Below are 49613 nucleotides of genomic sequence, written 5' to 3' on the forward strand. Positions count from 1 at the left end.
GATGCCACGTCCGGGCGCGCCATCAACGCCGCTTCGGCGTCTCGGATGCAGTTGTGGCAGTGAATCTCGGGCAGAGACAGCAGAACGTCATCCGGCTGCGCCACCGCAACCGGCATGTCCGCAGGTGCTGCCGCACAACCGGGACAGGCCATGGGCCGGGGATCGGGAACCGCCGTCATCCTTTGTCAGCCTTTCACAAGCAACGGTATGCGATGTTCAAACAGCGTGCCATCCTCCGACATGGCCGTCAGGCGCACCAGCCAATGTCCGGCATCCAGCGCCATGGGCGCGCGCCATGCCGTACCGTCAAAGACCAGCTCTGGCGAGACATCCGCCGCCACATGCGTCGTCCGGCCCACGGTCACGTCAATCTTTGTCACGTCGGCTGGACCAAGCTGCGCATCGGTCAGCCGCACCTCGATCGTGGCCCCGTCATAGGCGGCTGTCGCCTGCCATCCCAACGCCTCTTGCGCAGTGCGCTTGGCCTCGAATTGCTGACTGGCCACGTAGGAATTTCCGACCTCCAACCCCGGAAAAGTCGCCACCGCGTTGAAAGCCAGCGTCAGGTTCACCGAAATGATGATGCCAAAGCCAAAGCAGAACATTGCCGCCACGTGCCAGCCCTTGAGTTCGCGTGTCATTGCAGGTTCCTTCCATTGAATGTGGTGTCGCGGTAGGCGCGGTCGCCCCCGCCCAAGGCCTCGACCCAGATGCGTACGTCCGTGCTGGCCCGTTCGGTTGGTGCTGCGCCGGATGGCGCCACGAGGTACACACGTTGCAGGAACGTGGCGTCCGCAGGCACGGCGATAGATTGGTACGCGGTCCCTTCCAGTTGCAGCCGGATCGACGAATCGCCCTTGACCGTCAGGCGCATGGTCTGCGCCTCGGCGGTCTTGTTGCGCAGGCGCACGTCATAGGTGTTGCGCACAGACCCGTCCGACAGGGTCACGAATGTCGGATTGCGCACCGGGGCCACTGTCAGTTCCACATCCGACCGGATGAACAGCGCAAAGACGAGACCAAAGCCCACAAGCGCCCAAAGAACCGTGTACAGAACGGTGCGCGTGCGCAGCACGTGGCTCCAGATCGGTTTCGGAGCTTTGCCGCTGCGCTCAGCCTCTTCATCGGTGAGGGCCATGTAGTCGATCAGGCCACGCGGCTTGCCGATTTTGGCCATGATGTCGTCGCAGGCATCAATGCACAGCGCGCAGGTGATACATTCAAGCTGCTGCCCGTCGCGGATGTCGATGCCCGCCGGGCACACGTTCACGCAGGCCATACAGTCGATGCAGTCGCCTTGTGTCTCGCCCTCGGGCACCCGGTGTTTGCGCGGCTCGCCGCGCCATGCGCGATAGCCCACGGTCAGCGTGTCTTCGTCCATCATCGCGGCCTGAATGCGAGGCCACGGACAGGCGTAGTTACAGATTTGTTCGCGGGCAAAACCGCCAAACAGAAAGGTCGTGCCCGTCAGGATCGCCATGGTGCTATAGGCCACGGGATGCGCGTTCAGCGTCACCAGATCGCGGGCCAATGTCGGCGCATCGGCAAAATAGAACACCCACGCCCCTCCGGTCGCGAGACCGATCAGCAACCAGAGCGTCCATTTGGTCACGCGCAGACGCGCCTTGCGGAAATCCCATTTCTTCTGGCGATGCAGGCGCAGGCGCGCGTTGCGGTCCCCCTCGATCCAGCGTTCAACAGCGATGAACAGGTCCGTCCACACAGTCTGTGGACAGGCATAGCCACACCACACCCGACCCAGGGCAGATGTGAACAGAAACAACCCCAACCCCGCCATGATCAGCAGGCCCGCGACAAAGTAGAATTCATGCGGCCAGATCTCGATCCAGAAGAAATAGAACCGCCGGTTCGCCAGATCGAGCAGCACCGCCTGATCCGGCAGCGCCTCACCCCGGTCCCAGCGAATCCACGGGACAAGGTAGTAGATGCCCAGCGTCACGAGCATGATCCACCATTTCAGCGTGCGGAATTTGCCCGATACCCGTTTGGGGAAAATCGGTTCGCGCGCGGCGTAAAGGCGAGGGGCGGGCGTGCTGTCGGACACTTTGGGGGAACCTCGGTCTGGATATCTGGCCTTCCTTCTCGCAGCCCATTGCAGTCACCGCTTTGACTCAGGTCAAGTCCCGTGCCGCGCGCGTGATCCATTTCACAAAGGCGCGCAGGGGCGGACGTTGCACACCGGCGCGGGTGACAAGGTGATATCCCGCGCCCTCCTGATCCTCTTCTTCCAGCACCACAAGGCGGCCCGCGCGAATGTCTGCCTCAACGAACAGGCGCACGGTCACCGCCAACCCCTGCCCGTCCCGCGCGCCGTCAATCAGCAGGTTGCCGGGCACTTGGGTCAGCGGGCCCTGCACCCCTTCGGCAATGCCGCGATTGCGCAGCCAGCTTGTGCTTTCGGTGATCCCGATCTCTTCGAGCCATGGCAACTTGCTGAGTGCGCGGGCACTGGATGTGTCGCGACCATCAAGTAGGCTGGGCGCGGCGATGATGACCATCGATGTGGGGATCAACAATCTGTCCTCGACACCGGGCCACCCGCCCGGGCCATAGCGAATGGTCAGGTCCACCCCACCGGGGGTCGGGTCCACCAACTCGGATGTGGGGTTCAGCATGATATTGATGTCAGGATGCGCCGCCCGAAACTCGGGCAGGCGCGGCATCAGCCACGCAGCGGCAAAGCTCGGCGTGGGCGAGATGTGCAGAGGCCGCGCAGCCTCCGCCCCAGTGATCAGCCCCACGGCACGATTGATCGCGGCAAAGCCGTCGGCGCAGCCTTGCGCCAATATCTCACCATCCGGCGTGAGGCGCATCGCACGCCCCGTGCGGTCAAAAAGCGTCACGCCCAAATGCGCCTCCAGCGCACGCAATTGCTGGCTGATGGCCGCATGACTGACCCCCAGCGCATTGCCCGCAGCCGTTACGTTGCCTTCTTTGGTAAAGGCGTGAAAGGCGCGCAGGGCGGCAAGGGGTGGCATATCGCGCCAGATCATATGTTATCTCAACTTACACAATGCCATTCCAATTGAGTCGCATGAATCGCGCAATATCGCAATATGGGTGGCAGAACACAGCGACAGGAGATCGGATCCATGTTTGACATTTATGCCAGAACTTTCATGACCGCGACGCGCAACGACCACAACAGGCGGCCCTGCATCCCGGTAAAGCCCGCAACACGGCGCGGATGGCTGGGCCGACAGACCCGCTGCATTGACCTCGACAAACTGTGAGGCGGATCGCATTTGCGGCGCCGCAGGTCGACGCCATCAAATGGGTGGCGTCAGTGGCCCAGATTGCTGGATATGCGGCCACCGCGGCGGCGGCGACGCCCTGGAACATCTACTGCTTCTTGGTGGGTATCATCGGTTGGTTCATCGTGGGTGTGCAGTGGAATGATCGGGCGATCATGCTGATCCATATCGTGGCACTCGCCGCCATGATCGGCGGATTGATCGCCACATAACAAAAAACGCGGCCGGGCAAGCCCGACCGCGTTCTCACAGCCCCCCTTGATGCGCAGTGGTTACTGCCCACCACCCCGGCTGTGTACATAGAGCGCGACCGCGCGCACTTCGGCCTCGCTCAGGCGACCCTGCCACGGTGGCATCACGCCAAAGCGGCTGTAGGTCACGGTTTCGATCAGAGTTTCGGTGTCCCCACCATAAAGCCAGATGGCGTCCGCGAGGTTCGGCGCCCCCTGAAAGACGTCGCCCAGCCCCTCTTCGCCATGGCAGGCCGAACAGTTGTCGAGATAGACCTCTTCGCCCGCAGCGGCCTGCGCCGCGTCATCCGGCGTGCCGGACAGCGATTTGACATATTGCACGACAGAAACGATTTCCTCCTCTTCGAGGATCTCGCCAAAGGCGGGCATCTCGGAATAGCGACTGTCGAGGTCTTCTTCGTTGCGGATGCCGTGGGCGATGGTCAGGTGGATATCCTCGATGGTCCCACCCCAGAGCCAGTCATCGTCCAGCAGGTTGGGATAACCCGAGGCTTGTACCCCCGCCCCGCCCGAGCCGTGACACTGTGCGCACCATGTACGGAACACGGCCCCACCTGCCGATGTGGCGTATTGCATCAAGCCTGGATCATCGCTGACCTCGGTCAGTTCCGCCGCAACGAGTTTGGCGTTGATGGGGCCATTGGCCTCTTCGACGGCGGCGATCTCTTCGGCGACTTCGGCGCGGGTGGAGTAGCCCAGCACGCCCGCTGTCGCCTCATTGATCATTGGCCAGGCCGGATAGGCGATGGTGTACCCCACACCCCAGATGATGGTCAGGTAGAAACACCACAGCCACCAGCGCGGCAGAGGGTTGTTCAGTTCCTTGATCCCATCCCATTCGTGACCGGTGTTGCCGATTTCCTTGTCATGTTCGGTTTCATTACTCATGTCTGGTCCTCCTCTGGACCTTTGGGCGCGTCATCATGCCGGAACGGGATGGCAGCGGTGTCGCGATAGGTGTCGCGCGCGCCGGGCCGCATGACCCAAAAGAACACACCCACAAAAATCGAGAACAGCAGCAGAAGCATCCAGCTGTCGGCGAATTCGCGTAGAAGGCTGTAGGTTTCCATAATCTCTCTCCTTCTTACCGGTTCGCGTCAGCAACAAAGGTCGAGAAGTCGACCAATGTGCCCAGCATTTGCATGTATGCGATCAACGCATCCGCCTCGGACACGCCGGGCTGGCTGTCAAAGTTGCGCACCTGCGCCCCCGGATACCGTTCGAGCACCCCGTCAAAGTCGCTGTCCGGGTCCGCTTGCGCCAGAAAATCGGCGCGCGCGTTCTCGATCATCTCGTCGGTGTAGGGCACACCCACCATGCGGTGTGTGGCCAGCAACTCGTCGATATACTCACCATCCATACGCGTCCGTTCGAGGAAATCGTATTTCGGCATGACCGATTCCGGCACCACCGCTTGGGGGTTGCGCAAGTGGACAAGGTGCCAGTCATCCGAATAGCGACCGCCAACGCGGGCAAGGTCCGGCCCGGTCCGCTTGGAGCCCCACTGGAACGGGTGGTCGTACATCGACTCCGCCGCGAGGCTATAGTGGCCATAGCGTTCGACCTCGTCCCGCATGGGCCGGATCATCTGGCTGTGGCACACGTAGCAGCCTTCGCGCACGTAAATGTCGCGACCCGCCAGTTCGAGCGGAGAATAGGGCCGCATCCCTTCCACCTTTTCGATGGTGTTCTCGAGGTAAAAGAGCGGGGCAATCTGTACGATCCCCCCGATCGTGACCACGAGAAAGCTGAAGACCAGCAGTAGCGTCGCGTTGCGTTCGAGGATCTTGTGTTTGTCGAGGATAGCCATTTGTCCCTCCTTCACTCGGCAGGGACGGCTGTGGCCAACGACTGCTCTTTGGCAGGCGCTGCTTTCACAGTCATCCAGAGATTATAGCACATCACGCAAGCCCCAGCGAGGAACAGGACCCCACCCAGACCACGCACCACGTACATCGGGAACTTGGCGCTCACGGTGTCGGCAAAGGCATTCACGAGGAAGCCGTTGGCGTCCACTTCGCGCCACATCAGGCCTTCCATGATGCCCGTGACCCACATCGACGCGGCGTAGAGCACGATGCCGATGGTGGCGAGCCAGAAGTGCCAGCTGACCAGCTTGAGCGAATATAGCCCCTGCCGTTTCCACAGCACCGGTGTCAGGTAGTAGAGCGCACCAAAGGTGATCAGCCCGTTCCACCCCAGCGCACCGGAATGCACGTGGCCGATGGTCCAGTCGGTGTAGTGGCTTAGCGAGTTCACGGCCCGGATCGACATCATCGGACCCTCAAAGGTCGACATGCCATAGAAGGCGAGGCTGGTGACCATCATCCGCAACACCGGGTCAGTCCGCAGCTTGTCCCACGCGCCTTGCAGCGTCATCAGACCGTTGATCATGCCACCCCACGACGGCATCCACAGGATGATCGAGAACACCATGCCGAGGGTCGAAGCCCAGTCGGGAAGAGCGGTATAGTGCAAGTGGTGCGGACCCGCCCAGATGTACAGAAAGATCAGCGCCCAAAAGTGAATGATCGACAGCTTGTAGCTGAACACCGGACGGTCGGCCTGTTTCGGCACGAAATAGTACATCATGCCCAGAAACCCGGCCGTGAGGAAGAAGCCCACTGCGTTGTGGCCATACCACCACTGCACCATCGCATCCTGAACACCTGCAAACAGCTGCACGGACTTGGAACCAAAGATGCTGACCGGGATCGAGATATTGTTGACCAGATGCAGCATTGCGACGGTGACGATAAAGCTCAGCAGGAACCAGTTGGCCACATAGATATGCGGCTCACGGCGCTTGATGATCGTGCCGAGGAACACGGCCAGATAGGCCACCCAGACAATCGTCAGCCAGATATCGATATACCATTCCGGCTCGGCATATTCCTTGGACTGGGTCCCGCCCAGCAAATAGCCGGTGGCGGCCAGCACGATGAACAGCTGAAAGCCCCAGAACACGAACCATGCAAGGTTTCCGCCCCACAGCCGCGCAGCACAGGTGCGCTGCACGATAAAGAACGAGGACGCAATCAGCGCATTGCCGCCAAAGGCAAAGATCACCGCAGATGTGTGAAGCGGCCGCAGACGACCAAAGTTGGCATAGCCTTCGGACCAGTCAAAGTTCAGAACCGGAAAGGCCAGTTGGAAGGCGATGATAACCCCCACCAAAAACCCTGCGATCCCCCAAAAGGCCGTGGCGATCACCCCGGCCCGTACTACGCTGTCCAGATATTCGTTCTGCGGTGCTGCAAGGACGGGTTCGTCCGTGCGGCGCACCTCATACAGAAACAGCGCGCCCGCGATCAGCATGATCAGGACGGCATGTACCTGATAGGACAGATCACGACCGTAATTCGCGGCGATTGCCGCGGCGAGTGTGACCAGACCCAGCGCAATCAGCTTCACATATTGTGCCATATTGCGTTCCCTCTTGTAACGAAGCGGCGCCATACGAATCCGGACGCAGCTCCGCGTTTCCATGCTGCGGTTTTGCGGCAGAGGGGCGACCGGGTCTTTGATCTGGGTCAACAGTTTTCCGAATTCGGATTGATCGGCGTCAACGCAACGCATTTCGCCATGGGACAGGGTATCGTCACGGAAACGCGCTCATAAGGAGCTGGCGCCAGATGCCATACAAAACCATCCTCACGATCCTGTCCGCCGGTCCGAACCCACTGCGCGGCCTCAACGCCGCCATTTCCAAGGCAATCAGCTGGGATGCCCATCTTGAAGTACTGTGCGTTGGGATCGACGCCGCACTCCACAGCTATTCCTATGCGGAAATCAGCCCCACGCTGATGCAAGGCACCGTGGTCGAGGCGCAGGCCGCCGCACGCGCGCTGTCCCAAGAGGCCAAGACCGAACTGAACCGGCAAGGTATGCAGCGGTTCACGATCACGCCTATCGTCACGCAAGCCGGGCTGTTGCCCGGCGTCATCCGCCGCCATGCCCGGTTCTGCGATCTGGTGGTCACACCGCGCCCCTACGGCGACGACGCCGGCCCGGATGCGCCGTCTCTGGTCGAGGCGGCGCTGTTCGAGGCGGGCGTGCCTGTGCTAATCGTGCCGGACGGCATCGACGCATGGACCACGCCGCGCCGCATTGCCGTGGCCTGGAATGAAAGCGACGAGGCACTGGCAGCAGTGAATCGCGCATTGCCGATCCTTGTGGAGGCCGAAACCACGTTCATCACGATCATCGACCCGCCCCAACACGGCCCCGACCGCAGCGACCCGGGCGGCCTGCTGGCGCAGTATCTGGCCCGGCACGGTGTGCGCTGCGAGGTTGATGTTCTGGCGCGCAGCATGAACCGAATCAGCGACCACCTGATCCGCGTCTCGACGGACCGGGATATCGACCTGATCGTGATGGGGGCGTACGGACGGGCGCGCTGGTCCGAAGCGATGTTCGGAGGAGCCACACGCGATATGCTGGAACAGTGCACTGTGCCGGTGTTTCTCGCGCGCTAGGGGATCGCCGGGGATGGTGGGCGGGGCGTCTTTGCAGGCATCGCGTGCAAAGCGCGCCGTGCCAACAGCCTCAGATCAACAATCCGCCGTCACTGTCATCGCCCGCCTGTTCCATCAGCACATCCAGATCGGGCACCACAACGGAACGTTTGCCCTGCAAAACGATAATGCCTTCACGTTTCAGCGCTGAGATTTGGCGGCTGACCGTCTCAAGCGTCAGCCCAAGATAGTCTGCCATCGCTTCGCGTGTCAGGGGCAGTTCAAACTGTACGGTCCGGGTGTGCTTTGGCCCCAGCACCGCGTCGCGATGCGCAAAAATGGCCAGCAAGGACGCGATTTTTTCCCGCGCGGTCTTGCGACCCAGCACCAGCATCCACTCGCGCGCCGCATCCAACTCGTCCAGCGTCATCTCCAGCAGGCGTTCGGCCACATGCGGCGTGGTCACCATCATCTGCTCGAACGGCTTTTTGCGGAAACAGCACATCACCAGATCGGTGACCGCGACAACATCATAGCTCGCCCCGGACCGGCCCGGCCGACCCACAAAATCCGACGCCAGCAGCAAGCCCACCATCTGGCGGCGCCCGTCTTCCATGGTCTGCGTCAGCGTGGCTGCACCAGACACAACAGAGGCCACGAAATCCATCTGGTCCCCGGCCCATGCCACAGTCTGACCCGCCTCGTAGGTGCGGTAAAACTTCATCTCTTCAAGCCGCGTCAATTCGTCCGGTTCGCACCGCGCGCACACGGCACGGTGTCGGATGGGACAGTCACTGCAGTCCTGGCGCACCAGGTCAGGCGGGAGGGTCATAGCAAATCCAAACGATGTTGATCTGCGTCAAAGCGCAGGCCGTTGACGGAAACTAACAACTTGGTCATGGAAACGAAAAGCATATTCACCCGTCTGGGTCTTTTTGACGCGAAGGTGCCGCGATACACCAGCTATCCAACCGCGCCGCATTTTTCTGACAAAGTCGGCCCGGACGAAACCAAGGCGTGGCTGCGGACAATTCCCGAAGGCGCGGACATTTCGTTTTACGTACACATCCCCTTTTGCCGCCGCCTGTGCTGGTTCTGCGCGTGCAGGACCCAAGGGACCGCAACCTCCAGCCCGGTGCAAGCGTATCTCGACACGGTCCTGACCGAATTGCGCATGGTGGCCCAGTCCCTGCCCGGCGGCGTCCGCCTCAAACGGCTGCACTGGGGCGGCGGCACGCCAACGCTGCTTGACCCGCATATGATCCGCAGTTTGGCCGGGGCCATCGCAGAGGTCGCCCCATTTGCCGATGGCTATGAATTTTCTGTCGAGATTGATCCCAACGAGATCGATATCCCCCGGCTGGACGCGCTACAGGCCGCTGGCATGACCCGCGCCTCCATCGGGGTGCAGGATTTCGACCCGGACATTCAGGCCGTTATCGGTCGTGACCAAAGCTTTGAGATCACGGCCGCAACCGTGGACATGCTCCGCTCCGCCGGCGTCCAGAGCCTGAATGCCGACATCCTGTTTGGACTGCCACACCAGTCACCGCAACGCATGACGTCCAGCGTCACGAAATTGCTGTCGCTTGGCCCGGACCGCGTGGCCCTTTATGGTTATGCGCATGTGCCTTGGATGGCACGGCGCCAGAACCTGATCCCCTCCGACGCGCTGCCCACGCCTCAGGAGCGGCTGAACCTGTTCGAAGTGGCGCGCAATCTGTTTGTCTGGGACGGCTACGCAGAGATTGGTATCGACCATTTCGCCATACCCACCGACGGGCTGGCGCAGGCGCAACGCGCAGGGACATTGCGGCGCAATTTTCAGGGCTATACCGACGATCAAAGCGAGGTGCTGATCGGCGTCGGCGCGTCATCCATCTCGCGCTTCCCGCAGGGATACGCGCAAAACCAGCCCGCCACGTCGCGCTATGCCGCCGCGATCAAGGCAGGCAGCTTGGCCACCGCGCGGGGCCACGCATTTTCTGGCGACGACCTGCTGCGCGGCCGCCTGATCGAGGCAATCATGTGCGATTTCGAAATTTCAGTGGCAGACATGCCGGGTGATCCCGACACCGTGCGCGCATTGCTGACATCCGCCAATGACGCATTCGACGGAACACTGATTTGGCAAAATGACCGCTTGAGCATTCCGCCGCAGGCACGCGCGCTCACGCGGATGGTCGCACGCCATTTCGACGCCTATTCCGTCGAAGAAGGGCGGCACGCCTCAGCGATCTAATGCGTCGCTTGCAGCAACAGCCGCGTGTAGTCCGTCTGCGGACGCTCAAAGAGGTCTTCTGATGCGCCCTGTTCGACCACGTCACCCTGTTTCATCACCAGCACCTTGTGGCTCATCGCACGCACGACTTTTAGGTCGTGGCTGATGAACAAAAAGGCCAGCCCATACTTGACCTGCAAGTCCCGCAACAAATCAACGATCTGCACCTGCACCGTCATATCCAGTGCCGATGTCGGCTCGTCCAGCACCACAAGTTTGGGTCGCAGCACCATGGCGCGCGCAATCGCAATGCGCTGGCGCTGACCGCCTGAAAATTCATGCGGGTAGCGGTCCATGGTCAGCGGATCAAGGCCCACTTCGGCCATCACCTCGGCCACCACCTGCCGTTCGGGCCGACCATCGTCGACACCATGCACCCCCAACCCTTCGGCGATGATCTGGGCTGCGGTCATTCGCGGGCTGAGCGATCCGTAAGGGTCCTGAAACACGATCTGCATGTCCTTGCGCAGCCGTCGCAACTGGCGCACCGACCACGCCCGAATGTCCTGCCCCATGTAGACAATGCGCCCTTCGGACGCGATCAGCCGCATTATGGCAAGGGCCAGCGTGGTCTTGCCGGACCCGCTTTCGCCCACAATCCCGACCGTTTCACCTGCACGGACCTGAAACGTGGCCGCGTTCACCGCCTTGATATAGCCCTTGGTGCGGCGCAGCAGCCCTGCATGGATCGGGAACCAGATCTTAAGGTTCTCGGCCTCGGCCACCACCTCGGCATTGGCGGGGATCGGCGCCGGTGTGCCGGAGGGCGCAGCGCCCAACAATTTCTGCGTATAGGGATGTTTGGGTGCGCCGAAAATTTCGTCCGTCGGACCCGTTTCCACAATCTCACCGTTCTGCATCACGCAAACCCGGTCGGCGATGCGCTGGACGATCCCAAGATCGTGGGTGATGAACAACAGGCCCATCCCCTCGCTCGCCTTCAATTCGGCCAACAGATCGAGGATTTGCGCCTGAATGGTCACATCAAGCGCTGTGGTTGGTTCATCCGCGATCAGAACATCGGGTTTGTTGGCCAGCGCCATGGCGATCATCACACGCTGACGTTGCCCGCCCGACAATTGGTGCGGATAGGCAGTCAATCGCGATTCCGCATCGCGAATACCCACCTTGTTCATCAACTCAAGGATACGGCCTCGCGCGTCCTCTCCCACCAGCCCCTGATGCAGCGACAGGCTTTCGCCTAGCTGTTTCTGGATCGTATGCAGCGGGTTAAGTGAGGTCATCGGCTCTTGAAAGATGAACGATATGTCGTTGCCGCGCACTTTGCGCAGCAGCTTGTCATCCGCGCCGATCATCTCCTGCCCATCATAGGTAACGGACCCCGACACCTCTGCGCTGTCGCCCAGCAGCGACACGGTGGACAAAGCCGAAACCGACTTGCCCGAACCGCTCTCGCCGACAAGGGCCACAGTCTCTCCGCGCCCCACGGAAAAGGACACGCCCTTGACCGCTTCGGTCAGCTGTCCGTCCTGCCGGAATGACACGCGCAGGTCTTTGACATTGAGAAGTGGCGTCACGAAAAGGTCTTTCTTGGGTCGAACGCATCGCGGATGCCTTCGAAAATAAAGATCAGCAGGCTCAGCATAACGGCAAAGACGGTAAAGGCTGTAAAGGCCAGCCACGGCGCTTGCAGGTTCTGTTTCGCCTGCAAGGTCAGCTCACCCAGCGATGGCGCAGAGGACGGCAGGCCAAAACCCAGATAGTCAAGCACCGCCAGCGATGAGATCGTTCCAGTGATGATGAACGGCAGCATAGTCAGCGTGGCCACCATCGCGTTGGGCAGCATGTGGCGGAACATGATGGTCATGTTGCCCACGCCCAACGCCCGCGCCGCCCGCACGTATTCAAGGTTGCGCGCACGCAGGAATTCCGCCCGCACAACCCCCACAAGGCCGGTCCAGCCAAACAGCACCAACAAGAACACAAGCAGCCAGAAACTTCGCCCCAGAATAGCGAACATGATGATGATGACATAGAGGCTGGGCGTTGATGACCATATTTCGATGATCCGCTGGAAAATCAGGTCCGTGCGCCCACCAAAATAACCCTGTACCGCGCCCGCGATAATCCCGATGACCGCAGAGGCGCCGGTGACGATCAGCGTAAACAGCACCGACAGCCGGAACCCATGCACAACGCGCGCCAAGACATCGCGTTTCGTACCATCGGTGCCCAGCAGGTTTTCCCCGTTGGGCGGAAGCGGCGCCGCGCCGGGCCTGTCAACAGCGGTGTCGTAGCTATAGGGGATCAGCGGCCAGATCGCCCAACCGCGGTTGATGTCCACCCCGTCCACATTGCCATCGCGACTGTCCTCGATAATCGCGTCGGGATCGTCAAAACAGGCATCCAGACCACCGGAAGCAATCAGGCACTGCACTTCCGGGTCGCGATAGGCGGCTTCGGTCTGAAAGTCGCCGCCAAATTCCGTCTCGGCATAGAAATTCCAGATGGGTGTGTAGAACGCACCCTGATACCGGATCAGGATGGGCTTGTCGTAGGCGATGAACTCGGCAAACAGGCTCAGCCCAAACAGAATACCGAAAATCCACATCGACCAATAGGCGCGGCGGTTCTTTTTAAAGTTCGACCAGCGCCTTTTGTTCAGCGGCGAAAGGGTGAACAGGCCGCGCTTGCGCTCGGGCACCACGACCGGTTCGGGCGCGGGCTGTACGTCCGGCATCGCCATCAGCCTTCCCTCCGCTCAAAGTCGATGCGGGGGTCAACCAGCACATACATCAGGTCCGACAGGATGCCGACGACCAGCCCCATCAGGCCAAAGATGTAAAGCGTGCCGAACACGATCGGATAGTCGCGGGCCACCGCCGCCTCAAACCCGAGCCGCCCCAAGCCGTCCAGCGAAAAGATCGTCTCGATGATCAGCGACCCGCCAAAAAAGACCGAGATAAAGACCGCCGGAAAGCCCGCGATCACAATCAGCATCGCGTTGCGGAACACGTGCCCATAAAGCACCTGCCGTTCCGACAGCCCCTTGGCCCGCGCAGTCATCACGTAGAGTTTCTTGATCTCGTCCAGAAAGCTGTTCTTGGTCAGCAGTGTCAGCGTGGCAAAGGCACCGATGGTGCCCGCCAGCACAGGCAAGAAGGCGTGCCACGCATAGTCCACGACCTTGCCCCATGCCGTCAGGTCGTCCCAATTGTCCGACGTCAGCCCGCGCAGCGGAAAAATCTGCCAATAGCTACCGCCCGCAAACAGCACCAACAGCAGGATCGCAAACAAAAACCCCGGAACCGCATAGGCCGCAATGATTGCTCCGGATGTCCACGTGTCGAAGGGCGTGCCATCCTGCACCGCCTTGCGGATTCCCAACGGGATCGACACCAGATAAGCGATCAGCGTGGACCATAGCCCCAGCGTAATCGACACGGGCAGCTTTTCTATGACCAGATCAATGACCCCGATAGATCGAAAATAGCTCTCACCGAAATCGAAACGCGCATAGTTCCAGACCATGTTCAGGAACCGCTGCACCGGCGGCTTGTCGAAACCGAACTCGCGCTCCAGTTCTTCGATGAACTCGGGCGGCAGGCCGCGCGCACCCACATAGGTGCTGTCGGAGGCTGTGTTCAGATCCTCATTGCTCAACTCCTGTGCGCCCGCATCATTGCTGCCTCCGGCGAACCCGCCAAAGACGTCACCGCCCCCTTGGGCGCGCGCAATCGCCTGCTCCACCGGTCCGCCGGGCACGAATTGCGTCAGCGTAAAGTTGACCAGCAGGATGCCCAGCAACGTCGGAATGATCAGCAAAAGCCGTCGAAGGATGTAGGCGCTCATGCCCGGTTTACCTCAGCGCGCCAGAGGCCTTCAAAGCGTCGGCCTTGTCCGCGTTGTACCACCAGAAATCCAGCCGACCCAAGGCAAAGGGCGGCAGCTCTTCTGGGTGTTCAAACATATCGTAGTACGCGACCCAGTGGTTCGGATTGTACCAGACCGGCACCATGATCATCTCATAGCGCAACGCTCTGTCCAGCGCCGTCACCGCGGCAACCTCTTCTTCGCGCGTTGTGGCAAGCAGCGATTTGTCGATGATCGCGTCCACCAGCGGACTGGACAGCCCGGCGGGGTTAAACAGCGAAAAAGACGACGTTTCGGACCCGTAGTACTGCGCCAGCCCCGTGCCGGTGCCAAGGAAGGCGGCGTACTGGAAATAGATCATGTCATAGTCGCGGTCGCGGCGGCGGGATGTGTATTGCGAACTGTCGACCTCCTCGATCCGAACATCAATGCCCAGCTTCTCAAGGTTGTCGGCAAAGTTTTCGATCACGCCCGTCAGCGTATCTGCCGCCGTTGACGTGTGCAGGAAATTCACCGTCAGGGTCTTGCCCTCGGCATTGCGGCGCACGCCGTCATCCCCCACGGCCCACCCTGCGTCATCCAGCAGTGCCATGGCTTTGCGCGCATTGCGCCGATCAAAAAGACGCGTTTCGCTGGACGTGTGCGGCACGCGCACCTCGGTGGTCAGCAGGTCCTCGGGCACCACGTCGCCAAGGCTTTGCAGAAACTCCAGTTCTGCGCCCTGCGGCACCCCGGTCGCCATCACCTCGGTCCCTTCGGAGAAGGACGTGCGCTGCGTGAACAAGCCGTATTGCAGCGATGCGTTGGTCCACTCGAAATTGTATCCAAGCGCAATGGCCTCGCGGACGCGGATGTCTTGCAACACCGGCGAGCCAAGGTTGAACACCATGCCGGTTGGCACAGGCGGATTGCCGTTCGGCAATTCCTTTTTCACGATAGAGCCGTTTTCGACCTTGGGACTGGTGTAGCCGGTCGCCCACTTCTTGGAATCGCCTTCGGTGCGGATGGTGTATTCGCCCGCAAGGAACCCTTGGAACGAAGCCTCTGCATCCCCGAAATACTCAAGCCTGATTTTATCGAAATTCGCGCGACCCACATTGATGGGCAGGTCCTTGCCCCAGTAATCCGGGTTGCGCTTGTAGACCACGCGGCGGTTCACGTCGATTTCGTCGATCATGTAGGGGCCCGAACCCGGCGACGTGACCAACCGTTGTTCGTCTAGACCCGCGTCGTTTTCCTCGTACCACTTCTTGGACCACGCAGGCACAAAGCCGACCTGACTGATCAGGGACCGCCGGGAAATTCCCTTGGTAAAGTGGAACTTGATCGTGTGATCATCCAGAACCTCGACCTTGGGAATCCGTTTGCGCACCGCATCCGCGTAAGATTTCAGCCCCTCGTCCAACAACAGATTGTGCGAAAAGGCGATGTCATGCGCGGTAACGGGCGAGCCGTCAGAAAACCGCGCCTCCGGGCGCATGTGGAAGATAACCCAGGTTTTGCCCTCATCATATTCAAGGCGCTCGCACAGCAGGCAGTAGTATTCCGCATACACGTCCGCTGGTGCGCCAGCGCCATTGATCCCCTCACCCAGCAGGCTTTCGAACATAACCGAAGACAGCCCCGCCGCCCGGCCCTTGCGGGAGTATGGATTGACGCTGTCGAATGTCCCCACCGCGCCCAGTACGATTTCGCCCCCTTTGGGCGCATCCGGGTTCACGTAATCGAAATGTTCGAAATCCGCCGGATAGGTCAGATTGCCATAAAACGAATATCCGTGACTGGTGATGATCGTCTCGTGCCCGTCGCTACGCACCTGACTGGCGGCCAGCGTTAAGCCCGCGATCAGCAGACCCACAGCGCCCCAGTCGGCCCATCGCTTGCGCACGGCCTTGGTGCGGGTTGCGGATCGGGCGGGGCGTTTGGTGTGGATCATCTGGGGCTCCTTCATCAGGCCAGTGGCGCGGCACGTCTCGGTCTGGGTTGAGATTTAAGCTAAATGCGCGCCGCGCCAATATGCAACGCAAGAATGCTGCTCAGATCGGGGCCCAGATTACGTGATCGTGTTCAGTGTTGCGTTTTCGGGCTGATCACCGCGCGCAAAAAAAGCCGCGCAACACCCGTCGCGCGGCCTTGTCGGGGATTCGGAACGTCAGGCGATCAGCCGTCGATGCTGTCGAGATAGGCAATCAGGTTGGCCCGGTCTTCGACTTTTTTCACACCGCGATACGCCATGGAGGTGCCGGGGGCGTATTGCGAGGGGTTCTCCAGAAATTCGTTCAGCGCGTCCACGGTCCAAACCTCGGCCACTTCGCTTAGCGCGCCGGAATAGGCACCATAGCTGTCAACGGAACCAACGGCGCGCCCAACGACACCATACAGGTGCGGGCCTGTGCCATTCACGCCGTCTTCAAGTTTGTGGCAGGCGCTGCACTGGCGGAAAATGCGGGCACCGGCACCGGCATCGGCCTGTGCAAACACATCGGCAAACGCCACTTCAACCACTTCTTCGGCCGCTTCCTCTGCGCCGGTGTCGATCACGTAGGCCTGATCGCCATGACCATCCACATGGTACAGCTCTTCCGCGGCCCACTTGCCCAGCAGTAATACAAGCAAAGCACCGCAAACGCTGGCGGCAATCTTCGTGAATGTCATCGTGTCGAACATGAGGCTTCCGATTCCATGCGTATAGTTGTTCGTTCCGGCGGGTATCTATTGCTTCCCCTACCCGCAGGCAAGGTGTAGAAGCCGCGACCAATCGCCCTGCCTCGCCGCCAAGAACAGGGCTACGGCCAAGGGGTGAAAGATGTCTCAACGGATCGCATTTCAGGGAGATTTGGGCGCATACGGTCATGAGGCCGTTCTCAAGGCGCGCCCGGACGCCGTACCAGTGCCCTGCCACGCCTTCGAGGATGTGATTGCCGCCGTGCGGTCCGGCGACGCAGACATGGCGATGCTTCCAGTGGAAAACACCACATATGGCCGCGTTGCGGACATCCACAGGCTCCTGCCCGAAAGCGGTTTGCACATCGTGGACGAGGCGTTTGTACGTGTACGCATCGCTTTGATGGCGCTGCCCGGTCAGACGCTGGACGACATCTCGCAGGTGCGGGCGCATATGGTTCTGATCCCGCAGGCGCGTGCGTTTCTCGATGCCCATAAAATTTCTGCCGTGGCCGCAGCTGACAGCGCCGGGGCGGCGCGCGCCATCGCGGAAACAGGGGAACGCGGCGTCGGCGCGCTGGCCTCTGCCGTGGCGGCAGAGATCCACGGGCTGAACATTTTGGCCCGGGACATCGAGGATCAAGGGCACAACACCACGCGTTTCCTGCTGATGTCGCCGCAGGCAGACCACCAATCGCGCGGCGACACGATGATCACGACCTTCGTGTTCGAGGTCCGCAACATCCCCGCCGCGCTTTATAAGGCCATGGGTGGTTTTGCGACCAACGGCGTCAACATGACCAAACTGGAAAGCTATATGGTCGGCGGCGCGTTCACCGCGACGCAGTTCTACGCCGATATCGAGGGCCACCCCGATGACCCGCCCGTCGCGCGTGCATTGGAAGAACTGGCCTATTTCACCAACCGGCTCGATATTCTGGGTGTGTACCCGGCAGCCGCCGGGCGCGATTAAGCGCTGCGCTTCAGCCGTTCTTCCAACTGTTTGGCGTAGTCGGCGACGCGTTGTTTATAACGCTTCGTCAGGTTCGACTTGGCCAGCTTGAGCGACTGCACAAGCAGGCGCGACGCAAGGTTCAGCGGTGTCAGTTCCAGCGCTACGGCCATCCGTGTGCGGGTCCGCGACAGCGCCAGCAACTCCACGTCGAACGCGGCATCCATGCCCGGGGATTTTGCGGTAAACCCCATCTCGTTCGGGGCATCATAACGCACAAGTTGCAGGTTCATATCCCGCCGCCGCCCGCGCATGGTAAAAGCCACGCGCCAAGACGCGCCCACGCCGGGGGTCTGAAGGTCATCGACACGCTGCACCTCGGCACCGCGCCGCATCGCCTGCCGCTCGAACGTCTCGAACTCGCTCAAAGCGGCAAAAACGTCTTCGATGGATGCTTCGATATCTTCCCGTGCCGAGAATTTCATGTGCCGTGCTCGATTGTGTCCTGTGGTGCCAGCTTCACTTTAATCGAGGGTATCCGCAAGCCAGTTTTCAATTAAAAAGTGCGCAATGGCCCCCTTGCGGGCGGGCAGGATGTCGGTGCGGTTGCCCGCGAATATGTCCGCCATGTCTTCGCGCGTCAGCCAGAGCGCGTCTTCGATTTCCACCGGGTCGATGGTGATATCTAGGCTGGTGGCGTGTCCGTGACAGCCGAACATCAGCGACGCGGGAAAGGGCCATGGCTGGCTCGCCAGATAGCTGACATCGCCCACATGCACGCCTGTTTCTTCAAAGACTTCGCGCCGCACGGCCGCTTCGAGTGTTTCGCCCGGTTCGACAAAACCGGCCAACAGCGAATACATACCCTCGGGCCAGCCCGGCGACCGGCCAACCAGCACGGCATTGCCGTGGGTGATCAACATGATGACGACCGGGTCCGTGCGCGGGAAGTGGTGCCCGCCACAATCGGGGCACGTGCGTTGCCAACCGCCTTGGGTGATGTCAGACGCGGCACCGCAGCGCGCGCAAAACCTGTGTGTCTGGTGCCAACCAATGACTGCCTTCGCAGTGGCCGCGAGTTCCGCGTCACGCGGGCTGAGCCACGTCATCACCCGCCGCAATTCTGCAAACACCTGGCCGTCCGAAAGGCCGGGATAATGCTGTTCCGTGGGATCAAGAAATGCGCCCAACGCCTCGTGATCCACATCCGACGGCGACCAAGGTGACACATCAAAGGCAAACCGCGGCGCACCCTCTTCGCGGCCAAGAAAGATCGGGGCGGCCTTTGCCTCGGACAGAACCGGGTGATCCATGGGCAGCCGCAGCAGATGCGCAGGGCGGTCCTTGTCGATCAGCGGTTTGCCCTGCCACACGGCAAGGGCGCGCGCCTCCGGGTCCGTTTGTGCCGCCGCCAACGCCACCGGATCCGTTCGCAATTCCGCCGCCCGGTCGAGGCCCGACCCGCCAAAAGTCACCGTTTCCGCGTGTCGCATTCCAACCGTTCCTGCCTTCAATTCCAAGTGCGCCAGCCATGGCACGGGTGTGGCAGCGGCGCAATGGCCCGCCCTTGGGGCGACGCAGCAGCGAAAATTCGCTTGAAAGCAAAGCATATTCGGCCACGTTGCTACCTATGCGCGAGCACCCCAAAGACAGCCCCGCGGAAACCGTTCTGCGCCTGCTGGCCACAAGTGACGTTCATATGCACCTGACCGGTTGGGACGGTCGGGTGGATGATGCCTCGGCATCGCGCGGGTTCAATCGCCTTGCTTCGGTCATTCGCGCAGCACGGGCGGACGCACCCGGCCCGGTCCTGCTCTTGGACAATGGCGACAGCCTGCAAGGCACCCCGCTGGGCGAAGTGGCGGTTGGCATGGCGGGCTGCCATCCATGGGCAGAGCTGCTGGATACGCTTGAGTATGACGCGGCGGGCCTCGGCAATCACGATTTCGATTTCGGCCTTGATGCGCTGACGGCATTCTGTGCGGCGTCCCGGACACAGGTGGTATCGGCCAGCCCCGACCGGCCTTTGCCCAACATCGTGCCCCACATCATCGTGGACCGGACGGTCACGCTGCCGTCTGGCCACACGCACCCATTGCGCGTGGGGATCACGTCGGTCCTGCCACCGCAGACGCTGGTGTGGAACCATGCGCTTCTGGCCGGAAAGGTCGGCTTTTTGGCCGGCGTCGACGCAGCACGCCAATCGGTTGCTGCCCTGCGACGCGATGGGGCGGATATCATCGTGGTTTTATGTCACAGCGGCATCTCATCCTTGTCCCCTGACGACACTGAGAATTTTGCCTGCCCGCTGGCGCATTCGGTGCCGGGGGTGGACGCCATGATCCTTGGTCACACACATGAACGGTTTCCCGACACCGGCTACGGCACCGTGACGGGCGTCGACCCGGATCAAGGCACCCTGTTTGGCGTTCCAGCCGCGATGCCGGGATTTGCCGCGGCCCTGCTGGCGCAGATTGACCTGTGTCTGGTCCACGATCACGAAGGCTGGCACGTAACGGAGCACAGCGTCCGCCTGCGCGATCTCGAAGACGCGGAACCCGACCGCGATGCCACCCGCCTTGCCGCACCCTGCATCGCGGCGACACGTGCGCGGATGCAAACGGTGGTCGGCCAGACGGGGCACGGTTTCCACAGTTACTTTGCCATGCTGCAATCGGGCACCGCCGACGCCATCGTCGCCACCGCCATGCAGCGCAGCGTCAAGGCTGCGATCAACGGCACCGATCTGGCCCACCTCCCGGTTCTGTCGGCCATCGCCCCCGCCGCCGCTGGCGGGCGCGCGGGTCCGAACAATTATGTGACCGCCTCCAAAGGCGAAATTCAGGCGCGGCACCTCGCCATGATGTGCCCGTACCAGAATACGGTCTGGGCACAGCGCATGACCGGCGCAACACTCGCCGCATATCTGGAACGTTCTGCGCAGTTCTTTGCGCCACACCCTTCGGGCCTTGGGCCGCTGCTGGCCCCCAATGCGCCCGCGTTCAACTTTGATACCGTGCACGGGCTGCACATGACGCTCGATCCGTTCGCACCGCTGGGCGCGCGCGTGACTTCACTGACGCGCAACGGGGTGCCGGTATCGGCGGATGATGCGTTTCTGGTCGCGATGACCAGCTACCGGGGCGCAGGCGGCGGCGATTTTCCGGGACTGGAAGAACCCGCGTCCCTGCAATTGGACGTGCCGGTGGTCGATGCCTTGCGGTCCTATCTCGCTGCGCACCCCATTGGCGACGTGCAATCGCCATCGGTCTGGTCCTTTGCCAGCGCTGTCCCCCGGCACGTCCTGATCGAAACCAGCCCCCGCGCCGTCAACCACCTCGAAGAGATCGCGCATTTCCGGCCCGAACCGCTGGGCCTGACCGATACCGGCTTCATGTCGATGCGCGTGACCCTGTAACCCTTGCGCCGCGCGGGGCGCTGCCATATATCGCAGCGTTGAGAGGTTGGCGCGGGCAAGCGCCTCGCCAACCCGGTCAGATCCGGAAGGAAGCAGCCGTAACGAGCCCCGCTTGGGTCGATGTCAATCTCTCACCTCGCACCAAAACCAACAGGTTTTGGCGTAACGTCCGACCCGAGGCGGTGCGCGACAGGTTCCTACCCTTCCAACAACTGCGGCCACAATGCGGCGTTGCGCCGTGCAAAGGCCGACAGGTGCCCAACCGGCCCATCAGTGGCAATCACCGTCACATTGGCCTTGCCGCCATACCCCCGCTCCGCCAGACGGTGCACACAATGCGGCGGGATGAGATCGTCGTCGGAAAACCCGATCAGGCGTACCGGAATTTCGTGGTCCCACGCGGGCTCGGGCAGGCGCGCACCCAAATCAGTGTCATAAAAGGTGCGCGACGTGCACCAGCGCCGCCACTGCCAGTAAACGCCCGCAGGCAGGTTCTCACCAAATCGCAGTCGCTTGCCGGGCAAATACCCTGTGACTGCCGTTGCAACCGGCCCTGCCCCAAACCAGAACAACAAGGCAATCGCGCGATACGGCCATGGATGGTCACTGTGATGGACGATGCCCGACGCCACGCCGATCACACGAGCAACGCCCTCGAAATTCCGCTGGTTCGGCAGCGTCATGGCCCCCAGCGAATGTCCGATCACCCACAGGGGGGTGTCCGGCACCGCCCGCGCCAACGCCTGCCGCGCCGACAGCTGATCCGTTGTGCCCCAATCCGTCATATCAGCCGTGCTTTGCCGGAGCGGGCCGGACCATGACCGCTCCACATCCCGGTAGTCGAAAGTCAGGCAGGCCAGCCCCCGCTCTGCTGCAAGCCAGCGTGCGAAATGGGCGTAGTAGCTTTGGGGGACACCGGTCGCACCATTCAGCACAACCGCAGCAAAAGGCGCGTGGGATGGCAAAAACAATCGCCCCACCAGTTCTGCCCCATCAGGGGTTTTGAACACGATTGAGCGTTCGGAAACCTGCGTCCTGTCGGTGTCGAACATGTGTCGCCTCCTTTGGGTAGCGGGACTAGACCAATCGGTCTATTCGCGACACTGGACCAATCGGTCTAATCCTGTCAAGCTTCTCACATGACCGACACGCCCATGCCCACCAAAGACCGCCTGATCCAAACCGCGGCCAACCTGTTTCGCACCCGCGGCTATCACGGTGTCGGCCTTGCCGACGTGCTGACCGAGGCCAAAGCACCCAAGGGTTCGCTCTACCATCACTTTCCCAACGGCAAATCTGACCTGGCCATGGCCTCTGCCACGTGGGCGTCGGACGAAATGCTGCGCCTGATCGCGGCCAGCTTTGACGGGGCGGACACGTTCGAGGATGGCGCCACAACGCTGTGCTACAAACTGGCCAAACTTTTTGACATCACGGGCTGGGATACATGTCCCATCGCAAACACCCTGTTCGAAGGTCCCGACAATGACGCCTTTCGCGCCCATGCCGAACACATCTACGAAGGCTGGATCAACGAAGTCCTTGATCACGCGGAACGGCTGGGACTGGCGGAAGGCGAAGCCAAGGCCAAGGCCGAAAACGTCTTTATCCTGATCCAAGGCGGCTGGATGCTTGCCCGCGCGCGGCGTAACTCGGACGTCCTGCGCAACCTACGATCTATGATTTAGCCTGCCCGGCAGGACCGTTGCGCCGCAAACATCCATCGGTCAGTACGTGCACCTAATCCGGTTGGGTGGCATCGCTCAAGGTCCCAATGGCTGTCCCTGGCCGTGTATGTCCCGACAGCACGGCGCGCGGCATCCTTTGCACCGGCAATGCACGCGGCGCACGGTCATCGCTGGACGGCCCTCACCCCGCGCCTTAGGTTGGGGCGTCATTCGAATCCCGAGGGTTGCATGAGCGAAGAACCATCCACCGCCTATCAGGTTCTGGCGCGGAAATACCGCCCCGAAACCTTTGCCGACCTTGTCGGTCAGGACGCGATGGTGCGCACCCTGAAAAACGCGTTCGAGGCAGACCGGATCGCGCAGGCCTTTGTGATGACCGGCATCCGCGGGACGGGCAAGACAACCACCGCCCGGATTATCGCCAAGGGGATGAACTGCATCGGCGCGGACGGCACGGGCGGGCCCACGACGGACCCCTGCGGGCAATGCGAACACTGTGTGGCGATCATGGAGGGCCGCCATGTAGACGTTCTCGAAATGGACGCGGCCTCCAACACATCGGTCAACGATATCCGCGAGATCATCGACAGCGTGCACTACCGCGCGGCCTCTGCCCGCTACAAAATCTACATCATCGACGAAGTGCACATGCTGTCCACCAGTGCCTTCAACGCGCTGCTGAAAACGCTCGAAGAGCCGCCAGCACATGTCAAATTCATCTTTGCCACGACAGAAATCCGCAAGGTGCCGGTCACTGTTCTGTCCCGCTGCCAGCGCTTTGACCTGCGGCGGATCGAACCGGAGGTGATGATCGGCCTGCTGCGCAAGATCGCCACCAGCGAGGCCGCCGAAATCGCGGAAGACGCACTGGCGCTGATCACCCGTGCCGCCGAAGGCTCCGCACGGGACGCCACGTCCCTGCTCGATCAGGCGATTTCCCATGGCGCGGGCGAAACCACTGCCGATCAGGTCCGTGCAATGTTGGGGCTGGCCGACCGGGGCCGCGTTCTGGACCTCTTTGACATGGTGCTCAAGGGCGATGCCGCCGGGGCGCTGACCGAACTGGGCGCGCAATATGCCGACGGGGCTGACCCGATGGCGGTGATGCGCGATCTGGCAGAGATCACACATTGGGTGTCGGTGGTCAAAATCACGCCCGAAGCTGCCGAGGACCCGACCATTTCGCCCGACGAACGCAGCAGAGGCCTGCAAATGGCCGATGCGCTTCCGATGCGCGTGCTGACCCGCATGTGGCAAATGCTGCTCAAGGTGCTGGACGAGGTCGCCGCCGCACCCAACGGCATGATGGCCGCCGAAATGGCGATCATCCGGTTGACCCATGTGGCCGATCTGCCCAGCCCCGAGGAGTTGGTCAAAAAACTGCACACCGCACCGGTGCCACCCGCCTCGGCCCCCACAGGCGGCGCAGCCCCAGCGCCAAGCACCGGCACCGGCGCACAGGCTGTGGCGCAGGCGCAAACACGCATGTCCGGCAACCCCAACGCTGCCGGGCAGACAACCGCGTTGGCCAATGATCCGGCCCTCGCCCTCGCCCGCTACCCGACCTTCAACCACGTGGTCGAGATGATCACCGCCAACCGCGACCGGCTGCTGTACGAACATGTGGTGAGCTATGTGCGCCTTGCCGCTTACCAACCCGGCCGCATCGAATTTGTGCCCGCCGACGGAGCGCCGCGCGATCTGGCCCAGCGGCTTGGCAGCGCGCTGCAACGCTGGACAGGCAACCGCTGGGCGGTAACCATCGTGTCCGAGGGCGGCGCGCCGACGATCTACGAAGTGGAACATGCCGAAGAATTGGCATTGCACGCCAAGGCCGAAAAACATCCGCTGGTCCAAGCTGTGCTGGAGCATTTCCCGGCGGCAAAGATCAAGGACATCCGCACCCCGGACCAGATCGCCCAAGAGGCCCATATCGAAGCGCTGCCAGAAGTGGACGATGAATGGGACCCCTTCGAAGAGGATTGATCCTCACGCTTGTGCCCGGCACCGCATGGGCCGAGGTCTGTGACAAGGCGCGCCCCGGATGGGACGGCACGCAAGCCAGCGCGGTGTCCGAAGCGGTCAACCTGATGACCTCACCGGCGGGGCTGATCCTGCTGTTGATCTCTGCGCTCGCCCTGCGGTTCCGATACCAGTGGGTCGGACTGGCCGCCGTCCTGATGTGGACCGCGTTCATCACCATGGTGACCATGGCCGACCCCACCGGCATCCGCGCGGATGCGATGGTCGAAGGGTGCATCGGCCCGCCCACCTTGTTCATCGCGCTTGCTGCTGCGATATGTGTTGCGATTGTGCTGTGGACCAAGCCACGCACTCCAGATGATCCACCACCGGAGGGATAAGATGCTCAAAGGACTAGGCGGCCTCGGCGATATGGCCGGGATGATGAAAAAAGCGCAGGAAATGCAGACGAAGATGGCCGAGATGCAAGATGATCTCGCCAATATCTCGGTCACCGGCGAAAGCGGCACGGGCCTCGTCAAAGCCACCGCAACGGCCAAGGGCGAGCTGACCGCGCTCGACATTGATCCGTCGATTTTCAACGGCGATGACAAGGAAGTGGTCGAAGACCTGATCCTTGCCGCGATCAAGGACGCACAGGCCAAAGCGGTCGAGCGCAGTCAGGAAGAGATGAGCAAGCTGACCGAAGGGCTTGGCCTGCCGCCCGGGATGAAGCTGCCGTTCTGAGGCCATGGTGCGACACGCGCTTTATGCCGGACTGATGGCGGCGCTTTTGGTGCCGGGGCCTGCGCTGGCACAGCACTGGATCACGCGCGAGCGCTGCACCGTCACGGATGTCCGGGTCGATCCCGCCGCCCTGCCGGACGCACAGCTGGCACAGCTGCGCGCCGCTGCTGCGGACGTGCCAAATGGCACGGGCAACTATTGGCGCATCACCGCGCCGAACGGAGCCGTATCGCATCTCTGGGGCACCTATCACAGCAATGATCCGCAGATGCTGGACCTGCCTGACATGGTCGAAGGCCACGTGCGCAGCGCCCGCGTTGCGGCGTTTGAGATCAACCCGGTGCTGCCGACCCGGCGCGCAGCGGACAATGCAAGATCCCCACGGGATTTCTGGAACACACGCGGCGGGACATTGGCCCGGCTCGATCTGCCGGATGACATCGCGGAATGGGTCAACGGGCGCCTGATCAGCATGGGCTGGGGCGACGGCACGGCAGACTATATGACACCCGGCGCGCTGACCGAAACGATGCTGGGTGATCCCTGCAACGACTTTGCTGCGGGCGTGTACCCCATTCAGGACAGTTTCCTACAGACCCTCGCCGCCGCCGAGGGCGCCGAGATCCTGGGCCTTGAAGACCTCTATGCCTTGCGTCGCAAACTGAACCAGACGCGGCACCGCGATCTCGCCCGCGATATCATCCAGCTTTATGGTCTGGCGCTGTCACCGATGGGCACGGCTGCGGAACGGGCGACTGCCTTTGCGCTTTATGAACAGGGCGAACATGCCGCAGCGCGTCTGTGGGAACGTGCGTTGATGGCGCGTGTCATAGGGGCGGACAGCGCAGCGCAGGTGCAAATATCTGTGGACAGCTACCTGCTTGATGAACGCAATGCAGGTTTTGTCCGCACGGCCCTGCCCGAATTGGCAGAGGGCGGCGTTTTCATCGGGGTGGGGGCATGGCACTTGCAGGGTCCGCTGGGGATGGTGGCACGTCTGCGGGATGCAGGACTTCAGGTGACACGTGTGCCGCTTGCCCGTGAGCGACCAGTGCCATAGCGGCCTCCCGCTCTTTGAAGAAGCGCCGGATGCCCAACAGGAACGCCAGAAACGTCATATAGATGGTAAATGTCAGGCTGAGCCGCGCCACACCCTCGCCAAAGGTCAGACCACGCCCGCCCGCACCTTCATTGCGGCCAAGCCCGTGTTCGGCGCTGGTCGCATCCTCGCCATTTCCCGACCGTTGCGCATTGTCCTGCGCGCAGGTTTGCTGAATGCCGTCCCGGACCCGCGTCACAGGCGTGCGCACATCCGGATCAACGCTCAACCCGATCCCATCCGCAAGTAACGCCGCAACTGCGATCACGTCACCAACCGCCCTGGCATCGCGCCGCGACAGTTCCGCACGGAGCGTCGCGGTCACCGCACCCGGTGCAATCTGTGCCATCGCCCGTTGCAACCGTGTGCGCTGATGATTGGACACCTTTCCGCCGCCATTCAGCACCTCCAGCAAAGTGGTGTTGATGGCCCGCACAGGCGCCGGATAGACACACGCCCACAGCATCGCCGGCCAAAGCGTCAGCACCAAAAGCGCAAAAACCAGTCTGCCCCGCCTTGCCATGTCTGTCTGCCCCATGCTGCTGCATGACGGACGCTAGTGGCCCATGGTTGAAATTCTGTGAACCCACACCGTCACCGGAACAATATGCGCTTTGCCTTTGCTGAAACGCGGGCATAGGTTGCCCGGGCATGAGCAGCACACGTGACATAGACGCCCTGATCGAGATGATGGCCAAACTGCCCGGCCTCGGCCCCCGTTCGGCCCGCCGCGCGGTCCTGCACCTGATCCGCAAGCGCGCGCTGCAACTGCAACCGCTGGCCGACCTGATGCAAACGGTCGCCGTGACTGCCCGCGAATGCCTGAATTGCGGGAACGTGGGCACGGCGGATATCTGTGACATCTGCCAGTCTGAAAAACGCGCCAATGGCGAATTGTGCGTGGTCGAGGACGTGGCCGACCTGTGGGCGATGGAACGCGCCGCTGTCTTTAAGGGCCGCTATCATGTGCTGGGCGGTACGCTGTCAGCACTGGACGCCGTGGGTCCCGAAGAATTGCGCATCCCCCGCCTGATCGACCGTGTGGAAACCGAAGGGATCACCGAGGTGATCCTCGCCCTGAATGCGACCATCGACGGCCAGACCACCGCCCATTACATCGCCGATCAACTGGACGGGCGCGTGACCCTGACCTCTCTGGCCCAAGGTGTGCCCATCGGCGGAGAACTGGACTATCTGGACGACGGAACCATCACGGCGGCACTGCGGGCGCGCAAAGCACTTTGATGTCGGCCTGATGTGATTTCAATCGACGACATACACCTCTGTCCCACAGACGCGGCCATTCCCACCAGCCGGGTGGTGCACGGGGCGCAGCGCTGGACCGTGCCCGGTGCAATGCTCGAAGGCGCGTGGGCGATTGGCACAGACATCATCACTGCGACAACAGATGACGTGCCATACGAAGAAGCGTTGCATATCGCCCTGCACACGCCGGGAGGCAACACCGAACACCTGACCCTTGGCGCTGCATACACGACGGGCGTGTTTCGCCTGACCCAAGCCACGGGCACCACGCTGACATTCGCGTTTTTCGGAGACACGTATTGGCGGGTTACCGTGCTGAACACACCTGCCTTTCGCCTGCCACTGTGGCGGGACCCAAAAGGCGTTTCACGCCCGTTGCGTCTGCGTTCGCGACTGCGGGTCGAGACGTGCCGTCAGCCCCAGTAGCGCTGGAACCCGTCAATTGCCGCCTGCAACCCGTCGTCGGTGACATCCTTGTGCACCACAAAACGCGTGGTGCCCGTGGCCCCGCTCAGCTTCACACCATGGGAGGCCATGTGCGTGGGCAGGTCGGACGTCACTCCGCCCGGCGGCGTGAAAAAGATCATGTTTGTGGCTTGTGCGACCTCCCCAAAGGGGCGCAGCGCGTCGGCCAAGGCTTCGGCCCGCGCGTGGTCCTCCCGGAGCCGAGTCACATTGTTGTCCAGCGCATACAGTCCCGCCGCCGCCAAGAGGCCTGCCTGCCGTGTGCCGCCGCCCAGCATCTTGCGCCAACGGCGCGCGCGCGCGATCAACTCCGTCGGCCCGACAAGAACGGAGCCAACCGGGGCACCCAGCCCCTTTGACAGGCAGATCGACACCGTGTCGAACATATCCGCAAGCGCCGTCTCACCACAGTTCAGCGCCGTGATCGCGTTGTAGTACCGGGCGCCGTCCAGATGCAGCGACAGCCCCGCAGCCCGGCCCGCATCCACGGCATCCGCCATGCGCGACAGCGGGATCGCCTTGCCGTTATGGGTATTCTCAAGGCTCAACAGCCGCGTGATCGGGTGATGCGAATCGTCATCCTTGACGGTGTGCGTCACCACATCCGCGTCCAGCGCACCATCGGCGGCCGGGTCCTGTGCGTCAAAGGCGATGCCCCCCAGAACCGATGCGCCCAACGCTTCGTATTTGAAGACATGATAGGGGCGCGCGGTGATGATCTCTTCACCCCGGGCGCAATGGCTGAGCATCGCGCAAAAGTTGCTTTGCGTGCCGGAATTGACGAACAGCGCCGCCTCCTTCCCCAACCGCTCGGCCATGACCGCCTCCAGCCGGTTGACGGTTGGATCATCGCCGTAAACATCGTCACCTACGTCGGCTTCGGCCATGGCCGCCCGCATCCCGGCGTCGGGCCGTGTCACCGTATCGCTGCGCAGGTCTGCAAGGATCGGCGTGGTGCCTGCGTTGGCGGCCTGGGCATAAGGGTTCGACATGTCGGCAACTCTCCAAAAGGGTGGGGACGAGCGCCACACTACGCACGCCCCGCGGCCTTACAAGCCCCCTTAGTCGAGGATGGAGGGAATGGGCGGCGTGCCTGTCAGGCCGACCGCCTGCACCACCGCTTCGGCGTCCCGGACCGTACCAAGAAACGTGTTCATCGCGACAAAACAGGTGCCTCCATGATCGCTCAGCAACAGACCGATATGCTTGCCGTTTCCTTGGCTACTCCCCGTAAGTTCGGCCAACACCGCCGCCCACGTCGTCACGATTGCGACCGCCGCGTTCAGCCGCTGCATCGTCACGTCAGTGATGTCAGAATTGAAGTCGGCACAGGCACCAAGAACCACACAGGTTTCGTATACTTCGCCTAAGCCCGAGATTGCAGGAAATGCGGCGCGCACATTCGTTGCGAGGCCCTAAATCACCAGCTTTTTCTGCCCTGTGGCATCAACAGCAACACGCGACACCTGATCCTTGCAGATATTCACGAAGGGACGGTCAATCACATCCATATAGGGAACAGCGCCCTGAGTGCGGGCATGGTCGGCCCGTTGGACCAACTGGTGCCCATGTTGACCGGCACGTCGAACGCCTTGGCCGTGCAGGCGGGGTCGGACAAATGATGCAAAATGGGTTGCAGCATCGTCGAAAATGGCCCGATCGTCAGTGACTTCGCCGATGCCCGCATTCTGGTGGCTTTCGCGGAATGCGACAGTTTTGCCTGTGCCGCGCAGGCCCTTGGCCTGCTGCCTGCCACCCCCAGCCGCCGCGATGAAGCATCCTGCGGGCCTGCGCGACATCCCTGCCGATCAGATCAGGCTCAGCGCGCCGGTGACCCGTGGGCAGGCGCTGCACGCTCCAACCGTGGCGGGGTTTTTCGACGCCTGTCCGAACTGCGATGTGACCATCGACCTGAGCGACCGGCTTGTGGATTTGATCGCCCAACGATTTGACTTGGTAGTGCGGATCGGGCCGCCGGAAGGTGATGATATCATCGTCAAACCGCTGCGGGCCGGTACACGCGTCGCTTTACCAACGTGCCAGCGCCGCGTCACAGCGCCGGACGGGCCCAACCACACAATCGAGGTATCGGCCCGGTTGGTCGCATCGAACCGCCGAATGTTGCAGAAGCCCGCGCAGCAGGCAGACCTGATCGTAGTTTTTCTGGATGGGGTGGGGTCACCGGCAGTGGCCACAGGCATCTTGGTGCCCGCGCTGCCCGGTTGGTCGGCCAGGCACGCGACCGTGCGCCTGGCCAATTCGTCGCAACGACTGAAACGGCCTCAAAGTGTTGGCCTTTGTCGACCAAATGGCGGCGGGTGTGCCGCCAGTGCTGCGGCCCGACCCTTAGGGCTGTTCGTCGTCGTCCCCGCCTTTGGGCAGGTTAAAGAAGCTATCGGCATCGACCAAAGTGGATTCGTCCATCTTGTCGTCATCGCCATCATCAGCCAGCGAAAATGTCTCGAGCCCTTCGATCGCGGTGGGGATCTTGGGTTCTTCGGGCATGTCGAGGCTCTGTTCGGTGCTGACCAGCTTTCGACGCTCGTCATCACTCATCACTTCGCCATCGGCAGCTTTCTTGGCGGCGGCCTTTTGCACGGCGGCGTCCAGTTCAGACTGCTTGGTCAGGCCCAGCGCGACCGGATCGACGGGCTGGATGTTCGAGATGTTCCAATGGGTCCGTTCCCGGATCGACTGGATCGTCGGCTTGGTCGTGCCCACCAGCTTGGAAATCTGCCCATCGGTCAGTTCCGGGTGGAACTTCACCAACCAGTAAATCGCGGCAGGGCGGTCCTGACGCTTGGACAGCGGTGTATAGCGCGGCCCGCGACGCTTTTCTTCGCCCTGAGCGGCCGCGTTGAACTTGAGCTTGAGCTTGTGCAGCGGGTCTTTTTCCGCCGCATCGATCTCTTCCTGTGTGAGCTGGTTGTTGGCAATGGGGTCAAACCCCTTGACGCCCGCGGCGACGTCGCCATCGGCAATGCCTTGCACCTCAAGCTCGTGCAGGTCCACAAAATCAGCGATCTGCTTGAAGCTGATCGTGGTGTTGTCCACCAGCCAGACGGCGGTGGCCTTGGCCATCAGCGGTTTTGCCATGTCATGCTCCTTTGCGCATATCTGTCCCGTCGCCTGAATGGCGTCCCTGGCGATCCATCTCTGGGGCCGGGGTGGGTTTCCGTTGTCGGGGAACTTCGCGCCGATATAGTGGGCCAGAATGAAAAAGGAAAGCCTAATGCGCGCACTCTTGCTTTGGTTGATGCTGGCGCTTCCCGCCATGGCGCAAGATCGCGCGGGCGTCTTTGATTACTACGTGCTGTCACTTAGCTGGTCGCCCAACTGGTGCGCCTACGAAGGCGACGCGCGCGGATCGGACCAATGCGATGCCCGCCACGATCACGGCTGGATCCTGCACGGGCTCTGGCCGCAATATCACCGTGGCTACCCGGAATACTGCAACACAACCGAACGCGCCCCTTCCCGCGCGATGACACGTGACATGGCGGACATCATGGGAACGTCCGGCCTTGCGTGGCACCAATGGAAAAAACACGGCGTATGTTCGGGCCTGTCTGCGTCCGCCTACTATGCCCTGTCGCGCGAAGCCTACGGGCGTGTGGTGCGCCCGCCTGTGTTTCGCAAACTAGACAAGGCGGTGCGCCTGCCCGCCGCCGTGGTGGAAGAGGCGTTCTTGCAGTCAAACCCTGACATGGAGGCGGACGGCGTGACCATCACCTGCCGCGACGGCCACATCCAAGAGGCCCGCATTTGCCTGAGCCGCGACCTGACCCCAGTGCCGTGCGGTCAGGATGTGGTGCGCGACTGCCGCGCGACGAACGCACTTTTTACGCCCATACGCTAGGAAATGTCGGTCTGGGACATCGGGAACAGGCTGACGACACCCCGAACCGCGTCTATTCCGGCTTGACCGTTGCCAAAGCGGGCAAAATTGTCCGCTTTTGCGTCCGTGCGCTTGCGACTTCTGACCAAACCAAGCGGATCGGCAAAAAAATTTTGCATAGTGGTGTCGGTCTCAGCCATTCTCGTTCGTCTAGCGGGTACAAGAGTATCGTGCTCTTGATCGTGAAAGGAACACATCATGCAATTTACATGCCTCATCTACTCCGCTCCAAACAGCGGTCCGCAGCCGGGTTCGCCAGCGTTCGCCGCTTACATGAAAGCCTATGGCGACTTCACCAAAAAGGTGCAGGACGACGGCAAGTTCGTATCGGGGGAGGCCTTGCAGGGCGTTGAAACGGCCACCACCGTGTCGGTTCGTGACGGCAAGACCGAGACGATAGACGGCCCATTCGCCGAGACAAAGGAACAGCTTGGCGGCTACTATCTGCTGGATTGTGCCGACATGGCCGAAGCCGTGACATATGCCGCGATGATCCCGACAGCCGATCACGGACGTATCGAGGTGCGGCCTGTCGTGGTCTGGGACAGCTAGGGACGGTCCGGCTTGGCCAATCGTCAAATGTTGCCCTCCCTCTCGCCCGAACAGATCATCGAACGCACTGTCCGGGAAGAGTGGGGGCGCATTCTTGCCTCGCTTGTTGGGGGGCTCAACGACTTTCAACTCGCCGAAGACTGCCTGCAAGATGCGGTTGTCTCGGCAATGAGGCACTGGCAAACGAACGGGCTGCCAAGATCGCCCGCAGGTTGGCTGATCACAGTGGCCCGGAGAAAAGCGCTCGACAGGCTGCGTCGCGACCAAAACTTTGCAAGAAAGCAGGACGAGATTGCCTATCTGCTCGATCTCGAAAACCGACCGCTGGATGAAACGCTGCTGGACTCGATCCCCGACCGCAGGCTGGAGATGATATTCACCTGCTGCCATCCCGCCCTTGAGAAAAAAAGCCAAGTTGCGCTCACGCTGCGCACGTTGGGCGGCCTCTCAACCAATGAAATCGCCAGTGCGTTTCTCGACAGTTCCAAAGCTATGCAACAGCGCATTACCCGGGCCAAGCACAAGATCGCAGCCCAGGCGATACCCTACGAAATCCCGGATCGGTCAGATTTATCTGACCGCCTAAACGCAGTCCTCAGCGTAATCTATCTGATCTTCAACGAGGGGTATTCCGCGACCCACCATGACAGCATTCACCGCCAAGACCTGACGGACGAGGCCATTCGCCTCGCCAGAGTGTTGACCAACCTCTTGCCACAAGATGCCGAGACTGCTGGCCTGTTGGCATTGATGCTCTTGCACGAGTCCCGTCGGGAGACACGCACAAGCCGTGACGGCGATTTCGTCCCGCTTCAGAGCCAAAACAGAAAGCGCTGGAACCGATCAAAGATTGACGAAGGCGTTGCTATACTCACTGAAACACTGCCCAAAAACATGATCGGGCCTTACCAGCTTCAGGCGGCCATAAGCGGGGTCCACGCCCAAAGCGAGACTTGGGAACAAACCGACTGGCAAGAGATTTCGATACTCTACGCGCTGCTTTATGCCAGCCAACCGTCACCGGTTGTGCGTATCAATCAGGCCGTCGCAACGTCCTATGCGCAATCGCCGCATATTGCTTTGGCTATGCTGCGTGAACTGGAAAAAGAGCCCGGAATTCAGACCTATCAACCGTTCCATGCTGCTTTGGGAGATGTATTGGAACGCGCGGGTCGCATCAGCCAAGCGCGGGACACCTATCAGAAGGCCGCAGACCTGTCTGATAACAAAGCGGAACAAAATTTCCTTATCCAAAAGGCAAACCGGTTGGTCCATCGTTCCAATCGGTAGTGTCACCACAGGTGCACGGCCGATAGCGCCGCGCAGCGGTGGGCCAATGCGGCAGCCCACACCAACTTTCACCTGTGAGACGGTCCATGCCAATCGTATCTCCGGCGGGCACATGCCAAGCGTACCCATGTGTAAAGCCACGGACCGTGCTTATGTCGGCAGAGTTGCACAATGTCGTGCGGACCGGCTTTGCACAGCGCGTTTGTATGGCATCAGATGAGCCAAGCCCATGATTTCACGTGCGCACAATCAGGTACCGTACCACAGGCGACAAGATGACCGCACGCTGTTGCGCGTACGGTTATCCGGTTGCTCCTATCTTTCGTGCGGCGTCCAACCGGGCGGGCGGGTCATGTAACGCCACGCCTCACCCCAACTGCGCGCGCGGCGCATGTCGCGCCACAGTCCCGGCACTTCGGAGAACCACACAGCAAGCGGATTGCGGCTGTCGAAATCCCGCTTGAGACCGTAGCGTGGCGTTTCCTCCTCGGCTTGGTAGGTACCGAACAGCTGATCCCAGATCACGGTGATCCCACCATAGTTCCGGTCGATATACTTGTCGTCGCAGCCATGATGTACCCGGTGGTTCGCGGGGCTGTTCATCACCTTGTCGAACCACCCGAGCTTGCCCACCAGTTCCGTATGGATCCACGTCTGATAGGCCAAGACAGTGATGATCCCAAAAAAGATCATGTCCGGCGAAAACCCCAAAAATACCAAAGGAATATGTGCAATCAGGCTCCACACTCCTTCAAGCGGACCAAAGCGGATACCTGTGATAATGTTGTACTCGCGCGATGAATGATGCACCGCGTGCTGCGTCCACAGCAGACGTACTTCGTGGGCGATCCTATGCTCCCAGTAATAGGTGAAATCAGCGGCGATCACCGCCAAAACAATGACCCACCACGTCATCGGCAATTGCCACGGCACCACCGTCTCCGCAAGGATATAGAACACCCCATAGGCGGATGTTAGGATCAACACTTCGACCACCAGATAAGGGATTTGGGTCGATGCGCTCGCCACCATCTCAAGCAGGCTGCGACCTTTGTGACGGCCCTTGAATAACACTTCTGCCAGTTCAATCAGCAGGATCGCCGCCCCGATGACAAGGAACACCTCGTCTATCTGTGTGGCCAGTGTCTGCAATGCGTCTGGTGTCATGGTTTCAGTCCTTGTGTAAACGTACGCCATGCCAGATCAGCGGCTTGGTTCGGGGTTGCCTCGCCCGCAACGACCATGGCCCAACCGGCGTAAATGAGGTTTTCATAGGTCTCGACGATCCACGTGGTGGGAATGTCAGCGGCAAAGGTTCCTTCGGCGCGCGCAGCCTCGATGTCGCGCGTCAGCGCGCGGGTCTGCGTGGCATAGGCTTCCTTGACGCGCGGATCGGTCTGAGCCGCATCCGTCGCCAGAAACATGTGCCGCGAGGCCAGCGGCAGCATCGCCCTGAGCGCCACGCGCAGCCCGTCCGTATAGGTTGTGCACCCGGCAACCGCAGTGTCGACGGCGGCATCCAGCTCTTCTGCGGCCTGCAAGGTAAGCGCCACCATCAAATCATCGCGCCCGGCAAAGTGCCGGTGCAATGTTGCGCGGCCCACGCCCGCAGCACGCGCCACATCAGACAGCGACGCACCGGGATTTTGACCAAGTACGTCAAAGGCCGCGTTCAGGATGGATACTTTTGATGATACAGATGTGTCTCGCATGAGACATATCTGTATCGCCTGATGTCAAACGTCAAGAGCCGCCGAAAATGATGATCGCAAAAATGTTGATGCAAGCGCCCACGGCATCTATCGGAGCCTCCGGCGGTGGTATTTTTGGTCAGAAGAAACAAAAAGCCCGCGCCACTCATCCTGTGAGCACCGCGGGCAACCGGGGAAGCACTCGCTTCTCCTGACACGGCCATCGGCTCCACAGCCTGTACCGTTGGTACAGATCACCGCATTAACCTTAACAAACCGTTTCTTCTGACCGAAAATACCACGAGGGTCCGGGGGCTGGCCCCCGGTCCTGCCGTTGAAATTGCGTCAGCCACCCGCCACTTTGAGGACGATTTTGCCGATATGGCCGGAGCTTTCCATGCGGGCGTGCGCGGCGGCAGCTTCGGCCAGCGCAAACTCCGAATCCATCACGGGCGCGATGCGCCCCGTATCCAACAAAGGCCACACGGCCTCGCGCAGGTCCTGAGCGATACGGGCCTTGGCCAGATCGCTTTGCGGCCGCAGGGTACTGCCTGTCATCGTCAGTCGGCGGGTCATCAACTGGGCAAAGTTCACCTCTGCCTTTGGCCCCTGCAGAAACGCGATCTGGACCAGCCGTCCATCATCCGCGAGGGCCGACAGGTTGCGGGCGATGTAAGGCCCCCCGACCATGCACAGGATCAGGTCCGCGCCGCCCTGCTCTTTCATCACCGACACGAAATCCTCGTCGCGATAGTTCAGAGCCATTTCCGACCCCAAATCGCGACAGGCGGCACATTTGTCTTCGGACCCGGCGGTCGCAAAAACACGCGCACCGAAATGCTGCGCCAACTGAATCGCAGTGGTCCCGATCCCGGATGACCCACCATGCACCAAAAACCGCTCGCCGCCCTGCAACCCGCCACGGCTGAACACGTTGGACCACACGGTAAAGTACGTCTCAGGCAGGCAAGCGGCCTCGCGTAGCCCCATGCCCGCTGGCACGGGCAGACAATGCGCCGCCGGGGTTGCCACATATTCCGCATATCCACCGCCCGGCAGCAGCGCGCACACAGCATCGCCAACCGCCCAACCACTGACGCCCTGCCCCACCTCGACAATATGCCCCGAGGCTTCGAGCCCCGGCAGATCACTTGCGGTGGGCGGCGGATTGTACAATCCCGCGCGCTGAAGCGCATCGGGACGGTTCACCCCGGCCCACGCAACCGCGATCACCACCTGCCCATGCCCTGCCACAGGACGCGGACGGTCCACCGGTTGCAACACCTCTGGCCCGCCCGGGGCGTTGATTTCCACTGCGCGCATTGTCGATGTCATATGATCCGCTCCTTTTTCGGCACCGTACCTGTAACTCCGCCGCAAAAGGAACCCGTGTTGCTGATCGCTGTAATGATCCTCAACCTGATCATCCCGGTGCGATTGGACGGTGCTTTGGTGTCTGGCTCAACCGCGATGGGCATTGCCTTTGGCCCGGATACCGATGCACGTCGCGTTCCGACGGCGATTTAGACAGCCGTCGCGTACTGTGCCTTGCCCGCTGACCCGTTCAGCCTTGTGGTGAGGACCACCGCCCCGGCATATCCGTCCGCGCCTTTGGTGCCTTGACCTGCCCCAAGACCCAATTGGGGCCCGCCAGCAGACCCGACAATAGCTTGTTGTCGCGCACCTGCGCCTTGACCTTTTCGATCTGCATAACGTCGTCGATACGGCGCTCCAGAAAATCCCAAGTGGACTGATTGTTCACAGAATCGTCCCCCAACCAGAAAAGAACGGTGGCCGAATAGACCCCGGACAGCGTCGCCCGCTTGGTGTACCAATTGATGTCGTCCGACGTGTCGCCCAATGTCGACCAAATCTGATCCGCCGTGCCCCAAATGGCCCGCGCGCCGTCGGCGGCATATATCGGCAACGCAAACAGCGTCGTTCCGCGCCGCACGGCTTCCTTGTCTTCGACTGCTTCGATGCGGAACCGGACGGCTGCGGCGATTTTGTCCCGGAATCGCTCCGGCAGGTCATTTGATTGCAACCGCGTGACCATCGCCGCGTCACCGCGCGCATGGTAGGCAAGCGCAAGGTCCACCGCGCCGCGCGGGCACACAGCCTGCGCCAGCGCGCGGTCTGCGCCTGCATCGGCAGCCGCCGCACGAAAAGTCGCCTCGGACCAGCCGTCAAAGGGCACATGCATCAGTGCGGCATCCAGCAACTGGTCGGTGATCTGTTTGGGTGTCTTTGACATAGACAAAAGACTAGGGCGGTGGGCCCATTCCGGCAAGCGTCCGCCCTGCGACCCAATGACCTGACCTCGGCGGCGGGACGCTGCGCGCGCACACCCGCCCGAACCGCGCCAATCCGCCAACACTGGCCCGACCCCCGGTCCCCACCTTGCGACACCGCGCCCGCGCGCAGACACCGGGCCTCGCACAATGAGGAGAGAGCCCATGTCCGTCGCAAACGCATTCGAACGCCAGATGCTGGACCTAATAAACGCAGAGCGTGCCGCACGCGGTATTGACCCGCTAACCTTGGAACGCCGATTGAACGACGCCAGCGAAGACCACAGCAACTGGATGGATACATCCCGCAATTTCAGTCACACCGGTGCGGGCGGGTCCAGTCCCGGCGACCGGATGCGCGACGCCGGGTTTGCGTTTTCAGGCAATTGGACATGGGGTGAAAACATCGCCTTTCAGTCCGAGCGTGGCGCGCCCGGCATTTCCGATGACGTCGTGGATCTGCATGAAGCGTTGATGAACAGCCCCGGCCACCGCGCCAACATCCTCAACCCAAATTTTGAATTGATCGGCATCGGGATCGAGGAAGGCGACGGGCGCGGCTACGACGCCGTCTATGTGACGCAAAACTTTGCGCGCACCAGCGCGCCCGTTCAACTGGATCAGCCCGGCGCGCCCACACCAACGCCAACGCCCACACCTCCCGGCCCCGACACGTCGTTGATCGGAGGGGCTGGCAACGACGCGTTGATGGGCACAGGCGCGGGTGACATAATGCGCGGAAACGGCGGTCAGGATACGGTGTCGGGCGGGGCTGGCGGCGACCGTCTGTTCGGCGGTGACGGCAATGACCGCGTCTTTGGTCAGGGCGGCAATGACCGCATGTGGGGTGGGATCGGCAATGACAGCCTCGACGGCGGCGATGGCAAGGACCGGATCAAGGGCGAAGGCGGCAATGACAGGATCTGGGGCGGCGCGGGCCGCGATGCGCTGCGAGGTGAACAGGGCGATGATGCGCTGTGGGGGCAGGCGGGGCGTGACAACCTGAGCGGCGGGCGTGGCAACGACCGTCTGGATGGCGGCGACGGCAACGACCGGCTGACCGGCGGGGCCGATGCGGACACATTCGTATTTTCGGGCGGGCGCAATATTGTCACCGACTTCGACCTTGGACAGGCAGGCGAGCGAATCGACCTGCGCGGGGTCGCAACGATCACAGGTTTTGACGATCTGATGAATGGCGGGCACATCTGGCAAGCCAATGGCAAAGCGGTCATCGGCGACCACAATGGCAACAAGATGGTCCTGATGGACGTGGCGCTAAATCAGTTGCAGGCGGATGATTTTCTGTTCTGACGCGTGCTGGACAAACAGGGGGCGGCTTGCTATACGGCCACCTCCTGCAAATCCTTGCAACTCTTATCTAGAAAGGTGGTGACAACCACATGCAGGTTAGTGTTCGCGACAACAATGTCGATCAGGCGCTCCGTGCCCTGAAAAAGAAGCTGCAGCGCGAAGGCGTTTTCCGCGAAATGAAGCTCAAGCAACATTTCGAGAAGCCGTCCGAGAAAAAAGCGCGCGAGAAAGCTGAAGCGATCCGCCGTGCCCGCAAGCTGGCACGCAAAAAAGCACAGCGCGAAGGTATGATGTAAGTCACCCTCGCGTCGCTGACGAATTCAATAACCCCGTAGCCGCCCGGCTGCGGGGTTTTTGTTTGCCTGAATGGGCGGTTCTGCGATCAGGCGGTGCGCCGATCTTCATGGCCGGACAAGGCAGCACAACCCTCGGACAATGCCTCAAGCCTGAACTGTGCGAGGCTGTCCATCATCTCTTGCAAGCCGTCCATGAGCGATGTGCACGCGGTATTGGTCTCGTCGAACATGGCAGCGTTTTCTTGGGCCACCTTGTCCATTTCGGACACTGACACGTTCACCTCGCTCAACTGATCGGATTGGGATTGCGTTGCGGCGGCGATTCTCTGAACCGAGCCGGTCATGTCAGACACGGATGACACGATTCCCTCCAGCGCTTCGCCGGCCCGTTTGACCAATGCGACACCTGATTGAACCTGATCGGTACTCGATTCGGTCAATTCAGTGATGCTGCGGGCCGCATCGGTCGCGCGGCGGGACAGGGCACGGACTTCGGATGCCACAACAGAAAACCCGCGTCCCGCCTCACCCGCGCGCGCCGCCTCAACACCGGCGTTCAAGGCAAGCAGATTGGTCTGAAACGCGATCGAATCCATGACTGCGTTGATCTTGGCGATCTTGTAGGACGAGTTCTCGATATCGCTCATCGCATCGACAACGCGGTGCACCATCTCTCCCCCTTCTTTGGCGTCGCCGCGCACCTTGTCCGCCGATGATGCAGTGGCTTGCGCGTTTTCAGTCGAAGCGCGCACAGCGCCGTGCAACGTGTCCACGGCATGGCTTGTCACCTCGAGCGAGGCGACCTGCGCCTCGGTGCGTTGCGCCAGATCGTGGGCCGATGTCTGAACAGCCGACACAAGCCCCATCAGATCCGCCGTACCGCGCGTCACGTCCGTCAGCACATTTTGCAGATTGGCAACCGTCCGGTTGAAATCCTGGCGCAAGGGTTCGTAGACATCCGGGAATTCCGCATCAATCCGGTGCGTCAGATTCCCCTGCGCGATGTTCTCCAACCCCTCACGCAGGGCGGTCACCACGTTTGTCTGAGCATCAAGGCGCGCCTGACGTTCCTGCGCCGTGCGGGCATCTTTCTCCTGTTCGGCAAGGTTCGCCTGTTCGCGCGCGGCCTGCTCCGCCTCCAGCGCCTTCAGCACATTTTCGGTCTCGGACTGCGCGGCTTGTGCCCGCGCGGTTTCCGCCTCTGCCACGGCGCGGGCGGCTTCGGCCTGCTGTCCCGCCTCATCCGCGGACGCCAGCGCCGATTCCGATGCGTTCAAAGCCGCCTGCACATCCTGCGTCATCTGCACGCGCTTGCGCACAACCATGGTCAGGATGAAGACCTGCAACGCAACGGCCGCGCCATGAAACAATGCCCGTTCAATATTCTCGATCAGGTTCACGCTGGGAAACACCAGATGTGGAAAGACAACAGCCAGCGCGAGGTGATGCAGAACAACCGTGGCCGCCGCGAACAGGAATGTTGGGACATGCACCAGCCCCACAAGCGCCGCCAGCGCCACATAGAACAGCATATGCCCATCGCTCTGCCAATCTGTGCCACTCAACGCAGCGACAAGCCCGATTGCCTGCGCCACAGCCGCCTGACCGACCAGCACGCAATAATGTTTGTGGCGCGTCCGAAAGGCCAGAAATGCCATCAGCGTCGAACCAAAGCACACCACCCCCGGCACAGGCGAACTGATCGGCAACAACAGCCCGACCACCGTGACAACCACACCAAATGCGGCGCAGCCGATAAGGATCCAATATGCCGCCAAGCGTCGCGATGTCTCAAGCGAACCGTGAATGTCGACCGTCATACATCTACTCCACAAAATGCGGCAATCGTCGCCCCGTTCAGCACCGCGAGCGCGCCCGCCCTGCGGGCTGCCACCGCAAAGGCCCGCGGATGATCAACTTGAGCAAGGACCGCAAAGGGCGCGCGTTCCGGCCCAATCACATGCCCGCCTGCGGCCACGACGACTGCATTCGCATCATCCCACGGGGGCACAACCACCAGCCGCATATCCGACCCATCGTCCGGCGCTGTGGCCAGCGCCGTTATCGGCCCCGCCACGGTCAGAAACACCATCATCAAAAGCACGCGCATACCAAACCATCCGAAATCGGTCGCGCGGTTTTAGGCCGAAACCTCTGAATATTTGGCTAAAGCAGTTTCGGCCCCGCCGTCAGACGGGCAAGGCTGTCGTCTTGAACACCGTGCGCAGGGCAAAACTGGACTGCATCTGGGCCACACCGGGCAACCGCGCCAGATGCTGGCGGTGGATACGCGCAAAATCCTCGGTGCCTTCGGCCACGACTTTGAGAATGTAATCCGCCGTGCCCGCCATCAGGTGACATTCAAGCACGTCGGGGATGCGCGCCACGGCCTTTTCGAACGCTTCCAGCACTTCATCCGCCTGACCCTGCAACGTAATTTCGACAAAAACGGTTGTCGGCATTCCCAGCTTGCGGGCATCCAGCAGCGCCACATAATCGCGAATGTATCCCGCCTCTTCCAGCCTCTGCACGCGGCGATGACAGGCCGAGGCGGACAGGTGCACCGCCTCGCTCAGGTCGGCATTGGACATACGCCCGCGTTTCTGCAACGCAGACAGGATACGGCGATCTGTTGTATCAAGGGCCATTGGCGCGATGTTCTCCCGCTTTGCTCTCCAATAGCGCAGGTTCCTTCGACTGTCATGCGCAAACACAACAAGAAATTCGCACACAATTGCGCCCGCAGAGGCGCATTCTGCGCCCAACCGCAGGAGGAGAACGCCATGATCATCGGTTGCCCAAAAGAGATCAAACCACAGGAATTCCGTGTGGGCCTGACCCCGAATGCCGCGGGCGAAGCGATTGCCCACGGCCATTCGGTTATGGTCGAAACCAATGCAGGCGCCGGTGCAGGCTTTGACGATGACGCCTACATGGCTGCCGGTGCGCAGATTGTCGGCACCGCGGCAGAGGTTTTCGCCGCCGCTGACATGATCGTCAAGGTCAAGGAACCCCAAGCAGGCGAGCGCAAGATGCTGCGTGAGGGTCAACTGCTCTTTACCTATCTCCACCTTGCACCCGACCCGGATCAGACCCGCGATCTGCTGGCCTCTGGCTGCACCGCCATCGCCTACGAGACCGTCACCGATGCTTTGGGCGGACTGCCTCTGCTGGCGCCCATGTCCGAGGTCGCCGGGCGTCTGGCGCCACAGGTTGGCGCGTGGACCCTGCAAAAGGCCAATGGCGGGCGCGGTGTGCTGATGGGCGGTGTTCCCGGCGTGGGGCCAGCGCAAGTCGTCGTGATTGGCGGCGGTGTCGTGGGCACCCACGCGGCGCGGGTTGCTGCGGGCATGGGCGCGGATGTGACCGTGCTTGACCGGTCCCTGCCCCGGATGCGTTATCTGGATGACGTCTTTGGCGGCGTGTTCAAGACCAGCTTTGCCAGCGCGGGCAACACGGCGGAACTGGTGGCACAGGCCGATATGGTTGTGGGCGCGGTGCTGATCCCCGGCGCGGCAGCCCCCAAGCTGGTCACCCGCGCACAGCTTGGTACGATGAAACCCGGTGCCGCCATTGTGGACGTGGCCATTGATCAGGGCGGCTGTTTCGAGACGTCGCGCGCCACAACGCACGAGGATCCAATCTATGACGTTGACGGCATCATGCACTACTGCGTGGCCAACATGCCCGGCGCCGTCGCACGCACATCGACCATCGCCCTTGGCAATGCAACGATGCCGTTCATGCTGGCGCTCGCGGACAAGGGGTGGCGACAAGCGTGCGAAGACGACCCCCATCTGCTGGCCGGTCTGAACGTGCACGCAGGCCAGCTCACCTACTACGCGGTGGGCAAGGCGCTGGGGATCGACGTGATCTCCCCCACCCTCGCGCTAAAGGCATAGCACGGGTCAATATGCAGGCCACGCCGGCCCGACATACCCGCCCGTAAGGGAACCCCATCGGAACCAGATATCTCATACGAAAAAGGCCCGCCATTGTGGCGGGCCTTTGGTTGCGGATGCAATGCGTCTTACTTGGCCAGCGAGTCGCGGATTTCCATCAGAATATCCAGCTCGGTCGGGCCTGCGGGTTCTTCTGCGGCGGGTTCTTCCGCAGGGGTCGCCTGATCCTTGATCTTGTTCACGTAGCGCACCAGCATGAACACCACGAACGCGATGATCAAAAAGTTGATGATCGCCATGATGAACGCGCCGTAGGCAAACACAGCAGCGCCAGACTCGCGCGCCGCTTCCAGCGACATGCCTTCGGCCACGTCGCCCGACAGAACGGCGTAGTTGTTGGTGAAATCGATCCCACCCATGAACAGGCCGATGATCGGATTGATCAGGTCGCCCACCAGCGACGTCACAATCGCGGTAAAGGCCGCGCCGATGATAATCCCCACGGCCATGTCCATGACATTGCCCTTGGCGATGAAATCTTTGAACTCGTTCAGCATATTTAGTCCCTCGTTGGCTTCGTACCGCACAGTCTTGTGTCTGCCGTGCGTGTATGAACAGGTGTTAACACAACTTCTCACAGCACAAAGCCTATTTTACCGGGGAATTCCGCCTAGGTTGGACCCGTAAACAAACGGAGACCACCCATGGCTGACCTCAGCGCCTTTCCCATCACCCAGAAATGGGTCCCGCAAAACCCCGACGTGCTGCAACTTTTCTCCTTTCCCACGCCGAACGGGGTCAAGGCCTCTATCGCGCTTGAGGAGATGGGTCTGCCCTACGAGGCGCATCTGGTCACCCTGTCGGATGCAGACGTCAAAAGCCCGGAATTCCTGTCGCTCAATCCCAACAACAAAATCCCCGCGATCATCGACCTGGACGGCCCGGACGGCGCGCCGATCGGTCTGTTCGAATCCGGGGCAATCCTGATCTATCTCGCTGAAAAGACGGGAAAACTGATCGGTGAAACCGCTGCGGACAAGGCCAAGACAATTCAATGGCTGATGTTTCAGATGGGCGGCCTTGGACCGATGCTTGGGCAGATGGGGTTCTTTGTGAAATTCGCAGGTTCCGAATGGGAAGACAAACGCCCCCAGCAGCGCTACGTGGCCGAAGGCAAGCGGTTGCTGGCGGTTCTCGACAAGCAACTTGAGGGGCAGGACTGGGTCACAGGCACATATTCCATCGCTGATATCGCCATTGCCCCGTGGCTGAACGCGCTGAACTTCTACGGAGCCAAGGAGATGGTCAATTGGGACGACCACAAGAACCTCGTCGCCTATCTTGACCGGTTCATGGCCCGCCCCGCCGTCGACAAGGCCAAGAACATCCCGCCGCGCCCCTGACGCGCAGACAGGAGGGGCCATGCCGTGGCCCCTCTGGTTTGTCGCAACCCATTGTGCACAAAAGGCAAAAGCCGCCCCAAGGGGCGGCCTTTGTTGGTTGCGGGAGTAGGATTTGAACCTACGACCTTCAGGTTATGAGCCTGACGAGCTACCGGGCTGCTCCATCCCGCGCCAGTTGGTCTGGGTGATCTACGCCGAGTCGTGCAGGACTGCAAGCCCATCCCCAGCATTTGCTGTCAGAAATCTGTTACGCCGCTACAGCGCCAGATCCAGAAGGCCCTTGATCTGACTTTCTGACGTGCCGGCCACGATCCGCCCCAGCTCCTCTTCACCCCTCAGCAGGATCAGCGTTGACCGCCGCGGCACATTGCGCGACGTCGCCACCTCGTGACGGCGGTAGTCATCCCAATCGACCCGAACAAAGGTCATCGCCGCATCATAGGCCGAGTCTTCCGCGCGCAGCGCGTTAATCACCCGTTCCTGCCGCTTACAGGTGCTGCACCAGACGGCAGCGTAGTCTACCAGCAGCGTCTTGCCTGCTGACAGTTCTGCATCAATCAGGCCGGGCGTGTAATCGACAAACCCAGTGGCCGCATGAAGCGCAAGCGGTGAGATGGCCGCGGCCCCGATGGCCACAAAAAACGTTCGACGGTTCATATCAGTCAGTCCTTCTTACAAAGCAACGGAAAGGTCTTGCAGCCAGATCGGCATCACATCCAGCGCCCAAGCCTCAATAAAATGGTGCACACCCAGCAGTAGCATCAGACCCACAGCGACAAACGTAACCCCGAGGATCGGCTTTGACCGGTCGGCAAGGCTGCGCAACGCGTGCGCCCGCGACCGGATCGCCTCGCGCGCGCCAAGCCCGAGGGCCAAGATCAACGTCGATACACCGAGCGCGAAAAATGACATGATCAGAGTGACATAGCCCAGATTGTCGCCTTGCGACGCCAATGCAATTGCCCCCCCCAATGTGGGACCAATACAGGGCGACCACACCGCGCCCAGCAGCAAACCACCCAGAAACTGCCCCTGCAACCCGCCTTGATCCACTGTGTTCATCCGCGCATCCGCGCGGCCTGCTATGCCCGCGGTTGCCATCTCGAACCGGCGGGCAAAACCGGGCACCAACAGCACCAGCCCAAAGGCGATCATCAACGTGGCGCCGATTTGCGCCAGCAAATATTGATCAAGCCCAATCGCGGCCCCAAAGGCGGTCACCAAAACACCAAAGGTGACAAATGACACGCTCATCCCCGCTGCAAGGGCCACAGGGCCCATCTGGTTCGCGTTCAGGGCGCTCACCAGAACAATGGGCAGCACCGGCAAGACGCACGGATTGATCAGGGTCAGCAGGCCGGCTGCATAGGCAAACAGAAACTCCATGCTGCGCAATGTGACCGTAGGGCCGTACAGATCAAGGCTTTCGCGGGTTCAGGTCCTCACAATGCCGTCAGACGCGCACCACCGTATGTTATGGTCGCCCGCAGGGCAGGTTTGGCGCAGGACGACACGCAACTTGGGGCGGGACAGGCATATGACATCCGGGAAGGACATCCTAGGTCTCAAGCAGGGCACGCTCAGCCTGATGGATCACGCGCCGCAATGGGCCGATCTGTACCGCCGCGAGGCGATGGAGATTGCGCAAGCCGTGGCCGGTGTCCCTTACGCGTTGGAACATATCGGCAGCACGTCCGTTCCCGGGCTGGCCGCCAAACCGATCCTCGATATCGCCATGCAGGCGCGCCACAGCGAACAGGTTGCAAGGGCGCTGGTCCAGTTGGGGTATCTCGACCGTGGAGAGCGCAGCGGGCGATTGTTTATTCGCCTGCGGGCTGGTGATGTGAGAACGCACAACCTGCATCTTTACCCGTGCGGCGATGCCGCCTTTGCGGAGCAGGTCGCGTTCCGTGACGCATTGCGTGCGGATCCTGACCTGCGCGAACGATACTCCGAGCTGAAACACACTCTGGTCCGAGCACTCGGGGATGGCGGGCGTGCGGATTATGCGGACAGAAAGACACAATTCGTAACTGCCGCGCTGCGCGCGAACCAATCCTAGCGCTATCAGGGCTGGATGACGCGTCCCAAAAACGACAGTCGTCCAGACACAAAAAAAACCGCCCCGGGGGGCGGCATTTTTTGAGTGCATCGTAAGAGAGATACACGCATTGAGCGGCTTTTTAGGTTTGGCAGTGACCTACTCTCCCACACCTTAAGATGCAGTACCATCGGCGCAACAGCACTTAACGGCCGGGTTCGGGATGGGACCGGGTGTTTTGCTTGCGCTATGACCACCAAACCGAAAAAACCGCTCAACGCGAAATCAAAATGTCCAAGTCATGTACGACTTTGTGATGTGTATGCTCTGATTGTTCGAAGTCTTGCTTCTACTGGATCAAATCAAGCCTATCGGGCAATTAGTACCAGTCAACTGAATGCATTACTGCACTTACATCTCTGGCCTATCGACGAGGTGGTCTACCTCGGCCCTCAGGGATACCTTGTTTTGAGGGGGGCTTCCCGCTTAGATGCCTTCAGCGGTTATCCTGTCCGATCATAGCTACCCAGCACTGCCGTAGTCGACAACTGGTCCACCAGTGGATCGTTCACCCCGGTCCTCTCGTACTAGGGGCAACTCCTCTCAAGTATCCTACACCCACGGAAGATAGGGACCGAACTGTCTCACGACGTTCTAAACCCAGCTCACGTACCTCTTTAAACGGCGAACAGCCGTACCCTTGGGACCTGCTCCAGCCCCAGGATGAGATGAGCCGACATCGAGGTGCCAAACACTGCCGTCGATATGGACTCTTGGGCAGTATCAGCCTGTTATCCCCGGCGTACCTTTTATCCGTTGAGCGATGGCCCTTCCACTCGGGACCACCGGATCACTATGGCCGTCTTTCGACTCTGCTCGACTTGTCAGTCTCGCAGTCAGGCTGGCTTCTGCCATTGCACTCAACGAGCGATTTCCGACCGCTCTGAGCCAACCTTCGCGCGCCTCCGTTACGCTTTAGGAGGCGACCGCCCCAGTCAAACTACCCGCCACACAGGGTCCCGGATCCGGATAACGGACCGCGGTTAGACATCAAGCAATGCAAGGGTGGTATCTCAAGGGTGGCTCCACAAAGACTAGCGTCTCTGCTTCAAAGCCCACCACCTATCCTGCACATGCATGGCCTGATGCCAGTGTGAAGCTGTAGTAAAGGTGCACGGGGTCTTTCCGTCTAACCGCGGGTAACCTGCATCTTGACAGGTAATTCAATTTCGCTGAGTCGATGTTGGAGACAGCGGGGAAGTCGTTACGCCATTCGTGCAGGTCGGAACTTACCCGACAAGGAATTTCGCTACCTTAGGACCGTTATAGTTACGGCCGCCGTTTACCTGGGCTTCAATTCAGAGCTCTCACCCCTCCTTTTAACCTTCAGGCACCGGGCAGGCGTCAGACCCTATACGTCGTCTTGCGACTTCGCAGAGCCCTGTGTTTTTAATAAACAGTCGCCACCCCCTGGTTTGTGCCCCCAGCCCCTAGTTGCCTAGGAACCGGGCCTCCTTCTCGCGAACTTACGGAGGTATTTTGCCGAGTTCCTTCAACATCGTTCTCTCAAGCGCCTTGGTATGCTCTACCAGTCCACCTGTGTCGGTTTAGGGTACGATCTCATGGAGGGCTATTTCCAGGGACCAATTAACTGCCGGGGCAACTACGCCTGATCCGACAATCTTCATGATCCGTCACATCCTCCTGGCCCAGGAATATTAACCTGGTTCCCATCGACTACGCCTTTCGGCCTCGCCTTAGGGGTCGGCTTACCCTGCTCAGATTAGCTTTAAGCAGGAACCCTTGGACTTTCGGCGAGAGTGTCTCTCACACTCTTTGTCGCTACTCATGTCATCATTCTCACTAGTGATCTCTCCACCGGATCGCTCACGCGCCGGCTTCACAGAAAACTCCGTATCCTCCGCTACACCCCGAGGGATGCAAAAGAGGATTGGAGTTATGTCACACTACGCTCTGCTACCATGCCTTACGGCATCCTAAGCTTCGGCTCATGGCTTGAGCCCCGTTACATCTTCGCCGCAGGACAACTTATTTAGACCAGTGAGCTGTTACGCTATCTTTAAAGGATGGCTGCTTCTAAGCCAACCTCCTGGTTGTTTTGGTCGTCCCACTTGCTTTCCCACTTAGCCATGAATTGGGGGCCTTAGCTGTAGGTCAGGGTTGTTTCCCTCTCCACGACGGACGTTAGCATTCGCCGTGTGTCTGCCATCTAGTACTCCCGGGTATTCGGAGTTTGGTTAGGATCAGTAAGCCTGTGGGGCCCCATTACCCATCCAGTGCTCTACCCCCCGGGGTATTCGGATGACGCTCTACCTAAATAGATTTCGCAGAGAACCAGCTATCTCCGAGTTTGATTGGCCTTTCACCCCTAGGCACAGCTCATCCCGATCTTTTTCAACAGATGTGGGTTCGGTCCTCCAGTAAGTGTTACCTTACCTTCAACCTGGCCATGCCTAGATCACTCGGTTTCGGGTCTGATCCATCTAACTCAACGCCCTATTAAGACTCGCTTTCGCTGCGCCTACACCTAACGGCTTAAGCTTGCTAGATAGACC

At 61.0% G+C, this 49613-nt stretch carries 54 protein-coding genes, 1 tRNA gene, 2 rRNA genes, 1 other RNA gene and 1 pseudogene (2 of these 59 running past the window's edge); 23 read left to right on the forward strand and 36 right to left on the reverse strand.

Annotation, left to right across the window (positions count from 1 at the left end; genetic code table 11):
• The 4 genes from Q1A85_RS20315 to Q1A85_RS20330 all read right to left on the reverse strand — a co-directional run.
• On the reverse strand, positions 1-179 hold the beginning of the coding sequence (locus Q1A85_RS20315) for a heavy metal translocating P-type ATPase (protein WP_299694011.1). 1999 nt of this gene lie to the left of the window's left edge; only the first 179 of its 2178 coding nucleotides appear in the window; it begins with the start codon at positions 177-179; its stop codon lies off the left edge, out of view.
• A gap of 6 nt (positions 180-185) precedes the next feature.
• A complete protein-coding gene (locus tag Q1A85_RS20320; RefSeq protein ID WP_299694014.1) occupies positions 186-641 on the reverse strand; it encodes a FixH family protein in 456 nt (151 codons plus the stop codon).
• Complete coding sequence (ccoG, locus tag Q1A85_RS20325) at positions 638-2065, reverse strand: cytochrome c oxidase accessory protein CcoG (RefSeq protein WP_299694016.1); 1428 nt, start codon at positions 2063-2065, stop codon at positions 638-640. Before ccoG ends, Q1A85_RS20320 begins: the two co-directional genes overlap by 4 nt.
• A 67-nt stretch (positions 2066-2132) precedes the next feature.
• Positions 2133-3014 carry a LysR family transcriptional regulator gene (locus Q1A85_RS20330; RefSeq protein WP_299694019.1) on the reverse strand — a complete coding sequence of 294 codons (882 nt, stop codon included), beginning with the start codon at positions 3012-3014 and terminating at the stop codon, positions 2133-2135.
• A gap of 236 nt (positions 3015-3250) precedes the next feature.
• Here Q1A85_RS20330 and Q1A85_RS20335 point away from each other — a divergent pair, with 236 nt between their 5' ends.
• Complete coding sequence (locus Q1A85_RS20335) at positions 3251-3487, forward strand: DUF6552 family protein (protein ID WP_299694022.1); 237 nt, start codon at positions 3251-3253, stop codon at positions 3485-3487.
• Positions 3488-3547: 60 nt separating this feature from the next.
• Here Q1A85_RS20335 and ccoP read toward each other — a convergent pair whose 3' ends face one another.
• The 4 genes from ccoP to ccoN are packed head-to-tail and all read right to left on the reverse strand — an operon-like array spanning position 3548 to position 6952.
• On the reverse strand, positions 3548-4414 hold the full coding sequence (gene ccoP / locus Q1A85_RS20340; RefSeq protein ID WP_299694025.1) for a cytochrome-c oxidase, cbb3-type subunit III: 867 nt from the start codon (positions 4412-4414) through the stop codon (positions 3548-3550).
• The gene (locus Q1A85_RS20345; protein ID WP_299694028.1) at positions 4411-4596 is read right to left on the reverse strand and encodes a cbb3-type cytochrome c oxidase subunit 3; all 186 of its coding nucleotides are present in this window, start codon (positions 4594-4596) and stop codon (positions 4411-4413) included. The genes ccoP and Q1A85_RS20345 overlap by 4 nt, the downstream gene beginning before the upstream one ends.
• A gap of 14 nt (positions 4597-4610) precedes the next feature.
• Positions 4611-5336, reverse strand: coding sequence for a cytochrome-c oxidase, cbb3-type subunit II (ccoO, locus tag Q1A85_RS20350; RefSeq protein ID WP_299694031.1), 726 nt, complete (start codon positions 5334-5336; stop codon positions 4611-4613).
• An 11-nt stretch (positions 5337-5347) separates the two neighbouring features.
• Positions 5348-6952 (reverse strand): cytochrome-c oxidase, cbb3-type subunit I, encoded by a 1605-nt coding sequence (gene ccoN, locus Q1A85_RS20355; protein WP_299694034.1) that lies wholly within the window; start codon positions 6950-6952, stop codon positions 5348-5350.
• 209 nt (positions 6953-7161) lie between these two features.
• Here ccoN and Q1A85_RS20360 point away from each other — a divergent pair, with 209 nt between their 5' ends.
• On the forward strand, positions 7162-8004 hold the full coding sequence (locus tag Q1A85_RS20360; RefSeq protein ID WP_299694036.1) for a universal stress protein: 843 nt from the start codon (positions 7162-7164) through the stop codon (positions 8002-8004).
• Positions 8005-8074: 70 nt separating this feature from the next.
• Here the strand turns inward: Q1A85_RS20360 and fnrL are convergent, their stop codons facing one another.
• A complete protein-coding gene (gene fnrL / locus Q1A85_RS20365; RefSeq protein ID WP_299694039.1) occupies positions 8075-8815 on the reverse strand; it encodes a transcriptional regulator FnrL in 741 nt (246 codons plus the stop codon).
• A 66-nt stretch (positions 8816-8881) separates the two neighbouring features.
• On the opposite strand from fnrL, the gene hemN reads away from it, so the two are divergent.
• Positions 8882-10225 carry an oxygen-independent coproporphyrinogen III oxidase gene (gene hemN, locus Q1A85_RS20370; RefSeq protein WP_299694042.1) on the forward strand — a complete coding sequence of 448 codons (1344 nt, stop codon included), beginning with the start codon at positions 8882-8884 and terminating at the stop codon, positions 10223-10225.
• Here hemN and Q1A85_RS20375 read toward each other — a convergent pair.
• The 5 genes from Q1A85_RS20375 to Q1A85_RS20395 form a co-directional block, all read right to left on the reverse strand.
• A complete protein-coding gene (locus Q1A85_RS20375) occupies positions 10222-11802 on the reverse strand; it encodes an ABC transporter ATP-binding protein (RefSeq protein ID WP_299694045.1) in 1581 nt (526 codons plus the stop codon). The genes hemN and Q1A85_RS20375 overlap by 4 nt on opposite strands.
• Positions 11799-12965 (reverse strand): ABC transporter permease, encoded by a 1167-nt coding sequence (locus Q1A85_RS20380; RefSeq protein ID WP_366140625.1) that lies wholly within the window; start codon positions 12963-12965, stop codon positions 11799-11801. The genes Q1A85_RS20375 and Q1A85_RS20380 overlap by 4 nt, the downstream gene beginning before the upstream one ends.
• A 5-nt stretch (positions 12966-12970) precedes the next feature.
• Positions 12971-14077, reverse strand: coding sequence for a microcin C ABC transporter permease YejB (locus tag Q1A85_RS20385; protein WP_299694051.1), 1107 nt, complete (start codon positions 14075-14077; stop codon positions 12971-12973).
• A gap of 7 nt (positions 14078-14084) precedes the next feature.
• Positions 14085-16034: an extracellular solute-binding protein gene (locus Q1A85_RS20390; protein ID WP_299694054.1), complete on the reverse strand. Its 1950-nt coding sequence runs from the start codon at positions 16032-16034 to the stop codon at positions 14085-14087.
• Positions 16035-16258: 224 nt separating this feature from the next.
• Positions 16259-16765 (reverse strand): cytochrome c family protein, encoded by a 507-nt coding sequence (locus Q1A85_RS20395; protein ID WP_299694057.1) that lies wholly within the window; start codon positions 16763-16765, stop codon positions 16259-16261.
• 139 nt (positions 16766-16904) lie between these two features.
• Here Q1A85_RS20395 and Q1A85_RS20400 point away from each other — a divergent pair, with 139 nt between their 5' ends.
• A complete protein-coding gene (locus tag Q1A85_RS20400; RefSeq protein ID WP_299694060.1) occupies positions 16905-17735 on the forward strand; it encodes a prephenate dehydratase in 831 nt (276 codons plus the stop codon).
• On the opposite strand, the gene Q1A85_RS20405 is transcribed toward Q1A85_RS20400, so the two are convergent.
• Positions 17732-18199 (reverse strand): SRPBCC family protein, encoded by a 468-nt coding sequence (locus tag Q1A85_RS20405; RefSeq protein ID WP_299694062.1) that lies wholly within the window; start codon positions 18197-18199, stop codon positions 17732-17734. The genes Q1A85_RS20400 and Q1A85_RS20405 overlap by 4 nt on opposite strands.
• 39 nt (positions 18200-18238) lie before the next feature.
• Positions 18239-19207, reverse strand: coding sequence for an NAD(+) diphosphatase (gene nudC / locus Q1A85_RS20410; RefSeq protein WP_299694064.1), 969 nt, complete (start codon positions 19205-19207; stop codon positions 18239-18241).
• Positions 19208-19344: 137 nt separating this feature from the next.
• Between nudC and Q1A85_RS20415 the strand changes: the two genes are divergently transcribed.
• Together Q1A85_RS20415 and ffs are read left to right on the forward strand one after the other, a co-directional pair.
• Positions 19345-21132, forward strand: a complete 1788-nt coding sequence (locus tag Q1A85_RS20415) for a 5'-nucleotidase C-terminal domain-containing protein (RefSeq protein ID WP_299694066.1) — start codon at positions 19345-19347, stop codon at positions 21130-21132.
• Positions 21133-21171: 39 nt separating this feature from the next.
• An RNA gene (gene ffs, locus Q1A85_RS20420) (signal recognition particle sRNA small type) lies at positions 21172-21269 on the forward strand.
• A 60-nt stretch (positions 21270-21329) separates the two neighbouring features.
• On the opposite strand, the gene Q1A85_RS20425 is transcribed toward ffs, so the two are convergent.
• Complete coding sequence (locus tag Q1A85_RS20425; RefSeq protein ID WP_299694068.1) at positions 21330-22184, reverse strand: hypothetical protein; 855 nt, start codon at positions 22182-22184, stop codon at positions 21330-21332.
• Between the two features lie 87 nt (positions 22185-22271).
• On the opposite strand from Q1A85_RS20425, the gene Q1A85_RS20430 reads away from it, so the two are divergent.
• The 5 genes from Q1A85_RS20430 (at position 22272) to Q1A85_RS20450 (ending at position 26589) form a co-directional block, all read left to right on the forward strand.
• Positions 22272-22820 (forward strand): TetR/AcrR family transcriptional regulator, encoded by a 549-nt coding sequence (locus tag Q1A85_RS20430; RefSeq protein ID WP_299694071.1) that lies wholly within the window; start codon positions 22272-22274, stop codon positions 22818-22820.
• Positions 22821-23048: 228 nt separating this feature from the next.
• Positions 23049-24806, forward strand: coding sequence for a DNA polymerase III subunit gamma/tau (locus Q1A85_RS20435; RefSeq protein WP_299694074.1), 1758 nt, complete (start codon positions 23049-23051; stop codon positions 24804-24806).
• Complete coding sequence (locus tag Q1A85_RS20440; RefSeq protein ID WP_299694077.1) at positions 24782-25183, forward strand: hypothetical protein; 402 nt, start codon at positions 24782-24784, stop codon at positions 25181-25183. The genes Q1A85_RS20435 and Q1A85_RS20440 overlap by 25 nt, the downstream gene beginning before the upstream one ends.
• Position 25184: 1 nt before the next feature.
• Entirely contained in the window at positions 25185-25529 is a 345-nt protein-coding gene (locus Q1A85_RS20445) for a YbaB/EbfC family nucleoid-associated protein (RefSeq protein ID WP_299694080.1), read from the forward strand.
• A 4-nt stretch (positions 25530-25533) separates the two neighbouring features.
• On the forward strand, positions 25534-26589 hold the full coding sequence (locus tag Q1A85_RS20450; RefSeq protein ID WP_299694083.1) for a TraB/GumN family protein: 1056 nt from the start codon (positions 25534-25536) through the stop codon (positions 26587-26589).
• On the opposite strand, the gene Q1A85_RS20455 is transcribed toward Q1A85_RS20450, so the two are convergent.
• Complete coding sequence (locus Q1A85_RS20455) at positions 26474-27115, reverse strand: hypothetical protein (protein WP_299694086.1); 642 nt, start codon at positions 27113-27115, stop codon at positions 26474-26476. The genes Q1A85_RS20450 and Q1A85_RS20455 overlap by 116 nt on opposite strands.
• 164 nt (positions 27116-27279) lie before the next feature.
• On the opposite strand from Q1A85_RS20455, the gene recR reads away from it, so the two are divergent.
• Together recR and Q1A85_RS20465 are read left to right on the forward strand one after the other, a co-directional pair.
• On the forward strand, positions 27280-27873 hold the full coding sequence (gene recR, locus Q1A85_RS20460) for a recombination mediator RecR (protein ID WP_299694089.1): 594 nt from the start codon (positions 27280-27282) through the stop codon (positions 27871-27873).
• Between the two features lie 12 nt (positions 27874-27885).
• Positions 27886-28320: a hypothetical protein gene (locus Q1A85_RS20465; RefSeq protein WP_299694092.1), complete on the forward strand. Its 435-nt coding sequence runs from the start codon at positions 27886-27888 to the stop codon at positions 28318-28320.
• On the opposite strand, the gene ltaE is transcribed toward Q1A85_RS20465, so the two are convergent.
• From ltaE to Q1A85_RS20480, 3 genes are all read right to left on the reverse strand, one after another.
• Positions 28308-29351 (reverse strand): low-specificity L-threonine aldolase, encoded by a 1044-nt coding sequence (gene ltaE / locus Q1A85_RS20470; protein WP_299694095.1) that lies wholly within the window; start codon positions 29349-29351, stop codon positions 28308-28310. The two genes, Q1A85_RS20465 and ltaE, sit on opposite strands and share 13 nt — an antisense overlap.
• A gap of 69 nt (positions 29352-29420) precedes the next feature.
• A complete protein-coding gene (locus tag Q1A85_RS20475; RefSeq protein WP_299694098.1) occupies positions 29421-29759 on the reverse strand; it encodes a hypothetical protein in 339 nt (112 codons plus the stop codon).
• A 15-nt stretch (positions 29760-29774) separates the two neighbouring features.
• Complete coding sequence (locus Q1A85_RS20480) at positions 29775-30158, reverse strand: hypothetical protein (protein WP_299694100.1); 384 nt, start codon at positions 30156-30158, stop codon at positions 29775-29777.
• Between Q1A85_RS20480 and Q1A85_RS23015 the strand changes: the two are divergent.
• Positions 30130-30372, forward strand: a pseudogene (locus tag Q1A85_RS23015) (LysR substrate-binding domain-containing protein); the annotation flags it as partial. The gene Q1A85_RS20480 and the pseudogene Q1A85_RS23015 overlap by 29 nt on opposite strands.
• Positions 30373-30705: 333 nt before the next feature.
• Here Q1A85_RS23015 and Q1A85_RS20485 read toward each other — a convergent pair.
• Complete coding sequence (locus tag Q1A85_RS20485; protein ID WP_299694103.1) at positions 30706-31455, reverse strand: DUF1013 domain-containing protein; 750 nt, start codon at positions 31453-31455, stop codon at positions 30706-30708.
• A 136-nt stretch (positions 31456-31591) separates the two neighbouring features.
• On the opposite strand from Q1A85_RS20485, the gene Q1A85_RS20490 reads away from it, so the two are divergent.
• The gene (locus tag Q1A85_RS20490) at positions 31592-32218 is read left to right on the forward strand and encodes a ribonuclease T2 (RefSeq protein WP_299694106.1); all 627 of its coding nucleotides are present in this window, start codon (positions 31592-31594) and stop codon (positions 32216-32218) included.
• Here Q1A85_RS20490 and Q1A85_RS20495 read toward each other — a convergent pair.
• Positions 32215-32397, reverse strand: a complete 183-nt coding sequence (locus Q1A85_RS20495; protein ID WP_299694109.1) for a hypothetical protein — start codon at positions 32395-32397, stop codon at positions 32215-32217. The two genes, Q1A85_RS20490 and Q1A85_RS20495, sit on opposite strands and share 4 nt — an antisense overlap.
• A gap of 58 nt (positions 32398-32455) precedes the next feature.
• Here Q1A85_RS20495 and Q1A85_RS20500 point away from each other — a divergent pair, with 58 nt between their 5' ends.
• Both Q1A85_RS20500 and Q1A85_RS20505 read left to right on the forward strand, forming a co-directional pair.
• A complete protein-coding gene (locus tag Q1A85_RS20500; RefSeq protein WP_299694112.1) occupies positions 32456-32809 on the forward strand; it encodes a YciI family protein in 354 nt (117 codons plus the stop codon).
• Between the two features lie 12 nt (positions 32810-32821).
• Positions 32822-34099, forward strand: a complete 1278-nt coding sequence (locus Q1A85_RS20505) for an RNA polymerase sigma factor (protein WP_299694115.1) — start codon at positions 32822-32824, stop codon at positions 34097-34099.
• Between the two features lie 315 nt (positions 34100-34414).
• On the opposite strand, the gene Q1A85_RS20510 is transcribed toward Q1A85_RS20505, so the two are convergent.
• The 3 genes from Q1A85_RS20510 to Q1A85_RS20520 all read right to left on the reverse strand — a co-directional run bounded on the left by Q1A85_RS20510 (position 34415) and on the right by Q1A85_RS20520 (position 37125).
• On the reverse strand, positions 34415-35266 hold the full coding sequence (locus Q1A85_RS20510; RefSeq protein WP_299694118.1) for a sterol desaturase family protein: 852 nt from the start codon (positions 35264-35266) through the stop codon (positions 34415-34417).
• Positions 35263-35811 (reverse strand): TetR/AcrR family transcriptional regulator, encoded by a 549-nt coding sequence (locus Q1A85_RS20515; RefSeq protein WP_299694121.1) that lies wholly within the window; start codon positions 35809-35811, stop codon positions 35263-35265. Before Q1A85_RS20515 ends, Q1A85_RS20510 begins: the two co-directional genes overlap by 4 nt.
• A gap of 324 nt (positions 35812-36135) precedes the next feature.
• Complete coding sequence (locus tag Q1A85_RS20520) at positions 36136-37125, reverse strand: NAD(P)H-quinone oxidoreductase (RefSeq protein ID WP_299694124.1); 990 nt, start codon at positions 37123-37125, stop codon at positions 36136-36138.
• Here Q1A85_RS20520 and Q1A85_RS20525 point away from each other — a divergent pair, their 5' ends adjacent.
• A complete protein-coding gene (locus Q1A85_RS20525; protein ID WP_299694127.1) occupies positions 37126-37317 on the forward strand; it encodes a hypothetical protein in 192 nt (63 codons plus the stop codon).
• A 37-nt stretch (positions 37318-37354) separates the two neighbouring features.
• On the opposite strand, the gene Q1A85_RS20530 is transcribed toward Q1A85_RS20525, so the two are convergent.
• Entirely contained in the window at positions 37355-38044 is a 690-nt protein-coding gene (locus tag Q1A85_RS20530; protein WP_299694130.1) for a COQ9 family protein, read from the reverse strand.
• A 202-nt stretch (positions 38045-38246) separates the two neighbouring features.
• Here Q1A85_RS20530 and Q1A85_RS20535 point away from each other — a divergent pair, with 202 nt between their 5' ends.
• Together Q1A85_RS20535 and rpsU are read left to right on the forward strand one after the other, a co-directional pair.
• Positions 38247-39395, forward strand: a complete 1149-nt coding sequence (locus Q1A85_RS20535) for a CAP domain-containing protein (protein WP_299694133.1) — start codon at positions 38247-38249, stop codon at positions 39393-39395.
• 89 nt (positions 39396-39484) lie between these two features.
• Positions 39485-39691, forward strand: coding sequence for a 30S ribosomal protein S21 (gene rpsU, locus Q1A85_RS20540; RefSeq protein WP_007118112.1), 207 nt, complete (start codon positions 39485-39487; stop codon positions 39689-39691).
• An 86-nt stretch (positions 39692-39777) separates the two neighbouring features.
• On the opposite strand, the gene Q1A85_RS20545 is transcribed toward rpsU, so the two are convergent.
• The 3 genes from Q1A85_RS20545 to Q1A85_RS20555 form a co-directional block, all read right to left on the reverse strand.
• The gene (locus Q1A85_RS20545; protein WP_299694137.1) at positions 39778-41511 is read right to left on the reverse strand and encodes a methyl-accepting chemotaxis protein; all 1734 of its coding nucleotides are present in this window, start codon (positions 41509-41511) and stop codon (positions 39778-39780) included.
• The gene (locus tag Q1A85_RS20550) at positions 41508-41801 is read right to left on the reverse strand and encodes a hypothetical protein (protein ID WP_299694140.1); all 294 of its coding nucleotides are present in this window, start codon (positions 41799-41801) and stop codon (positions 41508-41510) included. Before Q1A85_RS20550 ends, Q1A85_RS20545 begins: the two co-directional genes overlap by 4 nt.
• A gap of 79 nt (positions 41802-41880) precedes the next feature.
• Positions 41881-42339, reverse strand: coding sequence for an Lrp/AsnC family transcriptional regulator (locus tag Q1A85_RS20555; RefSeq protein ID WP_299694143.1), 459 nt, complete (start codon positions 42337-42339; stop codon positions 41881-41883).
• A 135-nt stretch (positions 42340-42474) separates the two neighbouring features.
• Between Q1A85_RS20555 and ald the strand changes: the two genes are divergently transcribed.
• Entirely contained in the window at positions 42475-43593 is a 1119-nt protein-coding gene (gene ald, locus Q1A85_RS20560) for an alanine dehydrogenase (protein WP_299694146.1), read from the forward strand.
• A 128-nt stretch (positions 43594-43721) separates the two neighbouring features.
• On the opposite strand, the gene mscL is transcribed toward ald, so the two are convergent.
• On the reverse strand, positions 43722-44150 hold the full coding sequence (gene mscL, locus Q1A85_RS20565; RefSeq protein WP_299694149.1) for a large conductance mechanosensitive channel protein MscL: 429 nt from the start codon (positions 44148-44150) through the stop codon (positions 43722-43724).
• A 147-nt stretch (positions 44151-44297) separates the two neighbouring features.
• On the opposite strand from mscL, the gene Q1A85_RS20570 reads away from it, so the two are divergent.
• Complete coding sequence (locus Q1A85_RS20570) at positions 44298-44996, forward strand: glutathione binding-like protein (RefSeq protein ID WP_299694152.1); 699 nt, start codon at positions 44298-44300, stop codon at positions 44994-44996.
• Positions 44997-45090: 94 nt separating this feature from the next.
• Here the strand turns inward: Q1A85_RS20570 and Q1A85_RS20575 are convergent.
• The 3 genes from Q1A85_RS20575 to Q1A85_RS20585 form a co-directional block, all read right to left on the reverse strand.
• Positions 45091-45167, reverse strand: a tRNA-Met gene (locus Q1A85_RS20575).
• Between the two features lie 84 nt (positions 45168-45251).
• Positions 45252-45653 carry a thioredoxin family protein gene (locus tag Q1A85_RS20580; RefSeq protein ID WP_299694155.1) on the reverse strand — a complete coding sequence of 134 codons (402 nt, stop codon included), beginning with the start codon at positions 45651-45653 and terminating at the stop codon, positions 45252-45254.
• Between the two features lie 15 nt (positions 45654-45668).
• On the reverse strand, positions 45669-46382 hold the full coding sequence (locus Q1A85_RS20585) for a cytochrome c biogenesis CcdA family protein (protein ID WP_299694157.1): 714 nt from the start codon (positions 46380-46382) through the stop codon (positions 45669-45671).
• Between the two features lie 151 nt (positions 46383-46533).
• Between Q1A85_RS20585 and Q1A85_RS20590 the strand changes: the two genes are divergently transcribed.
• Positions 46534-47058: a GrpB family protein gene (locus tag Q1A85_RS20590; protein ID WP_299694160.1), complete on the forward strand. Its 525-nt coding sequence runs from the start codon at positions 46534-46536 to the stop codon at positions 47056-47058.
• 125 nt (positions 47059-47183) lie between these two features.
• Here the strand turns inward: Q1A85_RS20590 and rrf are convergent.
• Positions 47184-47298 (reverse strand): 5S ribosomal RNA (gene rrf / locus Q1A85_RS20595).
• Between the two features lie 97 nt (positions 47299-47395).
• A 23S ribosomal RNA gene (locus tag Q1A85_RS20600) occupies positions 47396-49613 on the reverse strand (it continues 608 nt past the right edge of the window).

Source organism: uncultured Tateyamaria sp. (assembly GCF_947503385.1).
Classification (GTDB): Bacteria; Pseudomonadota; Alphaproteobacteria; order Rhodobacterales; family Rhodobacteraceae; genus Tateyamaria.

Bases quoted from the DNA above. Each gene is read 5' to 3' on its own strand.
- Q1A85_RS20320 (WP_299694014.1), bottom strand. From the start codon at position 641: ATGACACGCGAACTCAAGGGCTGGCACGTGGCGGCAATGTTCTGCTTT.
- Q1A85_RS20330 (WP_299694019.1), bottom strand. From the start codon at position 3,014: ATGATCTGGCGCGATATGCCACCCCTTGCCGCCCTGCGCGCCTTTCAC.
- ccoP (WP_299694025.1), bottom strand. From the start codon at position 4,414: ATGAGTAATGAAACCGAACATGACAAGGAAATCGGCAACACCGGTCAC.
- Q1A85_RS20345 (WP_299694028.1), bottom strand. From the start codon at position 4,596: ATGGAAACCTACAGCCTTCTACGCGAATTCGCCGACAGCTGGATGCTT.
- ccoO (WP_299694031.1), bottom strand. From the start codon at position 5,336: ATGGCTATCCTCGACAAACACAAGATCCTCGAACGCAACGCGACGCTA.
- ccoN (WP_299694034.1), bottom strand. From the start codon at position 6,952: ATGGCACAATATGTGAAGCTGATTGCGCTGGGTCTGGTCACACTCGCC.
- Q1A85_RS20360 (WP_299694036.1), top strand. From the start codon at position 7,162: ATGCCATACAAAACCATCCTCACGATCCTGTCCGCCGGTCCGAACCCA.
- fnrL (WP_299694039.1), bottom strand. From the start codon at position 8,815: ATGACCCTCCCGCCTGACCTGGTGCGCCAGGACTGCAGTGACTGTCCC.
- hemN (WP_299694042.1), top strand. From the start codon at position 8,882: ATGGAAACGAAAAGCATATTCACCCGTCTGGGTCTTTTTGACGCGAAG.
- Q1A85_RS20380 (WP_366140625.1), bottom strand. From the start codon at position 12,965: ATGCCGGACGTACAGCCCGCGCCCGAACCGGTCGTGGTGCCCGAGCGC.
- Q1A85_RS20385 (WP_299694051.1), bottom strand. From the start codon at position 14,077: ATGAGCGCCTACATCCTTCGACGGCTTTTGCTGATCATTCCGACGTTG.
- Q1A85_RS20390 (WP_299694054.1), bottom strand. From the start codon at position 16,034: ATGATCCACACCAAACGCCCCGCCCGATCCGCAACCCGCACCAAGGCC.
- Q1A85_RS20395 (WP_299694057.1), bottom strand. From the start codon at position 16,765: ATGTTCGACACGATGACATTCACGAAGATTGCCGCCAGCGTTTGCGGT.
- Q1A85_RS20400 (WP_299694060.1), top strand. From the start codon at position 16,905: ATGTCTCAACGGATCGCATTTCAGGGAGATTTGGGCGCATACGGTCAT.
- Q1A85_RS20405 (WP_299694062.1), bottom strand. From the start codon at position 18,199: ATGAAATTCTCGGCACGGGAAGATATCGAAGCATCCATCGAAGACGTT.
- nudC (WP_299694064.1), bottom strand. From the start codon at position 19,207: ATGCGACACGCGGAAACGGTGACTTTTGGCGGGTCGGGCCTCGACCGG.
- Q1A85_RS20415 (WP_299694066.1), top strand. From the start codon at position 19,345: ATGCGCGAGCACCCCAAAGACAGCCCCGCGGAAACCGTTCTGCGCCTG.
- Q1A85_RS20425 (WP_299694068.1), bottom strand. From the start codon at position 22,184: ATGTTCGACACCGACAGGACGCAGGTTTCCGAACGCTCAATCGTGTTC.
- Q1A85_RS20430 (WP_299694071.1), top strand. From the start codon at position 22,272: ATGACCGACACGCCCATGCCCACCAAAGACCGCCTGATCCAAACCGCG.
- Q1A85_RS20435 (WP_299694074.1), top strand. From the start codon at position 23,049: ATGAGCGAAGAACCATCCACCGCCTATCAGGTTCTGGCGCGGAAATAC.
- Q1A85_RS20440 (WP_299694077.1), top strand. From the start codon at position 24,782: ATGGGACCCCTTCGAAGAGGATTGATCCTCACGCTTGTGCCCGGCACC.
- Q1A85_RS20445 (WP_299694080.1), top strand. From the start codon at position 25,185: ATGCTCAAAGGACTAGGCGGCCTCGGCGATATGGCCGGGATGATGAAA.
- Q1A85_RS20450 (WP_299694083.1), top strand. From the start codon at position 25,534: ATGGTGCGACACGCGCTTTATGCCGGACTGATGGCGGCGCTTTTGGTG.
- recR (WP_299694089.1), top strand. From the start codon at position 27,280: ATGAGCAGCACACGTGACATAGACGCCCTGATCGAGATGATGGCCAAA.
- ltaE (WP_299694095.1), bottom strand. From the start codon at position 29,351: ATGTCGAACCCTTATGCCCAGGCCGCCAACGCAGGCACCACGCCGATC.
- Q1A85_RS20480 (WP_299694100.1), bottom strand. From the start codon at position 30,158: ATGTCGCGCAGGCCCGCAGGATGCTTCATCGCGGCGGCTGGGGGTGGC.
- Q1A85_RS20485 (WP_299694103.1), bottom strand. From the start codon at position 31,455: ATGGCAAAACCGCTGATGGCCAAGGCCACCGCCGTCTGGCTGGTGGAC.
- Q1A85_RS20490 (WP_299694106.1), top strand. From the start codon at position 31,592: ATGCGCGCACTCTTGCTTTGGTTGATGCTGGCGCTTCCCGCCATGGCG.
- Q1A85_RS20495 (WP_299694109.1), bottom strand. From the start codon at position 32,397: ATGGCTGAGACCGACACCACTATGCAAAATTTTTTTGCCGATCCGCTT.
- Q1A85_RS20500 (WP_299694112.1), top strand. From the start codon at position 32,456: ATGCAATTTACATGCCTCATCTACTCCGCTCCAAACAGCGGTCCGCAG.
- Q1A85_RS20510 (WP_299694118.1), bottom strand. From the start codon at position 35,266: ATGACACCAGACGCATTGCAGACACTGGCCACACAGATAGACGAGGTG.
- Q1A85_RS20515 (WP_299694121.1), bottom strand. From the start codon at position 35,811: ATGCGAGACACATCTGTATCATCAAAAGTATCCATCCTGAACGCGGCC.
- Q1A85_RS20520 (WP_299694124.1), bottom strand. From the start codon at position 37,125: ATGACATCGACAATGCGCGCAGTGGAAATCAACGCCCCGGGCGGGCCA.
- Q1A85_RS20525 (WP_299694127.1), top strand. From the start codon at position 37,126: ATGATCCGCTCCTTTTTCGGCACCGTACCTGTAACTCCGCCGCAAAAG.
- Q1A85_RS20530 (WP_299694130.1), bottom strand. From the start codon at position 38,044: ATGTCAAAGACACCCAAACAGATCACCGACCAGTTGCTGGATGCCGCA.
- Q1A85_RS20535 (WP_299694133.1), top strand. From the start codon at position 38,247: ATGTCCGTCGCAAACGCATTCGAACGCCAGATGCTGGACCTAATAAAC.
- rpsU (WP_007118112.1), top strand. From the start codon at position 39,485: ATGCAGGTTAGTGTTCGCGACAACAATGTCGATCAGGCGCTCCGTGCC.
- Q1A85_RS20545 (WP_299694137.1), bottom strand. From the start codon at position 41,511: ATGACGGTCGACATTCACGGTTCGCTTGAGACATCGCGACGCTTGGCG.
- Q1A85_RS20550 (WP_299694140.1), bottom strand. From the start codon at position 41,801: ATGCGCGTGCTTTTGATGATGGTGTTTCTGACCGTGGCGGGGCCGATA.
- Q1A85_RS20555 (WP_299694143.1), bottom strand. From the start codon at position 42,339: ATGGCCCTTGATACAACAGATCGCCGTATCCTGTCTGCGTTGCAGAAA.
- ald (WP_299694146.1), top strand. From the start codon at position 42,475: ATGATCATCGGTTGCCCAAAAGAGATCAAACCACAGGAATTCCGTGTG.
- mscL (WP_299694149.1), bottom strand. From the start codon at position 44,150: ATGCTGAACGAGTTCAAAGATTTCATCGCCAAGGGCAATGTCATGGAC.
- Q1A85_RS20570 (WP_299694152.1), top strand. From the start codon at position 44,298: ATGGCTGACCTCAGCGCCTTTCCCATCACCCAGAAATGGGTCCCGCAA.
- Q1A85_RS20580 (WP_299694155.1), bottom strand. From the start codon at position 45,653: ATGAACCGTCGAACGTTTTTTGTGGCCATCGGGGCCGCGGCCATCTCA.
- Q1A85_RS20585 (WP_299694157.1), bottom strand. From the start codon at position 46,382: ATGGAGTTTCTGTTTGCCTATGCAGCCGGCCTGCTGACCCTGATCAAT.
- Q1A85_RS20590 (WP_299694160.1), top strand. From the start codon at position 46,534: ATGACATCCGGGAAGGACATCCTAGGTCTCAAGCAGGGCACGCTCAGC.